This window comes from Mesorhizobium sp. M0244 (assembly GCF_040321795.1).
In the GTDB taxonomy this organism is placed as follows: Bacteria; Pseudomonadota; Alphaproteobacteria; order Rhizobiales; family Rhizobiaceae; genus Mesorhizobium.
The window spans coordinates 1-54,656 of record NZ_JAMYSE010000041.1; the positions used below are offsets into that span (position 1 = coordinate 1).

56 protein-coding genes and 1 other RNA gene (1 of these 57 running past the window's edge) are annotated in these 54,656 nt (G+C 62.4%); 35 read left to right on the top strand and 22 right to left on the bottom strand.

All coding sequences use genetic code 11. The features are described 5' to 3' along the window. Nucleotides 1-121: 121 nt before the first annotated feature. Nucleotides 122-499, top strand: coding sequence for a DoxX family protein (locus NKJ08_RS22240; protein ID WP_352529594.1), 378 nt, complete (start codon nt 122-124; stop codon nt 497-499). 31 nt (nt 500-530) lie between these two features. Here NKJ08_RS22240 and NKJ08_RS22245 read toward each other — a convergent pair whose 3' ends face one another. Next, entirely contained in the window at nt 531-1,253 is a 723-nt protein-coding gene (locus tag NKJ08_RS22245; RefSeq protein WP_352529596.1) for an SDR family oxidoreductase, read from the bottom strand. After that, on the bottom strand, nt 1,250-2,101 hold the full coding sequence (locus NKJ08_RS22250) for an SDR family NAD(P)-dependent oxidoreductase (RefSeq protein ID WP_352529598.1): 852 nt from the start codon (nt 2,099-2,101) through the stop codon (nt 1,250-1,252). The genes NKJ08_RS22245 and NKJ08_RS22250 overlap by 4 nt, the downstream gene beginning before the upstream one ends. A gap of 105 nt (nt 2,102-2,206) precedes the next feature. Here NKJ08_RS22250 and NKJ08_RS22255 point away from each other — a divergent pair, with 105 nt between their 5' ends. Next, nucleotides 2,207-3,079 (top strand): helix-turn-helix transcriptional regulator, encoded by an 873-nt coding sequence (locus NKJ08_RS22255; RefSeq protein WP_352529600.1) that lies wholly within the window; start codon nt 2,207-2,209, stop codon nt 3,077-3,079. A gap of 66 nt (nt 3,080-3,145) precedes the next feature. Here the strand turns inward: NKJ08_RS22255 and NKJ08_RS22260 are convergent, their stop codons facing one another. Then, a complete protein-coding gene (locus NKJ08_RS22260; protein ID WP_352783323.1) occupies nt 3,146-3,787 on the bottom strand; it encodes a TetR family transcriptional regulator C-terminal domain-containing protein in 642 nt (213 codons plus the stop codon). A gap of 227 nt (nt 3,788-4,014) precedes the next feature. Between NKJ08_RS22260 and aptA the strand changes: the two genes are divergently transcribed. The 6 genes from aptA to NKJ08_RS22290 all read left to right on the top strand — a co-directional run bounded on the left by aptA (nt 4,015) and on the right by NKJ08_RS22290 (nt 9,424). After that, nucleotides 4,015-5,343: an omega-aminotransferase AptA gene (gene aptA, locus NKJ08_RS22265; RefSeq protein ID WP_352783326.1), complete on the top strand. Its 1,329-nt coding sequence runs from the start codon at nt 4,015-4,017 to the stop codon at nt 5,341-5,343. A 109-nt stretch (nt 5,344-5,452) separates the two neighbouring features. After that, the gene (locus NKJ08_RS22270; RefSeq protein WP_352783328.1) at nt 5,453-5,899 is read left to right on the top strand and encodes an endonuclease domain-containing protein; all 447 of its coding nucleotides are present in this window, start codon (nt 5,453-5,455) and stop codon (nt 5,897-5,899) included. 3 nt (nt 5,900-5,902) lie between these two features. Continuing rightward, nucleotides 5,903-7,153, top strand: a complete 1,251-nt coding sequence (locus tag NKJ08_RS22275; RefSeq protein ID WP_352776539.1) for a Zn-dependent hydrolase — start codon at nt 5,903-5,905, stop codon at nt 7,151-7,153. A 65-nt stretch (nt 7,154-7,218) separates the two neighbouring features. After that, nucleotides 7,219-8,670: a dihydropyrimidinase gene (gene hydA / locus NKJ08_RS22280; RefSeq protein WP_352783332.1), complete on the top strand. Its 1,452-nt coding sequence runs from the start codon at nt 7,219-7,221 to the stop codon at nt 8,668-8,670. Between the two features lie 29 nt (nt 8,671-8,699). Next, nucleotides 8,700-9,041, top strand: coding sequence for a hypothetical protein (locus NKJ08_RS22285; RefSeq protein WP_352776540.1), 342 nt, complete (start codon nt 8,700-8,702; stop codon nt 9,039-9,041). After that, on the top strand, nt 9,032-9,424 hold the full coding sequence (locus NKJ08_RS22290) for a hypothetical protein (protein WP_352529611.1): 393 nt from the start codon (nt 9,032-9,034) through the stop codon (nt 9,422-9,424). The genes NKJ08_RS22285 and NKJ08_RS22290 overlap by 10 nt, the downstream gene beginning before the upstream one ends. 29 nt (nt 9,425-9,453) lie before the next feature. Here the strand turns inward: NKJ08_RS22290 and NKJ08_RS22295 are convergent, their stop codons facing one another. After that, on the bottom strand, nt 9,454-9,858 hold the full coding sequence (locus tag NKJ08_RS22295) for a cupin domain-containing protein (RefSeq protein WP_352529613.1): 405 nt from the start codon (nt 9,856-9,858) through the stop codon (nt 9,454-9,456). A gap of 146 nt (nt 9,859-10,004) precedes the next feature. Here NKJ08_RS22295 and NKJ08_RS22300 point away from each other — a divergent pair, with 146 nt between their 5' ends. From NKJ08_RS22300 to NKJ08_RS22325, 6 genes are all read left to right on the top strand, one after another. Next, complete coding sequence (locus NKJ08_RS22300) at nt 10,005-10,796, top strand: ABC transporter ATP-binding protein (protein ID WP_352529615.1); 792 nt, start codon at nt 10,005-10,007, stop codon at nt 10,794-10,796. Nucleotides 10,797-10,875: 79 nt separating this feature from the next. Then, complete coding sequence (locus NKJ08_RS22305) at nt 10,876-11,319, top strand: endonuclease domain-containing protein (protein WP_352783337.1); 444 nt, start codon at nt 10,876-10,878, stop codon at nt 11,317-11,319. Beyond that, nucleotides 11,320-12,198 (top strand): ABC transporter permease, encoded by an 879-nt coding sequence (locus tag NKJ08_RS22310; protein WP_352783340.1) that lies wholly within the window; start codon nt 11,320-11,322, stop codon nt 12,196-12,198. Further along, nucleotides 12,195-13,331 carry an ABC transporter permease gene (locus tag NKJ08_RS22315; protein ID WP_352524217.1) on the top strand — a complete coding sequence of 379 codons (1,137 nt, stop codon included), beginning with the start codon at nt 12,195-12,197 and terminating at the stop codon, nt 13,329-13,331. Before NKJ08_RS22310 ends, NKJ08_RS22315 begins: the two co-directional genes overlap by 4 nt. Before the next feature lie 40 nt (nt 13,332-13,371). Then, nucleotides 13,372-14,343: an ABC transporter substrate-binding protein gene (locus NKJ08_RS22320; protein WP_352524218.1), complete on the top strand. Its 972-nt coding sequence runs from the start codon at nt 13,372-13,374 to the stop codon at nt 14,341-14,343. A gap of 153 nt (nt 14,344-14,496) precedes the next feature. After that, nucleotides 14,497-14,946: a CHRD domain-containing protein gene (locus tag NKJ08_RS22325; protein ID WP_352776544.1), complete on the top strand. Its 450-nt coding sequence runs from the start codon at nt 14,497-14,499 to the stop codon at nt 14,944-14,946. 81 nt (nt 14,947-15,027) lie between these two features. On the opposite strand, the gene NKJ08_RS22330 is transcribed toward NKJ08_RS22325, so the two are convergent. The 3 genes from NKJ08_RS22330 to NKJ08_RS22340 all read right to left on the bottom strand — a co-directional run bounded on the left by NKJ08_RS22330 (nt 15,028) and on the right by NKJ08_RS22340 (nt 18,925). Continuing rightward, nucleotides 15,028-16,677 carry a thiamine pyrophosphate-binding protein gene (locus NKJ08_RS22330; RefSeq protein WP_352524220.1) on the bottom strand — a complete coding sequence of 550 codons (1,650 nt, stop codon included), beginning with the start codon at nt 16,675-16,677 and terminating at the stop codon, nt 15,028-15,030. After that, on the bottom strand, nt 16,674-17,849 hold the full coding sequence (locus tag NKJ08_RS22335) for a CaiB/BaiF CoA transferase family protein (RefSeq protein WP_352524221.1): 1,176 nt from the start codon (nt 17,847-17,849) through the stop codon (nt 16,674-16,676). The genes NKJ08_RS22330 and NKJ08_RS22335 overlap by 4 nt, the downstream gene beginning before the upstream one ends. Before the next feature lie 140 nt (nt 17,850-17,989). Next, the gene (locus tag NKJ08_RS22340) at nt 17,990-18,925 is read right to left on the bottom strand and encodes an alpha/beta fold hydrolase (RefSeq protein WP_352524222.1); all 936 of its coding nucleotides are present in this window, start codon (nt 18,923-18,925) and stop codon (nt 17,990-17,992) included. A gap of 180 nt (nt 18,926-19,105) precedes the next feature. Between NKJ08_RS22340 and NKJ08_RS22345 the strand changes: the two genes are divergently transcribed. Together NKJ08_RS22345 and NKJ08_RS22350 are read left to right on the top strand one after the other, a co-directional pair. Then, nucleotides 19,106-20,119 carry a ribonuclease T2 family protein gene (locus NKJ08_RS22345; RefSeq protein WP_352524223.1) on the top strand — a complete coding sequence of 338 codons (1,014 nt, stop codon included), beginning with the start codon at nt 19,106-19,108 and terminating at the stop codon, nt 20,117-20,119. A gap of 73 nt (nt 20,120-20,192) precedes the next feature. After that, a complete protein-coding gene (locus tag NKJ08_RS22350; protein ID WP_352524224.1) occupies nt 20,193-20,741 on the top strand; it encodes a hypothetical protein in 549 nt (182 codons plus the stop codon). Nucleotides 20,742-20,824: 83 nt separating this feature from the next. Here the strand turns inward: NKJ08_RS22350 and NKJ08_RS22355 are convergent, their stop codons facing one another. After that, entirely contained in the window at nt 20,825-22,120 is a 1,296-nt protein-coding gene (locus tag NKJ08_RS22355; RefSeq protein WP_352783347.1) for a GGDEF domain-containing protein, read from the bottom strand. 239 nt (nt 22,121-22,359) lie between these two features. Here NKJ08_RS22355 and ettA point away from each other — a divergent pair, with 239 nt between their 5' ends. Beyond that, nucleotides 22,360-24,009 (top strand): energy-dependent translational throttle protein EttA, encoded by a 1,650-nt coding sequence (gene ettA, locus NKJ08_RS22360; protein WP_352524226.1) that lies wholly within the window; start codon nt 22,360-22,362, stop codon nt 24,007-24,009. Nucleotides 24,010-24,012: 3 nt separating this feature from the next. After that, nucleotides 24,013-24,825: a BglII/BstYI family type II restriction endonuclease gene (locus NKJ08_RS22365; RefSeq protein ID WP_352524228.1), complete on the top strand. Its 813-nt coding sequence runs from the start codon at nt 24,013-24,015 to the stop codon at nt 24,823-24,825. A 3-nt stretch (nt 24,826-24,828) separates the two neighbouring features. Here NKJ08_RS22365 and NKJ08_RS22370 read toward each other — a convergent pair whose 3' ends face one another. Then, complete coding sequence (locus tag NKJ08_RS22370) at nt 24,829-25,473, bottom strand: MT-A70 family methyltransferase (protein ID WP_352524229.1); 645 nt, start codon at nt 25,471-25,473, stop codon at nt 24,829-24,831. 147 nt (nt 25,474-25,620) lie between these two features. Between NKJ08_RS22370 and tam the strand changes: the two genes are divergently transcribed. The 3 genes from tam to NKJ08_RS22385 all read left to right on the top strand — a co-directional run bounded on the left by tam (nt 25,621) and on the right by NKJ08_RS22385 (nt 28,092). Then, nucleotides 25,621-26,397 carry a trans-aconitate 2-methyltransferase gene (gene tam / locus NKJ08_RS22375; RefSeq protein WP_352524230.1) on the top strand — a complete coding sequence of 259 codons (777 nt, stop codon included), beginning with the start codon at nt 25,621-25,623 and terminating at the stop codon, nt 26,395-26,397. 111 nt (nt 26,398-26,508) lie between these two features. Beyond that, on the top strand, nt 26,509-26,937 hold the full coding sequence (locus tag NKJ08_RS22380) for a hypothetical protein (protein WP_352524231.1): 429 nt from the start codon (nt 26,509-26,511) through the stop codon (nt 26,935-26,937). A gap of 84 nt (nt 26,938-27,021) precedes the next feature. After that, nucleotides 27,022-28,092 carry a beta-ketoacyl-ACP synthase III gene (locus NKJ08_RS22385; protein ID WP_502900653.1) on the top strand — a complete coding sequence of 357 codons (1,071 nt, stop codon included), beginning with the start codon at nt 27,022-27,024 and terminating at the stop codon, nt 28,090-28,092. 58 nt (nt 28,093-28,150) lie between these two features. Here the strand turns inward: NKJ08_RS22385 and NKJ08_RS22390 are convergent, their stop codons facing one another. Beyond that, complete coding sequence (locus tag NKJ08_RS22390) at nt 28,151-28,717, bottom strand: methyltransferase family protein (protein ID WP_352783352.1); 567 nt, start codon at nt 28,715-28,717, stop codon at nt 28,151-28,153. A 212-nt stretch (nt 28,718-28,929) separates the two neighbouring features. Here NKJ08_RS22390 and NKJ08_RS22395 point away from each other — a divergent pair, with 212 nt between their 5' ends. Beyond that, nucleotides 28,930-29,547 carry an MOSC domain-containing protein gene (locus tag NKJ08_RS22395; protein ID WP_352783354.1) on the top strand — a complete coding sequence of 206 codons (618 nt, stop codon included), beginning with the start codon at nt 28,930-28,932 and terminating at the stop codon, nt 29,545-29,547. A gap of 478 nt (nt 29,548-30,025) precedes the next feature. Here NKJ08_RS22395 and NKJ08_RS22400 read toward each other — a convergent pair whose 3' ends face one another. The 3 genes from NKJ08_RS22400 to tsaA all read right to left on the bottom strand — a co-directional run bounded on the left by NKJ08_RS22400 (nt 30,026) and on the right by tsaA (nt 31,923). Continuing rightward, the gene (locus NKJ08_RS22400; RefSeq protein ID WP_352524236.1) at nt 30,026-30,985 is read right to left on the bottom strand and encodes an aminotransferase class IV; all 960 of its coding nucleotides are present in this window, start codon (nt 30,983-30,985) and stop codon (nt 30,026-30,028) included. A 108-nt stretch (nt 30,986-31,093) separates the two neighbouring features. After that, a complete protein-coding gene (locus NKJ08_RS22405) occupies nt 31,094-31,405 on the bottom strand; it encodes a DUF2293 domain-containing protein (protein ID WP_352524237.1) in 312 nt (103 codons plus the stop codon). Further along, entirely contained in the window at nt 31,405-31,923 is a 519-nt protein-coding gene (gene tsaA / locus NKJ08_RS22410; RefSeq protein WP_352524238.1) for a tRNA (N6-threonylcarbamoyladenosine(37)-N6)-methyltransferase TrmO, read from the bottom strand. Before tsaA ends, NKJ08_RS22405 begins: the two co-directional genes overlap by 1 nt. Nucleotides 31,924-32,065: 142 nt before the next feature. Here tsaA and NKJ08_RS22415 point away from each other — a divergent pair, with 142 nt between their 5' ends. Both NKJ08_RS22415 and metF read left to right on the top strand, forming a co-directional pair. Next, entirely contained in the window at nt 32,066-33,088 is a 1,023-nt protein-coding gene (locus NKJ08_RS22415; RefSeq protein ID WP_352783358.1) for an ArsR/SmtB family transcription factor, read from the top strand. Next, complete coding sequence (metF, locus tag NKJ08_RS22420; RefSeq protein WP_352783361.1) at nt 33,088-34,005, top strand: methylenetetrahydrofolate reductase [NAD(P)H]; 918 nt, start codon at nt 33,088-33,090, stop codon at nt 34,003-34,005. The genes NKJ08_RS22415 and metF overlap by 1 nt, the downstream gene beginning before the upstream one ends. A gap of 453 nt (nt 34,006-34,458) precedes the next feature. Here the strand turns inward: metF and NKJ08_RS22425 are convergent, their stop codons facing one another. Further along, nucleotides 34,459-35,379, bottom strand: a complete 921-nt coding sequence (locus tag NKJ08_RS22425; RefSeq protein ID WP_352524244.1) for a DMT family transporter — start codon at nt 35,377-35,379, stop codon at nt 34,459-34,461. A 224-nt stretch (nt 35,380-35,603) separates the two neighbouring features. Between NKJ08_RS22425 and NKJ08_RS22430 the strand changes: the two genes are divergently transcribed. Then, the gene (locus tag NKJ08_RS22430) at nt 35,604-36,824 is read left to right on the top strand and encodes an alanine racemase (protein ID WP_352524246.1); all 1,221 of its coding nucleotides are present in this window, start codon (nt 35,604-35,606) and stop codon (nt 36,822-36,824) included. A 139-nt stretch (nt 36,825-36,963) separates the two neighbouring features. Here the strand turns inward: NKJ08_RS22430 and NKJ08_RS22435 are convergent, their stop codons facing one another. Further along, nucleotides 36,964-37,695: an SDR family oxidoreductase gene (locus NKJ08_RS22435; protein ID WP_352524247.1), complete on the bottom strand. Its 732-nt coding sequence runs from the start codon at nt 37,693-37,695 to the stop codon at nt 36,964-36,966. 123 nt (nt 37,696-37,818) lie between these two features. Here NKJ08_RS22435 and NKJ08_RS22440 point away from each other — a divergent pair, with 123 nt between their 5' ends. Further along, nucleotides 37,819-38,712, top strand: coding sequence for a LysR family transcriptional regulator (locus NKJ08_RS22440; RefSeq protein WP_352776560.1), 894 nt, complete (start codon nt 37,819-37,821; stop codon nt 38,710-38,712). Nucleotides 38,713-38,724: 12 nt separating this feature from the next. Here the strand turns inward: NKJ08_RS22440 and NKJ08_RS22445 are convergent, their stop codons facing one another. From NKJ08_RS22445 to NKJ08_RS22455, 3 genes are all read right to left on the bottom strand, one after another. Beyond that, a complete protein-coding gene (locus NKJ08_RS22445; protein ID WP_352783365.1) occupies nt 38,725-39,108 on the bottom strand; it encodes a hypothetical protein in 384 nt (127 codons plus the stop codon). Between the two features lie 54 nt (nt 39,109-39,162). After that, entirely contained in the window at nt 39,163-40,335 is a 1,173-nt protein-coding gene (locus NKJ08_RS22450) for a lytic murein transglycosylase (RefSeq protein ID WP_352524250.1), read from the bottom strand. An 80-nt stretch (nt 40,336-40,415) separates the two neighbouring features. Continuing rightward, nucleotides 40,416-41,213: a glycoside hydrolase family 25 protein gene (locus NKJ08_RS22455; protein ID WP_352524251.1), complete on the bottom strand. Its 798-nt coding sequence runs from the start codon at nt 41,211-41,213 to the stop codon at nt 40,416-40,418. Between the two features lie 321 nt (nt 41,214-41,534). On the opposite strand from NKJ08_RS22455, the gene NKJ08_RS22460 reads away from it, so the two are divergent. Continuing rightward, complete coding sequence (locus NKJ08_RS22460; protein WP_352783368.1) at nt 41,535-42,908, top strand: serine hydrolase domain-containing protein; 1,374 nt, start codon at nt 41,535-41,537, stop codon at nt 42,906-42,908. A gap of 43 nt (nt 42,909-42,951) precedes the next feature. On the opposite strand, the gene NKJ08_RS22465 is transcribed toward NKJ08_RS22460, so the two are convergent. The 3 genes from NKJ08_RS22465 to NKJ08_RS22475 are packed head-to-tail and all read right to left on the bottom strand — an operon-like array spanning nt 42,952 to nt 48,803. Further along, a complete protein-coding gene (locus NKJ08_RS22465; protein WP_352524253.1) occupies nt 42,952-43,617 on the bottom strand; it encodes a class I SAM-dependent methyltransferase in 666 nt (221 codons plus the stop codon). Then, nucleotides 43,614-44,912 carry a BtaA family protein gene (locus NKJ08_RS22470; RefSeq protein ID WP_352524254.1) on the bottom strand — a complete coding sequence of 433 codons (1,299 nt, stop codon included), beginning with the start codon at nt 44,910-44,912 and terminating at the stop codon, nt 43,614-43,616. Before NKJ08_RS22470 ends, NKJ08_RS22465 begins: the two co-directional genes overlap by 4 nt. Nucleotides 44,913-44,933: 21 nt before the next feature. After that, on the bottom strand, nt 44,934-48,803 hold the full coding sequence (locus tag NKJ08_RS22475) for a hydantoinase B/oxoprolinase family protein (protein WP_352783371.1): 3,870 nt from the start codon (nt 48,801-48,803) through the stop codon (nt 44,934-44,936). A 177-nt stretch (nt 48,804-48,980) separates the two neighbouring features. Between NKJ08_RS22475 and NKJ08_RS22480 the strand changes: the two genes are divergently transcribed. The 7 genes from NKJ08_RS22480 (at nt 48,981) to NKJ08_RS22510 (ending at nt 53,114) form a co-directional block, all read left to right on the top strand. Beyond that, entirely contained in the window at nt 48,981-49,187 is a 207-nt protein-coding gene (locus NKJ08_RS22480; protein ID WP_254819002.1) for a hypothetical protein, read from the top strand. A gap of 322 nt (nt 49,188-49,509) precedes the next feature. Further along, nucleotides 49,510-50,229, top strand: coding sequence for a TerB family tellurite resistance protein (locus NKJ08_RS22485; RefSeq protein WP_352453144.1), 720 nt, complete (start codon nt 49,510-49,512; stop codon nt 50,227-50,229). Continuing rightward, nucleotides 50,226-50,993: an N-acetylmuramoyl-L-alanine amidase gene (locus tag NKJ08_RS22490; RefSeq protein ID WP_352524257.1), complete on the top strand. Its 768-nt coding sequence runs from the start codon at nt 50,226-50,228 to the stop codon at nt 50,991-50,993. The genes NKJ08_RS22485 and NKJ08_RS22490 overlap by 4 nt, the downstream gene beginning before the upstream one ends. 185 nt (nt 50,994-51,178) lie before the next feature. Then, nucleotides 51,179-51,928: a lytic transglycosylase domain-containing protein gene (locus NKJ08_RS22495; protein WP_352524259.1), complete on the top strand. Its 750-nt coding sequence runs from the start codon at nt 51,179-51,181 to the stop codon at nt 51,926-51,928. 60 nt (nt 51,929-51,988) lie between these two features. Next, nucleotides 51,989-52,386, top strand: an RNA gene (gene rnpB / locus NKJ08_RS22500) — RNase P RNA component class A. Nucleotides 52,387-52,539: 153 nt separating this feature from the next. Beyond that, on the top strand, nt 52,540-52,815 hold the full coding sequence (locus tag NKJ08_RS22505) for a type II toxin-antitoxin system ParD family antitoxin (protein WP_352524260.1): 276 nt from the start codon (nt 52,540-52,542) through the stop codon (nt 52,813-52,815). Then, nucleotides 52,812-53,114, top strand: coding sequence for a type II toxin-antitoxin system RelE/ParE family toxin (locus NKJ08_RS22510; RefSeq protein ID WP_352524261.1), 303 nt, complete (start codon nt 52,812-52,814; stop codon nt 53,112-53,114). Before NKJ08_RS22505 ends, NKJ08_RS22510 begins: the two co-directional genes overlap by 4 nt. An 8-nt stretch (nt 53,115-53,122) precedes the next feature. On the opposite strand, the gene NKJ08_RS22515 is transcribed toward NKJ08_RS22510, so the two are convergent. Beyond that, nucleotides 53,123-54,238 (bottom strand): cystathionine gamma-lyase, encoded by a 1,116-nt coding sequence (locus NKJ08_RS22515; protein ID WP_352524262.1) that lies wholly within the window; start codon nt 54,236-54,238, stop codon nt 53,123-53,125. Nucleotides 54,239-54,644: 406 nt separating this feature from the next. Here NKJ08_RS22515 and mraZ point away from each other — a divergent pair, with 406 nt between their 5' ends. Continuing rightward, nucleotides 54,645-54,656, top strand: the beginning of a protein-coding gene (gene mraZ, locus NKJ08_RS22520; protein ID WP_254818997.1) for a division/cell wall cluster transcriptional repressor MraZ. 447 nt of this gene lie beyond the right edge of the window; 12 of the gene's 459 nt are visible here — the first part of the coding sequence; it begins with the start codon at nt 54,645-54,647; its stop codon lies off the right edge, out of view.

Here is a 54,656-nt window from a genome sequence, read left to right on the forward strand (position 1 = left end):
ACCGGGCTTTGGTGTCGGTTCCAGGAAACCCACCCGAGCCCCGCCGGCTGGGCCGGTTGAGCTGGCCCCTGGCGGGGGCCATCCCGCCGCGCGCCTCTTTTCTGCTCAACGACCCGACAGCATGTTTTCAAACTTTGATAGTGAGATCCTATTCGCCGCCCGCTTGCTGCTTGGCGGCGCCTTTGTCTTTGCCGGCCTGCGCAACATTCAGAACGCGGCGTTGGTGAGCCAATTGATGACGACGCGCGGCGTGCCGCAGGCACGGCTGGTGCTGTGGCTGGGGATCGTCCTGCAGATCATTGCCGGAGCACTGGTGATCGCGGGCATCTGGACCGCTCCGGCAGCGGCATGCCTGATCCTGTTCCTGATCATCGCTACGCCGATGTTCCATAATTTCTGGGATCATCAAGGACCTGAACGTGCGTCTCGCATCAATGGCTTTGTCGGCAACGTGGCGCTGACCGGAGGATTTCTGGCGATGATCGCGCAGTCGCTTTGACAGCCACCGCCGCCTCGCGGAGGCAGCCGCTCTATGCCGCATACCGCAAGCCGCCGTCGCAGGTCAGCACCTGGCCGGTGACGAAGCTGTTCGAAACCAGGAACGCGATCGCCTCGGCGACATCCTCGGCGCGGCCGATGCGGCCGACGGGCGTCTTGCCGGCATACTCGGCAAACACGGCATGGCGCTGTTCATCGGGCAAAAAGTCCCACCAGGGCGTGTCGATGACGCCCGGTGCCACGACATTGACGCGTAACGGCTTCAGCTCCATTGCCAGGATCGGCACCACGGTCAGCAGCATGCCGTTGACGGCGGCGATGCCGGCGACACCCGGCGCCGACAATTGCGCCGACACCGCCGAGATGAAAGTCACCGAGCCGCTCTTGTTCAGCGTCGGCAAGGCGGCCTGCAGGCAGGAGAGCTGTGGCCGGACTTTCTCGTCGACGCCGCCGCCGATGTCGGTCAGGTCAAGCGTTTCGAACGGGCCGAGGCCCTTGCCGCCGCTGGCGGCCAGCACCAGGTGATCGAAAGGGCCGAGTTCGTTGAAGAACCGGCGAACCTCGTCCGGCTTCGCGGCATCGAAGGCAGCTTTTTCGACGGCGCCGCCAAGGCTTTGCCATGCATTGTCGAGCCTTTCCCTGCTGCGCCCGGTGATGGTCACCTTCATGCCCGGGCCAAGCAGCTTTTTCGCGGTGGCGAGGCCGATGCCGGAGGAGCCGCCGACGACCACGGTGTGCTGCGTTTTCTCGATCATGAATCCTCTTTCTTCGATGTTGCGGAAGCCGGTGCGAGCCCGGCAAGACCGAGGCTCGATTCCCGCAATTGGCGTCGTGCCTTCGCGTCATAGGCTTGCGCATCGGCGCGGGATTGCCTTTGGCCGTCGAAATAGAGGCCGCTTCGCCCTTCGAGCGCGGGCGACGTCGCGAGGTTGATGATGGCCTTGGCGCCGGTTTCGACCGAGCTCCAGGGTGTGATGCCGGCCTGCCGCACCATCGTAGTGTTCATGTAGCTTGCCGGATGCAGGCTGTTGACCGTGACGCCGGTGCTCTTCAGCTGCTCCGCCAGATCGATGGTGAACATGATCTGCGCCAGCTTGCTCTGGCAGTAGGCACGGGCGCCGTCATAGGAGCGGGTCTGCATGACGTCGTCGAAGTCGATCGCCTGCTGGCCGGCCGAGGCGACGTTGACGATGCGCGCCGGCGCGCTGGACTTGAGCAGCGGCAGCAGCTCCGTGGTGAGCAGGAAGCCGGCGAGATAGTTGACGGCAAAGCGCAGCTCGTAGCCGTCGGCGCTGACCTGCCGTTTCGCGTTTGGGCCGGCGGTGCCAACGCCGGCATTGTTGATGAGGATTTCGAGCCGCTTGGTCCTTGCGCGCACGGCCTCGGCGAGGCGGCGGACTTCCGCCAGGGAGGAGAGGTCGGCGACGAGAAGCTCGGCCTTGCCGCCGGCGGATTCGATTTCGGCCACGGTCGCCTTGCCCCTTTTTGCGTCGCGGCCATGCACCAGGATGCGCGCGCCGCCGGCGCCGAGCCGTTGCGCGACGACGCGGCCGACGCCGTCGGTCGACCCGGTGATGAGGATCGTCTTGTCTTTCAGTTCCATGTTCGGAGCCTCCATCTCATAGCTCTGAGCGGAAAGATGGGGCGCAAGCCGTTTGCCAAACAGTTCAAACTTTATCCTGGTATCGGTACTGCTATAATAGGTCCGATGGATTCACCGACGCATTCTGCCGAAGACAGCCGCCGCCGCGAGCTTGGCGCCTTTCTGCGCTCGCGGCGCGAAAGGCTGACGCCTTCGGCCACGGGCATCTCGACGGGCTTGCGCAGGCGTACACCCGGGCTGCGGCGCGAAGAGGTGGCGATGATCGCCGGCGTCGGCACGACCTGGTACACATGGCTGGAGCAGGGGCGCGACGTGCGACCGTCGGTGGAGGTGCTGACGGCGCTCAGTCAGGCGTTGCGCCTGGACGCCGCCGAGAAACGGCATCTGTTCATCCTTGCCGGCCGGCCGCAGCCGGAGCATCGCGTCGACGCGCCTGAAAAAGTCGACGGCCCCTTGCTGCACATGCTGCAAAGCCTGGTCCTGCAGCCGGCCTATGTCGTTGGGCGTCGCTGGGACGTGCTGGCCTGGAACTCTGCCGCGGCAGCCGTGTTCGGCGACTATGGCCTGCTGGAGGGCGATGCCCGCAACGTCGTCCACATGGTTTTCACCAACCCGCAGCATCGGCGCCTGCTTATCGACTGGGAGGAACTGGCGCGCGCCGTGCTGGCGTCATTCCGGGCGGAAAGCGCCAAATATGTCGGCGACCCGGATTTCGAGCGGCTGATCGCGCTGATGACGCGTTCGAGCCCGGAGTTTCGCGCCTGGTGGCCGCTGCGCGATGTGGCCCGCAAACTGTCGGGTGTGAAGCATGTCAGGCATCCGACGGCCGGCGCCATGGCGTTCGAGCACATGAGCCTGTCGATCGACGACGGCTCGGACATGAAGCTGATCGTCTACACGCCGCTCGCCGAGCAGAACTCGATCGCCAAGCTCGAAAAGCTGCTGGAGACGCTTCCGGCCGAGCGGCGCAGCGCCTGAACCCTTTCTTTGTTTTGACCATGATCTTGTCCGAAAACCGGCTTCCACTTTTCGGGATCATGGTCGTCAGCCCTTCGGCTTCAGCCCGTCGATGAACAATTGCTCGAGAAATCTTGCGGCATCCTCGAAGCGGCCGTCGCCGCCGCGGTCGGGGCCGAGCACGGCGCGGACCTGGACGTCGAAATCGGCGTAATGCTGCGTCGTTGCCCAGATCGAGAAGATCAGGTGCCACGGATCGGTGCGGGCGATCTTGCCGGCACGCATCCAGGCCTTGATGACGTTGGCCTTCTCGTCGACCAGCGTCTTCAATTCGCCTTCCAGCATCGGCATGATGCGCGGCGCGCCCTGCAGGATCTCGTTGGCGAACAGCCGGCTCTCGCGCGGGAAATCGCGCGCCATTTCGAGCTTGTGCCTGATGTAGCTGCGCAGTTCGGTCAAGGGGTCGCCGATGTCGTCGAGCTCGCGCAGCGGCGCCAGCCAGGTGTCGAGAAGCCGCTGCATCAGCGTCTCGTGGATGTCCTCCTTGCGACGGAAATAATAGAGCAGGTTCGGCTTCGACATGCCGGCCGCTTCGGCGATCTGGTCGATGGTCGAGCCGCGAAAACCGTTGGTGGAGAAGACTTCGAGCGCCGCCTCCAGGATGAGCTCGCGCTTTTCCAGCTGGATGCGGGTGCGGCGAGGAGCGGAGCCTTCGACCGCCCCCGTCACCCCGAAAAGCTTTCACTGTGACGGGCGCCTGGACCAATTCTCTGGACCAGTTTTTCTCCGCCCTGTGGAGCGCACTTCGAAAGCCGCATTTCCGCTAGTAATCCCTTGACCGCTGATAAGGCGGTGCTAACGTTTGTCCAACCGGTCAAAAATTTGCGTAGCACGAAAACGCAGCAAAGACCAAGCGTTGGCCGCACCGAAACAGGTTACAAGGGGAAGTCTTGGTCATGTCCAACCGGCTGAAAGTCACGCCGAACGATCTCAGCGCATTCTGGATGCCGTTCACGGCAAACCGGCAGTTCAAGCAGGCGCCGCGCATGATGGTGTTGGCCAAGGACATGCACTACACGACCAGCGACGGGCGCAAGGTTCTCGACGGCACTGCCGGCCTGTGGTGCGTCAATGCCGGCCACTGCCGCCCGAAGATCACCGAGGCGATCCAGAGCCAAGCGGCCGAACTCGACTACGCACCCGCGTTCCAGATGGGCCATCCGATCGTGTTCGAACTGGCCAACCGCCTGGTCGATATCGCGCCGAAGGGCATGGACCATGTGTTCTTCACCAATTCCGGATCGGAATCGGTCGAGACGGCGCTGAAGATGGCGATCGCTTATCACCGCGCAAAAGGCGAGGGCTCGCGCACCCGTCTGATCGGCCGCGAGCGCGGCTATCACGGCGTCAATTTCGGTGGCATCTCGGTCGGCGGCATCGTCACCAACCGCAAGATGTTCGGCACGCTGCTCGGCGGCGTCGACCACATGCCGCATACGCATTTGCCGGAAAAGAACTCCTTCACCAAGGGCGTGCCCGAGCATGGCGCGGAATTGGCCAACGAGCTGGAGCGCATCGTCGCGCTGCATGACGCCTCGACTATTGCGGCCGTCATCGTCGAACCGGTAGCCGGTTCCACCGGCGTCATCCTGCCGCCGAAGGGCTATCTGCAGAAGCTGCGCGAGATCTGCACCAAGCACGGCATCTTGCTGATCTTCGACGAGGTCATTACCGGCTTCGGCCGCCTCGGCACGCCGTTTGCCGCCGACTATTTCGGCGTCACGCCCGATATCATGACCACCGCCAAGGGCGTCTCCAACGGTGTCATCCCAATGGGCGCGGTGTTCGTGAAGAAGGAAATCCACGACGCCTTCATGACCGGCCCCGAGCATATGATCGAGTTCTTTCACGGCTACACTTACTCTGGCAATCCGATCGCCTGTGCAGCCGCACTCGGCACGCTCGACACCTACAAGGAAGAGGGGCTCTTGACCCGCGGCGAGGAACTGGCGCCGTACTGGGAGGACGCACTGCATTCGCTGAAGGGCGAGCCGAACGTCATCGACATCCGCAATATCGGCCTGATCGGTGCGATCGAACTGGCGCCGATCGCCGGCCAGCCGACGAAACGCGCCTTCTCGGCTTTTGTGAAGGCGTTCGAGCGCGGTGCGCTGATCCGCACCACCGGCGACATCATCGCGCTGTCGCCGCCGCTGATCATCACCAAGGGTCAGATCAACGAGTTGATCGACCATGTGCGCGAAGTGCTGAGGGCGGTGGATTGAACCAGGTGCAGCTTTCCCTCCCCCTTGAGGGGAGGGTGGCCGCGAAGCGGCCGGGTGGGGTCGGTGCGGCAGTGCGCCAACCTGACTTTCGGCCGCATAGGTGTCTCTGATGCCCCGTACCCGCGTGAGTTTCGAAATGCGCCAAAAGGCGCGCGCGCTTCGAGTTCATGCGACCAAGGGCGAATCGCTGCTGTGGTATGAACTGCGCGAGCTGAAATCGTCCGGCATCAAGTTCCGCCGCCAGTGTCCTATTGGGCCCTATATCGTTGACTTTGCCTGCCTTGCCGCAAAGCTGGTCGTGGAAGTGGATGGTGATCTGCACGAACACGAGAGAGGCAAACGGCACGACGCCGTCCGTGATGCCTATCTGCGATCGCTCGGGTTCGAGATCTTTCGCGTCGATGAGCCCGATGTCATAAACAGCGCTTGGCATGTCGCACAAGTGGTCAAGGATAAGGTCGCGCGCATGTTCGGCGACCCCACCCGGCCGCTTCGCGGCCACCCTCCCCTCGAGGGGGAGGGGGACGCTGGCGTGCCGCAACCGATGAGGTTTTAGAATATGGCCGCTCCTGGCGAGAATCTGCGAATCAATTCAGACCGTTTGTGGGATTCGATAATGGAGATGGCGAAGATCGGCCCCGGCATTGCCGGCGGCAACAATCGCCAGACTGTTACCGATGAGGACGGCGAAGGTCGGCATCTGTTCAAGCGCTGGTGCGATGAGGCGGGGCTCGAAATGGGCGTCGACGAGATGGGTACGATGTTTGCCCGCCGCGAAGGCACCGACCCCAATCTGCCGCCGGTTTACGTTGGCAGCCATCTCGATACCCAGCCGACCGGCGGCAAATATGACGGTGTGCTCGGCGTGCTCGGCGGGCTGGAGATCGTGCGCTCGCTCAACGATCTCGGCATCAAGACAAAGCATCCGATCGTCGTCACCAACTGGACCAATGAGGAGGGCGCGCGCTTTGCGCCGGCAATGATGGCGTCCGGCGTGTTCGCCGGCGTCCTCGACCAGGCCGACGTCTACTCGCATGTCGACAAGGACGGCAAGAAATTCGGCGAGGAACTCGAACGCATCGGCTGGAAGGGCACCGAAAAGGTCGGCGAGCGCAAGATCCACGCTTTCTTCGAACTGCATATCGAGCAAGGCCCGATCCTCGAGGACGAGGGCATCGACATCGGCGTCGTTACCCATGGCCAGGGACTGAAATGGCTGCAGGTGACGCTGACCGGCAAGGAGGCGCATACCGGCTCGACGCCGATGCCGAAGCGGCGCAATGCCGGGCTCGGCATGGCGCGGGTGATCGAGCTGGTGCACGAGATTGCCATGGACTATCAGCCGGACGCGGTGGGCGCGGTCGGCCATATGGAGGTCTATCCGAACTCGCGCAACATCATCGCCGGCCGTACGGTCTTCACCATCGACATCCGCTCGCCGGAAAAAGAAGTGCTGGATGCCATGGACGGGCGCGTCCGCGAAGGCATCGACACGATCTGCGACGCGCTCGACATCAAATATGCCATCGATCAGGTCGGCCATTTCGACCCTGTCACCTTCGACCCGGGCTGCGTCAAGGCGATTCGCGACGCCGCCGAACGGCTCGGCTACTCGCATCGCAACATCGTCTCCGGCGCCGGCCATGACGCCTGCTGGATCAACCGCGTCGCACCGACGGCTATGGTGATGTGCCCCTGCGTCGACGGGCTCAGCCATAACGAGGCCGAGGAGATCTCCAAGGAATGGGCGGCGGCTGGCGCCGATGTGCTGTTTCATGCGGTGGTCGAGACGGCGGTGATTGTCGAATGAAGCAATAGGCTGCTGCCTCGTAACGCCGCTCGCAAGAAGCGCGACAAGAACAAGGGAACAAGAAAATGTCCAAAGTCATCAAGAACGGAACCGTCGTCACCGCCGACCGCACGTGGAAGGCCGACGTGCTGTTCAAGCAAGGCAAGATCGTCGCCATCGGTCCGGACCTGCATGGCGACCACGAATTCGACGCCAGCGGCTGTTATGTGATGCCGGGCGGTATCGACCCGCACACCCATCTCGAAATGCCGTTCATGGGCACCTATTCGGCCGACGATTTCGAGAGCGGCACGCGGGCCGCGCTTGCTGGCGGCACGACGATGGTCGTCGATTTCTGTCTGCCGGCGCCGCAGCAATCGCTGCTCGAGGCCCTGCAGATGTGGGATAACAAGACTTCGAAAGCGTCCTGCGATTATTCTTTCCACATGGCGATCACCTGGTGGGGCAAGCAGGTGTTCGACGAGATGGCTGATGTCGTCGACAAGGGCATCACCTCGTTCAAGCACTTCATGGCCTACAAGGGCGCGCTGATGGTCGATGACGACGAGATGTATTCGTCGTTCCAGCGCTGCGCCGATCTCGGCGCGCTGCCGCTGGTTCATGCCGAGAATGGCGACGTGGTTGCCGCCCTGTCGCAGAAGCTGCTGGCGGCGGGCAATAACGGCCCCGAAGGGCACGCCTATTCGCGTCCGCCGGAAGTAGAAGGCGAGGCGACCAATCGCGCCATCATGATCGCCGACATGGCCGGCGTGCCGCTCTATGTCGTGCACGTCTCCTGCGAGCAGGCCCACGAGGCCATCCGCCGCGCGCGGCAGAAAGGCATGCGGGTGTTCGGCGAGCCGCTGATCCAGCATCTGACGCTGGACGAGAGCGAGTATTTCAGCAAGGACTGGGACCATGCGGCGCGCCGCGTCATGAGCCCGCCCTTCCGCAACAAATGGCACCAGGATTCGCTGTGGGCCGGCCTGCAGGCCGGGTCGCTGCAAGTGGTGGCGACCGACCATTGTGCCTTCACCACCAAACAGAAGCGCAACGGCGTCGGCGACTTCACCAAGATTCCGAATGGCACCGGCGGGCTCGAGGATCGTTTGCCGGTGCTGTGGACGACCGGCGTCAACACTGGCCGGCTGACGATGAACGAGTTCGTCGCGGTGACCTCGACCAACATCGCCAAGATACTCAACATGTACCCGAAGAAGGGCGCCATCGTCGAAGGCGCGGACGCCGACATCCTCGTCTGGGACCCGAAGCGCAAGAAGAAGATCACGGCCAAGAAGCAGCAGTCGGTGATCGACTACAATGTCTTCGAAGGTTTTGAGGTAACCGGCCTGCCGCGCTTCGTCTTCTCGCGCGGCGAACTGTCGATCGAGGAAAACGAGGTCAAGGCGAAGCCCGGCCATGGCGAGTTCGTCGGCCGCGAGCCGAACGCGGCGGTCAACCGGGCGCTGTCGACGTGGAAGGAAATTTCCGCGCCGCGCAAGGTGGAACGGACGGGCATCCCGGCGACGGGCGTTTGAGCTTGGCGAGCCACGGAGCGATTATCTCAATGGCCGCGGTGATCCTTGCCGCCGGGCCGGCGGCGGCTGACGTCCTTGCCGGCTCCTTTGGCAATGAGGTCGGTTGCGCTGGTGTACGGCTCGGTTATCAGGACAGCGACGATTATGTCGTGCTGACCGCCGACGGCGTCGAAACCTATGGCAGTGGCTGCCAGTTCGCACAGCGATTGACGACGACGCCTGCGACCCAGTTGTTGAGCTCCACCTGTTTCGCCGAGGGCGAGGAGGGGACGACCACAGACGTCGTCAAGATTATCAACAGAGGAGAGGACGGGTTCTTCGTGACCATCCCCGGCCTTGATGAGATAGGGCCGTTGAAATCATGTTCGTGACCAAAAGCGGGTTTCGCATGTTGTTTGCCGCGGCTGCTGTGCTCGCGGCCGGCCACGCCTCCGCGGCGGCGGCCGTCGACCTGTCCAAGCCTTATGGCAACAAGTCGGGCTGCATCAACAAGAACGGCCAGCAGGTCTATGCCGAGGACATGCTGCTGCTCAACGACACCGAATTCATCACGGCGACCAGCGCCTGCACGTTCACCGAAAAGCAGCCGCAAGCCGACGGCTCGGTGGTGCTGAAAACATTGTGCGAGGCTGAGGGCGAGGAAGGCCAGTCGCCAATCACATTCACCGTCAAGCGCAGCCCCAAGAATGCCAAGAAACTGGTGATCGCCGATGAGGACGGCATGGTCATGGGCGAAGTCTCCCGGTGCCGATGACGGCCAACTTTCCGGTCTCGGCTCAGTCCTCAGGCGACCATCCCTTCCAGTTCCGGCAGCAGGACGACGCTTTCCTGTTCGCTGGGGTCGGTACGGGCGATAACGGCCGAGGCAGGACTGTCGCTCAGATTGGACGGCAGATGCGGCACACCGGCCGGAATGTAGAAAAGATCGCCGGCCTTGACCACGATATGCTGTTCAAGCCGGTCGCCGTACCAGGTATGGACTTCGCCGGAGAGCACATAGATCGCGGTTTCATGGCTTTCATGCATATGCGCCTTGGCGCGGGCGCCCGGCGGCATGGTCAGCAGATGCATGCAGATGCCGGAAGAGCCGACGCTTTCGGCGGCGATACCGGCGAAATAACTCAGGCCCTGCTTGCCTTCATAAGAGCTTTCAGGGCGGATAAGATGGCAAGTGGGTTTGGGCGACATCGGGGCAACTCTCGATCGAGCGGGAACTCTCAGCCGGACGGGAACTCTCAGTCGGACAGGACGGGGCGAGTGGAAAGCAACATCGAGGCAAAATCAACCGAATTCACGCTGGCACGGCAGCCGCGCGAGAAGGCAGGCCGCGGCCTATGACGGGAGCATCGCCAGCCGTCGTGTCGGCAAGCAAGCTTGGCCTCACCTTCCAGACCAATGACGGTCCGGTGCAGGCGCTGTCGAATGTCGATCTCACCATCGGCAAGGGCGAATTCGTGTCCTTCATCGGGCCGTCCGGTTGCGGCAAGACGACCTTGCTGCGGGTCATCGCCGATCTGGAGAAGCCGACCTCGGGGACCATCTCGGTCAACGACATGACGCCCGAGCAGGCGCGCCAGAGCCGCGCCTATGGCTATGTCTTCCAGGCGGCCGCGCTTTATCCGTGGCGCACGATCGAGCGCAATGTGGCGCTGCCGCTGGAGATCATGGGCCTGTCCAGGGCGGAGCAGGCGGCGCGCATCAAGCGCACTCTCGACCTCGTCAATCTCGGCGGCTTCGAGAAGAAATACCCCTGGCAGCTTTCGGGCGGCATGCAGCAGCGCGCCTCGATCGCACGGGCGCTGGCCTTCGATGCCGACCTTTTGTTGATGGACGAGCCGTTCGGCGCGCTCGACGAGATCGTGCGCGACCATCTCAACGAACAGCTGCTGGAGCTTTGGGAACGGACCAACAAGACCATCTGCTTCGTCACCCATTCGATCCCCGAGGCGGTCTATCTGTCGACTCGCATCGTCGTCATGTCGCCGCGCCCGGGCCGCGTCAGCGACGTCATCGAATCCACGCTGCCTAAGAAGCGGCCGCTCGACATCCGCGAGACGCCGGAGTTCCTGGCGATCGCGGCACGCGTGCGCGACGGGCTCAGGGCGGGGCACAGCTATGATGATTGAGGCGGCGGAAGATGAGCTCCCTCCTCTCCCCGACGGGGAGCGGGTGGCCGGAGCGAAGCGGAGGTCGGGTGAGGGGGCCTTGGCGGATCCGACCAAAAGAAAGGTCGGTGCAACCGCTCGCGCTCGAAAGCTGCGGTTTGACGAGACCGAGGCTGAATACAGGCTTTGGGGGGAACTAAGAGGGCGCCATCTCAACGGCTACAAATTTGTGAGGCAAGTGCCGCTTGGGCCGTTCTTTGCAGATTTCGTCTGTCGTGAGAGCGCGCTGATCGTGGAAATCGACGGCAGCCAGCACGCGGAATCTCCAACCGATGCCGCGAGAACTGCTTGGCTGAATGGTCACGGTTATTCCGTTCTTCGGTTCTGGAACCATGAAGTCTTGGCCGAACGCCGAGCGGTCCTTGATACGATCTTGGCTTGCCTCGACGGAAAGATTTCTACCCCCTCACCCGGCCTCCGCTTCGCTCCGGCCACCCTCTCCCCATTGGGGAGAGGAGGGCACCCATCCCGCGAGGACCACTAGATGGACTCGTTTCGCGACAAGATCGTTCCGGTGACCTCGATCCTCTTGGGCGTGGTCGTCGTCTGGTACGTCATGGCCGTTGTCCTCAACGCACCGTTCCAGCGCGATCTCGACCGCCGCGCCAATCAGACACCGGGCGTCGTCGAGTTCATCGGCAAGACGCTGGCGCAGCCGAAGCCGACGCTGCCGGCGCCGCATCAGGTGGCAGTGAATTTTTTCGAAAACACCTTTCTGCGCAGCATCACCTCGAACCGCAGCCTTGTCTACAATGCCTGGGTGACGCTGTCGTCGACGCTGCTCGGCTTTGCCTTCGGCACGGCGCTCGGCATCGTCATCGCCGTCGGCATCGTGCATGTGGCGACGCTCGACCGCAGCCTGATGCCGTGGATCATCGCGTCGCAGACCATTCCGATCCTGGCGGTGGCACCGATGATCATCGTTGTGCTGGCCGCTGTCGGCATCACCGGGCTGATCCCGAAGGCGCTGATCTCGACCTATCTGTCGTTCTTCCCGGTGGCGGTCGGCATGGTGAAGGGGCTTCGCTCGCCCGAGCTTACCCATCTCGACCTGATGCACACCTATAATGCCAGTCCTTCGCAGACCTTCTGGAAATTGCGGGTGCCGGCTTCGGTGCCGTTCCTGTTCACCTCAATGAAAGTCGCGGTGGCCGCCAGCCTCGTCGGCGCCATGGTGGGCGTGCTGCCGACCGGCGCCGTCGCCGGCATCGGCGCCAAGCTGCTCGCCGGCGCCTATTACAGCCAGACCATAGACATCTGGTCGGCGTTGGTTGCCGGCTCGGTGGTGGCCGCCTTGCTGGTGATGCTGGTCGGCATAGCCGGGCGCCTGGTCGACCGCGCCATGGGCGGGAGGCCGGCATGAGCTCGCTCCTGAGCCTTTCCTCAATCACACCTCGATCCTGGCAAGGGTATGCCGCGCTCATCCTTCTTGTCGGCGCGCTGCTTCTTTGGCCGCTCGTCAGTGCCGCGCCCGGTTACGCCATGGCGACCACGGCTTTGATGTTCATTTTGCTGCTCGTGGCAATTGAGGCCGACAACTTTCCACCGATGATCGGGGTGGTGTTGCTCTTCCTTGGCGCGCATGGCGCGGCGTGGATCCTGCTCGCCGGCATAACCGGCAATGAGGGCAGCGCTGGCGCCCCCTTCTATCTGCTGCTCGCCGCGGCATGGTTTTTGGCCTGGCGCTGCGTAACGGTCCTGTCGTCGTTTCGCCCGACGTCGCGCTGGGCGTCAACCGCCCTGCGCCTGATCATCCCGGCGATCTTCGGCGCCTGGATCCTGATCATCTGGGAGGCGGTGACCCGTGGTGCCGGTATCCCCTTCATCCTTTTGCCGCCGCCAAGCGCCATCGGCGCACGCATTGCCACTTCGCTGCCAATCCTGGCCGCCGACGTGCGTCAGACGATCTTCAAGGCGGTGATCTTCGGTTACGTCGTTGGAAGCGGGGCAGGTTTCATTGCCGCCATCATGGCCGACCGCGTACCGTTCCTGCGGCGCGGACTGCTGCCGATCGGCAATATGGTGTCGGCGCTGCCGATCATCGGCGTCGCGCCGATCATGGTCATGTGGTTCGGCTTCGACTGGCAGTCCAAGGCGGCGGTGGTCATCATCATGACCTTCTTCCCGATGCTGGTGAACACCGTCGCCGGGCTTGCAGCCTCCGGCTATATGGAGCGCGACCTGATGCGCACCTATGCCTCGGGCTACTGGCAGACACTATTCAAGTTGCGATTGCCGGCGGCGGCACCGTTCATCTTCAACGCGCTGAAGATCAATTCGACGCTGGCGCTGATCGGCGCCATCGTCGCCGAGTTCTTCGGCACACCGGTGGTCGGCATGGGATTCCGCATTTCGACGGAAGTTGGACGGATGAACATCGACATGGTGTGGGCCGAAATCGCAGTTGCAGCACTTGCGGGTTCGGTCTTTTATGGCGTGGTCGCTCTTTTCGAGAGAGCAATCACGTTTTGGCATCCCTCTGTCCGTGGTGGATAGGGGCGGTGGGTTTAGGGCGCTAACTTCAGAGGGTAAAAACATGAAAAGACTTGTTGTTTCGATGCTGGCCGGCGCGATGTCGCTGGCCGCGTTCCAGGCGATGGCCGCGGACAAGGTGACGCTGCAGCTGAAATGGGTCACCCAGGCACAGTTCGCCGGCTACTATGTCGCCAAGGCCAAGGGCTTTTATGAAGCCGAGGGCCTCGATGTCGATATCAAGCCCGGCGGCCCCGACATTGCGCCGGAGCAGGTGATCGCCGGCGGTGGCGCCGACGTCATCGTCGACTGGATGGGCGGTGCGCTGGCTGCGCGCGAAAAGGGCGTGCCACTGGTCAACATCGCCCAGCCGTTCAAGAAGGCCGGCATGGAGCTGGTCTGTCCGAAGGACGGCCCGGTCAAGACCGAAGCCGACTTCAAAGGCCACACGCTCGGCGTCTGGTTCTTCGGCAACGAGTACCCGTTCTATGCCTGGATGAACAAGCTTGGCCTCAAGACCGAAGGCGGCCCGGACGGCGTTACCGTGCTCAAGCAGAGCTTTGATGTGCAGCCGCTGATCCAGAAGCAGGCGGATTGCATCTCGGTCATGACCTACAACGAATACTGGCAGCTCATTGACGCTGGCTATAAGCCGGAAGAGCTGACCGTTTTCAACTATTCCGCCATGGGCAACGATCTGCTCGAAGACGGGCTCTATGCTTTGGAAGACAAGCTCAAGGATCCGGCCTTCGAGGACAAGATGGTGCGTTTCGTGCGCGCTTCGATGAAGGGCTGGAAATACGCCATCGACAATTCCGACGAGGCAGCTGGCATTGTCATGGACAATGGCGGCCAGGACGAGAACCACCAAAAGCGCATGATGGGGGAAGTCGCCAAGCTGATCGACAATGCCGATGGCAAGCTCGATCCGGCGACCTACGAGCGCACCGCCAAGGCGCTGCTCGACCAGAAGATCATCAGCAAGGAGCCGACCGGCGCCTACACGACCGCGATCACAGACAAGGCGATCAAATAGGGCTGTCAAGCAAGCTCTGTTGGAAGACAAAAAGGGGGCGGGCGACCGCCCCTTTTTAGTGGGATGTAAAATGAACGTTACCGGCGGAAACATCCGCTCGCAAAATCGTTGTGCCGATGCATCCGCTTCAAGGGTGCCACAACGGAGGTTTCCATGCGCATCCAGTCCTTCACGCCGATGCTTTCGGCGCTGGCCATTTCTGCAGCCATCTTCTCGGTGTCACCAGCTCTGGCCGAAACCGTAAAGATGACGGCGACGCTCAATGGCGCTGAGCAGAACCCGCCCGTCACCACGAAGGGCAAGGGCACCGCCACGCTCAGGTTCAACACCGCCACCAAGAAACTCAGCTGGACCGTGAGGTATTCCGGCCTCAGCGGGCCGGCGACCGCCGCACACATTCACGGCCCGGCGGCAAAGGGTGAAAACGCCGACCCTGTGGTGCCGTTCAAAAAACTGAAGAGCCCGATCAAGGGCTCGGCGACATTGACCGACAAGCAGGCCACCGATCTGGAGGCCGGCAAATACTACGTCAACATCCACACTGCGGCCCACGCGGACGGCGAGATCCGCGGGCAGATCGAAAAGGCGCCAGCGTCGATGTAGCGCAACGTCGCCCGAGAGCGACCATAGCGCTGCATCAACCTGTCGAAGTTTGCGAAGGGATTCGACCTATCCCGTTGGCGCTCAGGCCCTGTCGCGTATCTGCGTCATGGTCCGGGTCGGCGTGATCGCTTCGGGATCAAGCCTGATCTCGACGATCGCCGGCTTGCCGCTGGCGCGCGCACGCTGGAAAGCCGGCGCGAAGTCGGCGGTCTTCTCGACTGTTTCGCCATGACCGCCATAGGCACGCGCGAGCGCCGCGAAGTCGGGGTTTTTCAGATCCGTGGCGACGACACGGCCCGGATATTCGCGTTCCTGATGCATGCGGATGGTGCCGTAGATGCCGTTGTTGACGACAACGACAATGATCGGCAGTCCGTATTGCACGGCGGTGGCGAATTCCTGCCCATTCATCAGGAAACAGCCGTCGCCGGCAAAGGCGATCACGTCGCGCTCGGGGAACAATTCCTTGGCTGCGACCGCCGCCGGCGTGCCGTAGCCCATCGAGCCGGATGTGGGTGCTGCCTGTGTGCCAAAACGCCGGAAGCGGTGATAGCGATGCACCCAGGTGGCGTAGTTGCCGGCGCCGTTGGTGAGAATGGCATCGTCGGGCAGCATCGTTTCGAGATAATTCATGATCGGCCCCATCTGGACGGCGCCAGGGCCGCTCTCCGGAGGCGTCGACCAGTCGAGATAGGCCGCATGCAGCTTCGCTGTCTCAGCCGCCCACACCGGCGCTGCGCCCGGCTTGTGTTTGGCAAAGGCTTCGACGAAGGCCGCGGGCGAGGCATTGATCGCCAGCGCCGGCCGGTAGACGCGGCCGAGCTCGCCGGCGTCGGCATGGATATGGACCAGCATCTGGTCCGGGTAGGGGCTCTTCAGCAGCGTGTAGTCGGACGACGGCATCTCGCCCATGCGGCCGCCGATGAGCAGCACAAGGTCGGCCTGCTTGATGGCGGTTGCCAGCTTGGGGTTGATGCCGATGCCGACATCGCCGGCATAGTTCGGGTGAAGATGGTCGAACAGCATCTGGCGGCGGAAGGAGCAGCCGATCGGCAGCGACCAGGCCTCGGCGATCGTCCGTATTTGCGCGACGGCTTGCGCGTCCCAGCGCGTACCGCCGAGAATGACGAAGGGCCGCTTTGCCTTGTTAAGCAGCTCTTCCAGCGCGTCGATTTCGGCCTTGCCCGGCCGCGTTTCGACCGGTGTGTAGTGCAAGGCTTCCGGTGCCTCGGCAAGGCTGGTCAGCATGTCCTCGGGCAGCGAAATGACGACCGGGCCGGGCCGGCCCGAGGTCGCCACTGAAAAGGCCCGCGTGACGAATTCGGGGATGCGCGAGGCCTCGTCGATCTCGACCACCCATTTGGCGATATCACCGAAGAACCTGACATAGTCGACCTCCTGGAAGGCCTCGCGCCCCTTGGCGTGGCTGGCGACCTGGCCGATGAACAGGATCAGCGGCACCGAATCCTGCATGGCGATGTGGATGCCGGCCGAGGCATTGGTGGCGCCGGGGCCGCGGGTGACGAAGCAGATGCCGGGCCTGCCGGTCAGGCGGCCATGGCAGTCGGCCATCATTGCGGCACCGCCCTCCTGGCGACAGACGATGGTGCGGATCGGTGAATCGTGCAGCGCGTCGAGCACCGCGAGATAGGATTCGCCGGGCACGCAATAGATACGGTCCGTTCCGTTGGCTTCGAGCGCATCGACGATGAGTTGTCCGCCGGTCTTCATTTTCCAGACCTCTCCAGTTCGGCAAGGATTTCTTTGGTGTGTTCGCCGAGACGCGGCGAGGGCCGTTCATAGACCAGCGGCGTGCCGGACATGACCATCGGCGCACGCACCGAGGGCAAGAGATTGCCATGGCCGTCGTCGAGGTCGAGCCGCATGCCGCGCGCGATGGTCTGCGGGTCCGCAAACATCTGGCCGATATTGTTGATCGGGCTGGCCGGCACGCCGGCGGCCTCGAGCTTGGCCAGCAGCGGGTCGCGATCGAAGACTTTCAGCGCCTCGATCATCTGCTCGCGCAGCTTCGCCCGGTTGGCAACGCGGGCGGGATTGGTGGCGAAGTCAGGGTTAGACGCCAGCTCGTCGAGGCCGACGGCAGCGCAGAACTTTGCGAACTGGCCGTCATTGCCGACCGCCAGGATGATGTGGCCATTTTTCACCGGCACCACCTCGTAGGGCGCGATGTTCATATGCGCATTGCCCATCTGCACCGGCGATTGTCCGGAGACGAGATAGTTGAGGTTCTGGTTGCCGAGCGTCGAGATCTGGGTGTCGTAGAGCGCCATGTCGATATGCTGGCCTTCGCCTGTCTTCTCGGCATGACGAAGCGCCGCCTGGATGGCGATGACCGAATAAAGCCCGGTGAAAACATCTGAAATAGCGACGCCGGCCTTTTGCGGTTCGCGGCCGGCTTCGCCGGTGATCGACATCATGCCGCCCATGCCCTGGATGATGAAATCATAACCGGCGCGCGGCGCATACGGTCCCGACTGGCCAAAACCGGTGATCGAGCAATAGATCAGCCGCGGGTTGATTTTTCTCAGGCTGTCATAATCGAGGCCGTACTTCTTCAGTCCGCCGACTTTGAAGTTTTCGATCAGCACGTCCGATGTCGCGGCCAACCGGCGCACCGTCTCGGCGCCCTCGGGCGTCGAGAAGTCGATGGCGATGGAGCGCTTGCCGCGGTTGCAGGAATGGTAATAGGCGGCCGAAAGGTTCTCGCCGTCATGGCCGATGACGAAGGGCGGCCCCCATTTGCGCGTGTCGTCGCCGCCGTCCGGGCTTTCGACCTTGATCACATCGGCGCCGAGGTCGGCAAGCAGCTGCCCGGCCCATGGCCCGGCAAGGATGCGTGCGAGTTCGATGACGCGGATGCCTTTGAGCGGAGGCTCAGTCATGGATCACCGTGATTGGTCGAAAGCGCAGCCTTAGATCTTTTTTGTGCATGTCGTTATCCCAAAACCGCTGCGCACTTTTGGGCGACATCCCACTATCAATCCCGCGTGCCGCTGTCACGGCCCTTGCGATGGGCCAAGCGTTACGGCGCCCTCAGCACGCGGTCGGCCCAGAGCGCAAAATCCTCCATGATGATGTCTCGATTTACCTCGTTCAGGCTTTCGTGGCGGGTTTCGGCGTAAACCCTTGAAACGAGATTCGAAAAGCCCATCATGTGCATCCGGCCGGCAAGATGGCTGACCGCCTTGCCGCCGTCCGAGGCCGGATCCTTCTCGCCTCCGACCAGATTGACGAACAGGTCGCGCCGCACGCCGGAAAAACCGCTGTCGCTGCCGCAATCGAGCGCCATCTTGACGACGTCATGCCACATCGACACCGATGCGTCCCAGCCGCAGAGCGGGTCGGCGATGTATTTCTCCACTTCGACGGCATCGCGCGACAGCCAGTCGAACGGCGTCCGGTGATTGGGCACGGCTTTGCCCCAGGCCCGGAACGTCAGCCGGGGCAGCAGGCGCGACGGCACGTCGGAACCAAGCCGGAATTTTTCCCAGGCAAGCATGCCGAGCGCGATTTGGCCGAGCAGGCCGGCCGAGAAATTGCCGTTCCAGATCGCCGCGCCCTGGATGCGCGCAGAGTGGCGCAAGACGAAATTCAGTGCGACCGACGCGCCCAGGGAGTGGCCGAAGACGATGACCGGCAGGCCCGGCCGTTCCTTGGCGATGAGGTCGTGGACGGCAGCGACATCGGCGATGACCTTGGCACCGCCATCCGTGTCGGCGAATCTGCCAAGCGGGGCATCAGGCGCCCTGGTCGCGCCGTGGCCACGGTGGTCGTGGGCGTAGACCTGGTAGCCGCGCGCGCCGAGGAAATCGGCGAAGCGGGCATAGCGCGCGGCATGTTCGGCCAGCCCGTGGTTAATCTGGACAATTGCGCGTGGTTGGCCGGTGGCGTGTTTCACATAAAGGTTGAGCTCGGCGCCGGTCGGCGATCGAAGCACAAGCTGTTGGTCGAATGACATCGCCGCTTCGTCTCCAATGCCCGCGACACGATACCGGACGCGAGTTTTGTTTGCGCCGGCGCCGGTTTTGCGTCAATCCGGCGTGGCCGATTTGCGCGGTGGGGTTTATCGCACGTTCGCAATTCTGACATGGTGACAACGGCAGTCTGTTGCCGCAGTTTTTTGATCCGAGGGACTCTTATGCGGACAGGTTTTGTTTTCGGATTGGCGCTTGCGGCCGTGCTGCTGGTCGGCGCGGCGCAGGCCGATGTGAAGATGACCGGCTCATTCGTCGCCGATGCCGCCTGTCCGGCGACGCAGGCGATCAAGAGCGGCAAGAACCTGGGCAATGTCTCGACCGCGGCTGGCCAGAGCTATGATCTCCTGGCCGGCAACAAGGATGCGCCCACCCACTATCTCATTCGTGTGCCGGGCGCCGATCCGGAGCGCCGCTGGGTCAAGATCAGCTGCGGCCACGTTTCGGGCGGCAATGCGTCGACGATGCCGGCTGCATCGGCGCCTGCCGATCCGAACAAGGCATCGGCGTCCGGAAAACCGGAATATGTCTTCGCGCTGAGCTGGCAGCCGGCTTTCTGTGAGACCAAGTCCAGCAAGACCGAATGCCGGGCGCAGACCGCGGCCGGTTTCGATGCGACCCATTTCACCTTGCATGGGCTGTGGCCGCAACCGAACGGAAATTTCTATTGCCAGGTCGCGGCAAGCGACAAGGCGAACGACGATCCGGCGCACTGGCGGGACCTGCCGCCGGTCACGCTTGACCCGAAAACGCGATCGGAACTCGACCAGGTGATGCCGGGCACCGCATCCGCCCTCGAAAGGCATGAGTGGATCAAGCACGGCACCTGCTACGGCAAGAGCCAGCAGGAGTATTTCTCCGACGCTTTGAACCTGATGCGCGCGGTGAACGCGTCGCCGGTACGCGATCTCTTCACCAAGAACATCGGCAAGCAGCTGACGTCCGATCGGATCCGCAGCGCCTTCGACAGCGCCTTCGGCACAGGCGCGGGCGACCGGGTCCGCGTATCCTGCGTGGTCGATCCTTCGAACGGCAGGCGGCTGATCGGCGAGCTGACGCTTGGCCTTACCGGCCCGATTGCTTCGAACGCCTCGCTCGGTGCGCTGCTGCTTGCCTCGGCGCCGACAGCCAAGGCCGGCTGCCCGAAGGGCACGGTCGATCCCGTCGGTTTCCAGTAAATAGGCCGAACGCGACTGTCGCTTTGCACCGGGGGTGGTATGATCCCAGGGGCATCATTCGGCGGGGGTAGCGATGAGTGGCATGACGAGCGGCGCGTTGGCGCGGCTGGCGTTCTGGGCCAAGGGCATGACGGCGATCCGTGACGGCCATATGGAGTGGCCGGGTTTTTCCTACACCGAAGCGGAGTGGGCGCGCATGAGCACGCTCGCCAAACCGATCGGCGCCGGCACCTACCAATTGTTCACACTGGTCAACGCGGCGATCTTCATCGCCATCGCTGCGCTCGGTATCTTCGGTATCTTCCTGCCGCTGGCGACGCTGCTGTTCCCGGTACCGGCCGAAACCAGTGCGCTCAAGTTTTCGCTGCTGTTGGCGGCATGCGCCTTCCTGATCATCGGGATCGGCCTGCCGATTTCGCTGCGCCTTTCGACCGCGCTGGTCGCGCCGAAGTCGCTGCATACCAACCTTGTCGCCGTGGCCGGCGATCAGGCGCTCGCGGCAAAGGTGTCGTGGCAGATCAACCGGATCATGCTGGTGCTCTGCGGCTTGCTGGTGCCGGGCATTCTTCTGTTCATCGCCTATGATATCGATGCCAGCCCGATCATCGCGGCAATGAAATAGCTGGCGATCGCACTGATGGCGGTTTCGGTCGCGATCGGCGCATGGCAGCGGCGCAAACAATCCTGATTGCGCCAATTGCAGCGTTATGCGCCGACGCTGCGCTCCGGCCTGGTCCATGTGTTGCGGCCGTCAGCCTCGTTGCCGCCCGGCTCGCCGACAACGCGGTCGCGTCCGGTCGATTTGGCCTTGTAGAGACGCTGGTCGGCGAGCGCGAAAAGATCGGCAAGGCAGCGGGTCGTCTCGCCGACGGTCGAGATGCCGGCGCTGATGGTGATGTCGAACCGGCTGGTGCTCGTTGATGTCTTGACCGCGTGCCTGATGCTCTCGCCCAGCAGCCTGGCCGCCGGATGCGGGCGCGAACAGAGGATTGCGAATTCCTCGCCGCCGATCCTGAAAACCTGGTCCTCGGGACTGACAATCTCGCCAAGCAGGGCTGCGATGGATTTCAGCACCTTGTCGCCCTCGGCATGGCCGAAGCGGTCGTTGATCGACTTGAAATGGTCGACATCGATGATCAGCAGGCTGAGCGGCTTGGCCGTCCGCAGGCTGGCGGCGACGGCGGCTTCGCCGTCGCTGTCGAAGCGGCCCCTGTTCAGCAGGCCGGTGAGGCCGTCGCGCCCTGCCTGCTCGACCAGCGCTTCATAGCGCTCGCGATAGGTCAGCGTGTCGAAAATGTCTGAAAGCCCACGCGGCGCCGGGATCTGCCGTGCCTCGAACCATCTGAGATAGGCGACAAGCATGATGCTAAAAGCAAGGGCCGCCCCCATCTTGGCAAACCAGCCGCCAAGGAAAACCGCGACCGGCGCCCCGGCGATGAAATGCAGCGCCGTGAAGAACCCCGCCTGGTCGAATGTGAGTACACAGGCTACCGAGACCAGGATGCGGGTGAAAAGCGCATTGCGCAGGTATTTGCCGAGTTTTTCATAGAGCAGGATGATGAGGATGGCATCGATGAACAGCAGCGAAGTGCCCCATGCCATCAGCCAACCCATCTTATCGATGAAGGCGATGTCGGGAAGCTTGCCGTCGGGCAGCGGTGCGATGTCGTGCAAGCGCAGGATCAGCACGAGCCCGATCATCAAGGCATTGCCGAGCAGCAGGCCGTAGATGGGCTGCCGCACGGTTGCCGCGTCCTCCTTGATGTAGAGCAGGAGAAGCATCACCAGTTTGCCGGAAAACAGCACAGCCGAGCCGGGCGATACCATGCCGAACGGCAGCGCGACATAGACCACGCTGGCCAGATAGGTTTCCAGAAAATGCATGGCGCCAAGCGCGCAGACAAAGACGCCGAGGCCGATACGGTTCCTGAAACCGAAAAGCGTGACCATTGTGCCGAAATAGAAAACCGCTTCGGCAAGCAGCAGGAAACTGTTCAGCACGACCCGATCTCTCTTCCGAAATCGCGGTTGCTGGCGATTCCCCACCCAACACTGTTTTGACGCGGAATGGTTAACCGGAGCTTTCGTCTGGGCGTCGGCACGAAATGAACGGCTAAGCGTTTGCGGTGCGACCAAATTCGCTTAGGGCCAAAACTGTTTGCCGTTCGCGGCCGCATCGCTTACATAGCGCGCAACTTCCATTCAATCCGACATCAGTCGATTTTTCAGGGAAAGCGCGCGTGGCACGCCAGTTCATCTATCACATGGCCGGCCTCAACAAGGCCTACGGCACCAAGAAGGTGCTCGAGAACGTTCATCTGTCCTTCTACCCGGACGCCAAGATCGGCATCCTCGGCCCCAACGGCGCCGGCAAGTCGACGATCCTCAAGATCATGGCCGGGATCGACAAGGAGTGGAGCGGCGAAGCCTGGCTGGCCGAAGGCGCGACCGTCGGTTACCTGGCGCAGGAGCCGGCACTCGATCCGAACAAGAATGTGTTCGAGAACATCATGGAAGGCGTCGTCGCCAAGACCGCCATCATCGAGCGCTATAACGAATTGATGATGAACTATTCCGACGAGACGGCCGACGAGTCGGCCAAGCTCCAGGACGAGATGGACCGGCTCAATTTGTGGGATCTCGAGCAGCAGGTCGAGATGGCGATGGAGGCGCTCGGCTGTCCGCCCAAGGAAGCCGACGTCACCAAGCTGTCGGGCGGCGAACGCCGTCGCGTCGCGCTCTGCCAGCTGCTGCTGCGCCAGCCCGATTTGCTGCTGCTCGACGAGCCGACCAACCATCTCGACGCCGAGACGACGGCGTGGCTGGAAAAGCATCTGCGCGCCTATCCGGGCGCGGTGATGATCATCACCCACGACCGCTACTTCCTCGACAACGTCACCGGCTGGATCCTCGAGCTCGACCGCGGCCGTGGCATCCCGTACGAAGGCAACTACACCAAATATCTCGAAGCCAAGGCCAAGCGCCTCAAGCAGGAAGGCCGCGAGGACGATGCGCGCCAGCGGGCGATCGGCCGAGAGCGCGAGTGGATCCAGTCCAGCCCGAAAGCCCGGCAGACCAAGTCGAAAGCCCGCATCCAGGCGTTCCAGGATCTGCTGGATGCGGCCGACAAGCGGCGTCCGAGCGACACCCAGATCGTCATTCCGCATGGCGAGCGGCTCGGCAATGTGGTGATCGAGGTCGAGGGTCTGTCGAAAGGGTTCGGCGACACGCTGCTGATCGACGATCTCGAATTCAAGCTGCCGCCCGGCGGCATCGTCGGCGTCATCGGCCCGAACGGCGCCGGCAAGACGACGCTGTTCCGCATGATCACCGGGCAGGAAAAGCCCGATGCCGGCACGATCCGCGTCGGCGAGACGGTCAAGCTCGGTTATGTCGATCAGAGCCGTGACGCACTCGACCCAACCAAGACCGTCTGGGAAGAGATCTCGGGCGGCGCCGAAGTGGTCAAGCTCGGCAAGTTCGAGGCCAACACCCGCGCCTATTGCGCGTCGTTCAACTTTCGTGGCGGCGATCAGCAGCAGAAGGTCGGCAACCTGTCCGGCGGCCAGCGCAACCGCGTGCATCTGGCAAAAATGCTGAAGACCGGCGGCAATGTGCTGCTGCTCGACGAACCGACCAACGATCTCGATACGGAAACGCTTGCCGCACTCGAAGACGCGCTGGAAAACTTCGCCGGCTGCGCCGTCATCATCTCGCACGACCGCATGTTCCTCGACCGGCTGGCGACGCACATCCTCGCCTTCGAGGGCGACAGCCATGTCGAATGGTTCGAGGGCAATTTCGAGGATTACGAGCAGGACAAGATCCGCCGCCTCGGCCCGGACGCGGTCAACCCGCACAGGATGACGTATAAGCGGCTGACCAGGTAGGGCATGGCACTCTTCGATCGTCTTTCGGCAAAAGGCTTTCAGGTCGAGTTTCATTCGCACGCTGAAGCGATTCTCTCTGTCGACTTCCCAGACGCGGTATCGGAGCTGGAGGCTGTTCTTCTAGCTGCATCAATTCCGATCGAAGAAATAATCGCTGGCGGTGGTGGTGAAACAAAGAACACGCAGCGCTTACGGCGAGGGTTGGTTGCTGCGGATTGGTTGACGACAACTTTCACGATCGAAAAAGTAATTAATGGAATCGCGAGAGAAGCGATTTCCCACAAAATGGATCATGTACGGCATCTTCGGCAGCGGAATGATTCCGATGCGGTGGTCGCACTAGAAATCGAATGGAATAACAAAGACCCATTCTTTGATCGCGACCTTGAGAATTTCAAACGTCTTCATGCCGAGGGAGCTATTTCAGTCGGAATTATTGTCACGCGAGGAAAATCGCTTCACGACAATGTGCTCAGTCTTGTGCAGCGATTTTTCGACGAGCGGCAAATTCAATCGTTCGATGACTTGTTGCGCTGGGGATACGATCCCACAACACGTCAGCGCGCTGCGATCATGAAACGTATCGAGCGCTCGAAAGATCCGGTTACCTTCAGAGAAGCATTCTCGAGCAAATTTGCAGCAGACAAGTTCGGTGAAGCTACCACCCATTGGCGAAAATTAGACGATCGAATCTCTCGCGGTGTTGGCAACCCATGCCCTCTGGTTACAATTGGGCTGCCAGATTCAATCGTCAGCTTTGGTGAGGATCCTTCGGGTCTCCAGCCAATAATTGATGCAGTAGGAGGCGACGAATAATCGCTATTCGGCAGGCTCTACTGCCGAATTGTAGGCATATGTTTTCCAAGTAGGCTTATAGTCCTCATCTGCCTGATTGCCCCAATACGTCCATCGGGGTCTGGTGCCACGTGCAAAAAGCTCCAGATACGGACCTTTGGAGCAGCTTTCGATCAGTTCATATTGCTCATCGGGTTTGCGGGAATGTTCCCGCTTTCGCGATGACATGTAGTTGACCTGGCTGCGGCCGGGAGATTCCGTACGAGCATTTTTTCCGCGCACGCCGAACAGAAGCAGCTCGGTCACGTTGCGAAAATAGAAGCCGACGCCGCGGCCATCAGAGCCGCCGTCCTTTCGCACTTTGTGCCAGACGATGTTCGACTTGTATTCGAATCCCCAGGCTCGCATGACTCGCAGAGCATCCGGCAGCAGCGCATTCGGAACCCAGAGGTAGAGATGTGCCGGTTGCAAAGTCAGTTCTGATATCGGCAGCGCGCAGATGTCATCGGTCGTCAGCGTTTCATAGCGTGACAGACGGCGATGTTCGGGCGCAACTTTGCCGGTACGATTTGTGAAGCGCCAAGGAGGATCGGCGAGCACCGTGTGAAAGCGCTTGCCACCTGTTTTCTTCGCCAAGTCGATGGCTGCATTCATCGCTTCGGCGTTCACAATGGCCCCCTAAGAAAATAAGAACAAAGACAGAACTTTCTGCCCGTGTCAAGACTGCACGATTCGCACCGACATGTCTGGCACATTGTGTGTCTGTCGACAGATGCCTATTGAACCGACACAGAAGACAATCTTCGCGAGAACAGCATGTCTAGACCCGACTGGTCCGCCGCCCTCTACCTGAAGTTCGAGGACGAGCGCACCCGCCCCGCGCGCGATCTCGTTGCGCAGGTGCCGATGCGGGAGCCACGTCGGGTGGTCGACATTGGCTGCGGGCCGGGCAATTCGACCGAATTGCTGGTCGAGCGCTGGCCAAAGGCGCAGATCAGCGGCTTCGATACCTCGCCTGATATGATCGAGAAGGCCAAGGCGCGTCTGCCCGGCGTCACCTTTGCGCTGGCGGATGCGGCGGCGTGGCAGCCGACGGAACCCGTCGACGTGATCTTCGCCAATGCGGTGTTTCAGTGGCTGCCGGAGCATCCGGCGATTTTCCAGCGACTGATGGGATTTTTGGCGCCCGGCGGCGCGCTTGCCGTGCAGATGCCGGATAATATGGCCGAGCCGTCGCACCGGCTGATGCGGGAGACTGCGGCCGAGATGCCGTTCACCGAAAAGCTCAGCGACGCGGCCCGCGCGCCGCTGCCGCCTGTCGCGTTCTATTACGACCTGCTGTCGCCTTTCTCGGACCGGCTCGATATCTGGCACACGATCTACAACCATCCGATGGCGGATGCCGAGGCGATCGTCGAGTGGGTGAAGTCGACAGGGTTGAAGCCGTTCCTCGATCCGCTCGACGAAGACGAGCGGCAGCTTTTCCTGAAGCGCTATACGGCCAGAATAGAAGAAGCCTATCCAGCGATGTCGAACGGCAAGGTGTTGCTGCGCTTCCCCCGTCTCTTCATCGTGGCACGGCGCGCTGCTTAGGAACTTTTAGCCACGGCAAAGGGTAGTGCGCAGCGGCCGCTTGACCCGATTTCACCTCCATGCGCATTTCAGCGGCGCAAGGGCAACGGCCCGTCAGCGGCCATGGGGTGGATGATGACACTGAAAAAGATGGTTTTCGGCGGCAGCGTTTGCGCGGCCGCCGTGCTCGCCTTGTCGATGTCGGCGGAGGCGAAGCGGGCGCGCTGCTTTACCAGCGACGACGGCTATTTCTCCTGCAACTACCGGGCGCTGGACGGTGACGGCAGCTTTCGCATCTCTGCGCCAGGCTATCCGACTTATGTCCTGGAGGTCGACGGGCCCGGTTTTGCTTACGGCTACGTCAATCTCGGCCGGCGCAATGTCTCGCTGCCCGGGCAATTCGTGCGCGCAGCAACGATGACGGCGCCTGCTGGAACAATCCGCAGACCAATACCAAGCTCTGCGCCTGGTAAAGACCCGTTCCAGGGGCTTGATTTAAGCCGGCATAAACTGGCTAGGTGCAAAAGAGGTTGCGCCGAGCTTTTTGCGGCGTCGACATGAGGCCGCAACGTCTGCGCATGGGACGAACTGGAAATGCATCGCGTCATCATCAGCGGCATCGGCGTTGAAATCCCCGAAGCTTCGATCACCAATGAGGAGCTCGTCGCCAGCTTCAACACCTGGGTGGACACAGAGAATGTCCGCCGCGAGGCCTCGGGCGAGACGCTGCTGCAGAAATCGGACAGTGCCTTCATCGTCCATGCCTCGGGCGTCCAGACCCGCCATGTCATCGAACGGGAAGGCATCCTCGACCCGACCCGCATGGCGCCGCGCTTCCCGGCGCGGCCCGACGATGCGCTGTCGCTGGAGGCCGAGTTCGGTATCGCCTCGGCCAGGAAGGCGCTCGATCATGCCGGGCTGAAGCCTGAGGATATCGACCTGGTGATCTGCTCGGCTTCGCACCATCAGCGGCCCTATCCGGCGATCGCCATCGAAATGCAGCAGGCGTTGGGGACGAAGGGCGCCGGCTTCGACATGGGGCTTGGCTGCTCGTCGGCGGCGGCCGCATTGCACATCGCCGTCAATCTGGTGCGGGCAGGGGCGCACAAACGCGTGCTGGTGTCGACGCCGGAGATCATCACCGGCCATCTCAATTTTCGCGACCGGCAGACGCATTTCATCTTCGGCGACGCTTCCGTGTCGATGATCGTCGAAGGGCTCGCCCAGGGCGAGAAGCGGCCGGGGCGCTTCGAGGTGCTGGATACGCGCACCTGGACGCAGATGTCCAACAGCATCCGCACCAATCTCGGTTACTATACCCGCGCAACCCAGGACGATCCGTACATGATCGATCTGGAAGGCAATCTGATCAAGCAGATCGGTAACAAGGTGTTCAAGGAAGTTACCGTCGCCGGCCACAAATTCATCGTCGAATTCCTGGCCGAGCACGGGCTGACGCCGCAAGCGATCCGGCGCTTCTGGCTGCATCAGGCGAATGCGCGGATGAACGCCATGATCCTGAAACTGTCCTTCGGCCATGAGGTCGACCATGACCGCGCGCCGATGGTGCTGGAGCGCCTCGGCAACACCGCCGCCGCCGGCGCCATCATCGCCCTGTCGGAGAACCATGCCGACATGAAGGCCGGCGACTATGGCCTGCTCTGCGCCTTCGGCGCCGGCTATTCGATCGGCGGCGCGCTGTTGCGCATGCTTTAGATTTTTGTTTTATGCATGTCGTTGTCCCAAAACGCTGCACACTTTTGGGCGACATGCATTAGCTCGGCGCGAACGGCACCAGCATGGGAACGCGCCTGGCATAGTCGTCGTAAGCGCTACCCAGTTCGCCGCGGAGAAAGCGCTCCTCCAGCCTTGCTTTCATGACGATGCCGACGATGAGGAGGATGGCCCCGGCAACGCCCCAGACCGTGCCCTTCGCCGCCGTGGTGGCGAGGATCGCCAGAAGCAGCCCGGTGTAGATCGGGTGGCGGACCAGCCGGTAGGGACCGGTGTCGACGACGCGGTGCTCAGCCTTGGCGGTGACCGTGCCCGACCACAGGCGGCCGAGGTGCAGCCGCGCCCACCAGGCGAATGCCAGACCGGCAGCGATCAGCGCGAAGCATATCCACGCGTCGGCAAGGTTTGGCATCCAAAGTCTCAGCGGGCCGGCATAGCCGTGCGCCGGGATGAAGAGCAGGATCGTGCCGAGCACCAGCACCGCCCGGTAGGGAAGTTCCGCGTCGAAACCGGCGCGTTTTTCGGCCCGCTCGGCCCAGAAGGCGGCCGCGGCCCATGTGACGACCCAGAGCAGCCAAAGCTGCACGATCGCCGATGCGGGATGCATGATAACCTCCGCAGGCCTTCGTCTGACCCTGTTATCCAATCGATACAGCGCGGCAGCAATGCGGCACGGGCGCGGAATGGAGCTGGTCCAGCCTGGAAGGGGGTTGTCGGCGCCGAACCGTATCAGCCGCCTTGATTGGAGCATCAACGCTTTCGACTGGACGCTGTAAATCGACTTCGGCTAACTGCGCCCCGTCGCAAGGAATGAAACCAATGCTGGATATGTTTCCCGCAGCCGAGAATCCGGTCGAGATTGTCCCGGCGCGAAAACTCGCCGCCAAGGTGGCCGCGCTTTACGTCGCGCCGTTCGATCTTTTCGAGACACGAGTCGTGGATGCGTTGCAACTCGGCTTCGATAGCATCGATGGCGATTTCCACGCCGGCACGACGCGGCGCTCCGGTGGGCGCGAGCCCTGGTATCCGCGCGGCACCGAGATGCGCAACGAGCGGCAATTGTCGATCGTGGCGGCGGGCGAACTGGCCATCGTCGCCGAGCGGATGGGCATCGCCGAGATCAAGCCGGAATGGATCGGCGCCAATCTCGTGATCGAAGGCCTGCCGCACCTCTCCATGCTGCCGTCCGGGACGCTGCTGTTCTTCAAAGGTGGCGCGACCGTCAAGGTCGACGCGCAGAACGGACCTTGCCGCATCGCTGGGCGGTCGGTCGCCGAACATGCCGGGATGGCCGACCATGACGCCGGCGCGCTGCTGTTCCCAAAAGCGGCGAAGCGGCTGCGCGGGCTCGTCGCCTGGGTCGAGAAGCCCGGCACGATCACGGCCGGCGAGGAGATTTCGGTGCGCATGCCGGAGCAGTGGATCTATCGGGCCTAGTCCAGGCAAGGCGGCATTGCCAGCCGAAGCCGCGTTCCTTCGCGCCCCCTCTGTCCGGCAGGGCAGAGGGGCACTGTCCCGCGACCTTTCAAGACCTTGGTTCCTCGCCCACCGCGAAGCGGGGGAGAGGTGGCCGCCCACGGGTCTTGCCTTCGGCAAGCCCGAGGACAGGCACCGCGGCCGGCGAGGCTTTTCGTAGAGCGCGGTTCCCCCTCTCCGTCTCGGCTTCGCCGAGCCACTTTCGTGGGGCGAGGAACCCAAGCTGGAATGAGGCCGCGACGCCAACCTGAAGCGATTTTCCTGATGTATAGCAACTTTGTTCTTGCTTTGTGCCGGCAGCTATGCTACTAATCTTGCTATGGTGCTGATTCGCCCCGCTGCCCCGCCCATTGAGGCGGGTTTTTGTTTCAGGCTTTGAACGTTTCGATGTTGCCGACGTTGACGTTGGCGGGACAGCGCCGCGCCAGGCCAGCGAGGGTCAGGGGTAGCGCACCGGGGTCGACCATGCCGGTTCTTCGTGCTTTTGCCAATAAAGCGCCGTCAGTCGGCTGGTGATCGCACCGACCTTGCCGTTGGCGACCGGAGCGCCGTCGATCGTTGTCACCGGCATGATGCCGCCAGCGGTTGAGGTGATGAAGACTTCGTCGGCCGCCTTAAGCGCGGCGATGCAGACGTCGGTTGCTGCGGCGGCAAGCCCGGCCTCGGCGCAGAGATCGAAGACGGTGCGCCGCGTGATGCCCGGCAGCACGCCGACCGCTGGTGTCGACAGTTTTCCGTCCTTCACGCAAAAGACGTTGAAGCCCGGGCCTTCGGCGACATTGCCGTTGAGATCGAGGATCAGCGCGGTCTCGGCGCCGCGGTCATAGGCGTCGTAAAGACCGCGCACCAGGTCGAGCCAATGATAGTTCTTGATTGCCGGATCGACCGAGGTCGGCGGGATGCGCGCCTTATCGCTGATCGCGACATTGAGGCCGCGCTGCAATTGCTCGGCATTGGCGACCGAGCCGAAGGGAACGGCGAAGGCCATGAAGCGGTTGACCGCCTGGCGCGGGTCGCGGCTGAAGGTCGGAGAGGTGCCGCGCGTACAGAGCATCTCGACATAGGCAGCCCGATGGCCAGACAGCGCCACGCAGTTTTGAAGGATTTCGGCCACGCCTTCGTGGTCGAACGTAATCGTCATGCGCAGCTTTTCCAGCCCGCCGAAGAAGCGGTCGAGATGCAGGTCGAGACGGAAGAAGCGACCGTTCCAGACATGCACCGTATCGTAAGTGGCATCCGAGTGCAGGAACCCCCAATCAAGCACCGGGATCCTGGCCTGCGACATTGGCAGATACTGGTCGTCCAGAAAGGCGACGCCGTCCGGATAGGAGTGCGGGTCGACATGCTGTACCGAGAGCAAAGGCAGCGGTTTGGTCAGCGGATCCCCAGCGTTGTCCATCTCGCCTCCTTCATGCCCTCGCGCGGTGGCCGCTGCATCCGGGTAGAACAGCACGGCCGGCCGGACAAGACACAGGCCGGACTTGCCGGATAGGCCATTGCTAGCCTGTCACTCCTCGTCCTCATCATCGAGCAGACGGGTGGCGCGCCAGCGGGTCAGCACATTGTTGGTCTGTTCGATGACGAAGAAGCGCGCGGAATCGCGGTCATAGCCTTCGGCCAGCAGCTTTTCGTAGTCGGTGTGCATATGGCGGATATGGGCGATGGTCGCCAGCCACACGGCAATCGTCGGCGGCAGCGTCTTCATATGCACGGCGCCGGCATCGGCACGGATCTTTTCCATGTCGGCATAGGGCGCCAGCGGCAGAAGCGCTGTCAGCGCCTTGGCGATGGCGCGGCGGCGGCCGGTCGGCGCGCTCATCACTCGACCCGTCCTGGCTCGTCCCGCCCGGCCATGGTTGCCTCGGCAAAGGCATCGGTCGAGGCGAAATAAGGCTTGAGGTCAATGACCGGCGTGCCGTCGAGCACGTCGATGGCGTCGAGATCGATGCGGCCGGTGTCGATGTCGAGGGCGACGAGCTTTGCGACATGCAGTCCGATCGGGTTCGGCCGGGCAGGGGAGCGCAGCGAAAAAACGCCTTTCGGCTCCGTGGCATGGCGGGGTTTCTGCACAATCAGTTGCCGCGGTGCATGGTGCAGCCAGGACAGGATGATCACGTGGCTGGCGCGTTCCAAGCCAAGCAGGCCATCACGATAAAGCGGGTCGATCGTGAGAGCCGCCGGCCGTCCCGTCTCCCGCGCGGCTTTCATGTTCTTGGGGCAAGTTTCCCGCGTCGTCCACGGCGAGGCGATGCGGCCGATGAAGACGACATGGCCATCCGGCGGCATCGTTGCCGGGTCGGTCTTCAGAAGCTTTTCGCCGCTACGCGTTTCGAACATGGTTCTCGCCCCGATCATGCTTCCGGCTTTGCGCGATCCGCCACGCATGCGTCATTTTCTTGTCCGGAAGCGACATAGCGCTTGCAAGGCTATCAAAATCGACATAAACATATGTTTATATCTTTTCAAAGAGAATGCTCGCATGCATGTCGCTCTCGACACGATGGTAGATACATTGAAGGCGGCGGCCGAATCCAGCCGGCTGCGCATATTGGCGCTGCTGTCGCGCGGCGATCTTACCGTTTCCGATCTCACCGAAATCCTCGGCCAGTCGCAGCCGCGCGTCTCGCGGCATTTGAAATTGCTGCTGGAGGCCGGGCTGATCGGCCGCTATCAGGAGGGGTCGTGGGCCTTCTTCCGGCTTTCGGATTCCGACGCGTCGCGCGATTTCGTACTCAGGCTGGTCTCCGGCATCCGCGGCGCCGATCCGCAGGTCGAGCGTGATCTCGAACGGCTGGCCGCGGTCAAGCGCAAGCGGCAGGACCGGGCTGCCGAATATTTCTCGGTAAACGCCGCAAGCTGGGACCATATCCGGTCGCTGCATGTGCCGGACCGCGCCGGTGAAGCAGCACTCGTCAAGCTCGTCGGCAAGCGACCGTTCCAGTCGATGCTCGATCTCGGCACCGGCACCGGACGGCTGCTCGAGATCTTTTCGCCGCTCTATCGGCGCGGTGTCGGCATCGACATGTCGCGCGAAATGCTGACGGTGGCGCGCGCCAATCTCGACAAGGCCGGCGTTTCGAATGCGCAGGTGCGGCAGGGCGATATTTTCGCGCCGCCGGTCGAGCGCGACGCCTTCGATCTCGTCACCATCCACCAAGTGCTGCATTATCTCGACGATCCAGCTCGCGCCATTCGCGAGGCGGCGCGGCTGTTGCGCCCGGCCGGCCGGCTGGTGATCGTCGATTTCGCGCCGCACACGCTGGAGTTTTTACGCGACGAGCACGCGCATATGCGTCTCGGCTTTTCCGACCGGCAAATTGCCGACTGGTTTTCCGAAGCCGGCCTCGACCTCGAGGACAGCCAGGAATTCGAGCCGCGCGGCGGCAACGAGGCCAAGCTCACCGTAAAACTCTGGCTCGGCCGCGATCGACGCATGCTGATCGCCGAGCCTTCCAACGACAGACAACCGGCCACTGCGTATCCGATAGGGGAAACCGCCTGATGAACCAGTTCCGCTTCTCCCGCCGCTCCGACATTGGCGACAAGGTCAGGGTTTCATTCGAGTTCTTTCCGCCGAAGAACGACGAGATGGAGGCAAGGCTGTGGGACACAGTCACCCGGCTGGAGCCGCTCAAGCCGAAATTCGTTTCGGTCACTTATGGTGCCGGTGGTTCGACCCGCGAGCGCACGGCCCGCACCGTCAAGCGCATCCTCAACGAAACGACACTGACGCCGGCGGCGCATATGACTTGTGTCGACGCGGCGCGTCACGAGGTCGACGCGGTGATCCGGGAATTCGCCGATATGGGCGTCAAGCGTTTCGTCGCGCTGCGCGGCGATCCGGCCGAGGGCGTCGGCGCGGCCTACCGGCCGCATCCGGACGGCTATGCCAATGGCGCCGAGCTGGTTGATGCGCTGAAGGGCGCCGGCGATTTCGACATATCGGTCTCGGCCTACCCGGAAAAGCATCCGGAAAGCCCGGATTTCGCAACCGACTTCGACATGCTGAAGCGCAAGGCCGACAATGGCGCGACGCGGGCGATCACCCAGTTCTTCTTCGACAACGATCTCTATGAGCGCTATGTCGAACGGGCACGGCGGGCCGGTATCTATATACCGATCGTGCCGGGCATATTGCCGGTGCACAACTTCACCCAGGTCGCCAACTTCTCGGCGCGTTGCGGCGCTTTGGTGCCGGCATGGTTGGCCGAGCGCTTCGATGGGCTGCAGAACGACCCGCAAACGCATGCGCTGGTGGCGTCGGCCGTGGCCGCCGAGCAGGTGCTCGACCTTGTCGAGCGTGGCGTTGGCGATTTCCACTTCTATACGATGAACCGGGCCGATCTGGTCTTTGCCATCTGCCACATGATCGGCATCAGATCGCACGAAGTCGAGGCAGCGGGATCTGCCGCGGCCTAGGGGCAGGCGAGTCCTGTGAAATGCAAAAGGTTGGGGAAATGCAAAAGGCCGGGCAAAATGCCCGGCCTTTTCAATGGTTTGTAATATTCGGTGCTGGTCTTCCGCCGCTCAGCGGCCTTATGGAAGGACGCCCATAATGAGGGCGCCGATGAATGCAAACGCAGCACAAATCATCAAAGCGTTGATTGGCCTCGTCAGTCCCATGTCATAGCCTCCTCTTAAGAGCTATGGCGAGAGTCTAGGGTCATTTGTGCCACAGGCAAGCAGAAACTTTGCTGCAATGCGACGAAATTGTGGAATTTTCGACCTGCTGTTTGCCGTTAGGTATTGAAACTCTTGGTCAAAAGCCGGCCTTGGACCTGTGAATAATTTGTGGCGAAGCCGTGGCATGGCAGCGCTACCCAGCCCCGAATTGGAATCGCTTTTCGGGGCGACGCAATCAGGCGCGGCGTTCTAGCGTCGGCCGAACAGGCGCCCATCAATGGTGACGAGGCCGAACGCGATCAGCGCCATGCCGCCGAGTTCGAACAGTTCGAGCCGCTCGCCCAGGAACAGGAAGCCGAGCAGGATGGCACTGGCCGGCACGATGAGCGTGACCAGCGAGGCGTTGGTGGCGCCGGCCGAGGCGACGAGGTTGAAATACAGGATATAGGCGAAGGCGGTCGACAGCAGCGCCAGCGCCAGCACCGCCGCCCATACCGGCGGCGAAGCCGAAAACAGATTGGCAGCGTCATAGGTGAACAGAACGACCGGGATCATGATGATGGTCGAGCAGGTCAATTGTCCGGCGGCGATGACCGGCGACGGCACACCCTTGAAGCGGCGGGCAATCATCAGGGCAACCGCATAGGAGAGCGAGGCGCCGATCAGCGCGAATTTCGCCCAGACCGGACCGCCGAGCCCGGCAATCAGCCCGGGACCGATCATCACCGCAGTGCCGGCTATGCCGAGCGCGATGCCGGCAAGCTTGTTCCACGACAGTTTCTCGTCACTGGTCAGCGCATTGGCGAGGATCAGCGTCCAGAACGGCGTGGTCGAATTAAGCACCGAGGCGACACCGGCGCCAAGCTCGGTCTGGCCGGCAAAGATCAGCGAGAAAGGGATGACATTGTTGGCGAGCGCCAGCAGGAAGAACAGTCCGACATGTGGGAAGGCGAGGCGAAAGGACGGGCCGCGAACCGCAAGATAGAGCTGCAACGCGATCGCCGCGATGGTGACGCGAAACAGCACCAGCACCAGCGGAGGAAGTTCCGATACCGCAATGCGGGCAAAGAAGAACGAACCGCCCCAGATGGCGCCGAGCAGCAGAAGCTGCGCCCAGTCTTTGAGCACCATCGGCCCGCGTGCCGTGGCGGTGGTGGCAGCTATCGCCATTGGTCGTCCTCCCAGACGAGATGCCTTGCTCTTCAGGCATCTGTTCACGCATACCCGGTCCGGCGGCAAGGGCCACCCGAAACCTGAGCGATGGCCTAGCTCTCTCATAACCGGCGTACAGAACCGGCGTAGCGCCGCGAAGCCAGGGCTGCGAGACATAGAATTGTTTTCATTAGCCGCTAGCTTGGATTAATTGTGCGCAGCCTCAGTCAAGGGATTCGTCCATGCAGCGATTCGAAAATGCCCGCGAGGCAGCGCTGGCACTTCGCCCGGACGATCCGGTCTACTGCTTCCGGCCACAGGTGCTGAAGGCGGACGCCAAACAGTTCATGGGCATGTTTCCCGGCAAGACCGCTTATGCGGTCAAGACAAATGGCGAGCACATCGTGCTCAACGCCCTGGTCGAGGCCGGGGTCACTGCCTTCGATGTGGCATCGCCCGGCGAATTCGCCGCCGTGCGTGCCGTCTCGCCGGACGCCGAGATGCTCTACATGCACCCAGTGAAGGCGCAGTCGGACATCAGGCTGGCGCTGGAAAAATACGCCATCCGCGTCATTTCGCTCGACCATGAGGACGAGATCACCAAGCTGACCAGGGTGGTGCGGGCGCTCGACATCGATCCGGGCGCCATCACCGTGTTCGTGCGCATCCAGACGAAGGGATCGGCGGCATACGAGCTGTCGAAGAAGTTCGGCGCCGGACCGGCCAATGCGGTCGAACTGGCCGAGCGGCTGAACCGGACGGGCTACAAGGTCGGGCTGTGCTTCCATGTCGGCAGCCAGATCGAGGATCCCGACACCTATGAGCGGGCGCTGGCCTCCGCCGACTGGGTGCGCAACCGCGTCGGCTTCGACATTGCCGGGCTGGATGTCGGCGGCGGCTTTCCGGCCGAATACGGCCATGATCCGAACAGCCGCAAGCCGGAAATGCCGTCGCTCGGTCAGATCATGTCGCGGCTATCGGGCGACCTTAGGGAATACCAGTTCGACCAGATGCCGCTGGTGGCCGAGCCCGGCCGGGTGATCGTGGCGCGCTGCCTGTCGCTGATCGTGCGCGTGCTGCTGCGCAAGGGCAAAAGGCTCTACATCAATGACGGCATCTGGGCGTCGCTGTCGGATTCATGGACCGGCAAGATCACGCTGCCGGCACGCTTCATCCCCGATCCGGCGATCCGCTCGCGCAATGGTGTGGAGAAGACCATCGTGCCGTTCAAGGTCTGCGGCGCGACTTGCGATTCCGTCGACATATTGTCGCGGCCGTTCTGGCTGCCGGAAACCGTCGATACCGGCGACTGGATCGAGATCGGCCATATCGGCGCCTATTCGCTGTCGCTCAGGACACGGTTCAACGGGTTCTATCCCGACACCTTCGTCGAGGTGGCGACGCCGTTCGACGAAGGCGATGCGCCGCAGGGGTTTGCCAGCCTCGAGACGATGGCCGATTAGTTAATGGTGAATAGTGAATAGTGAATAGTGAATAGTGAATAGTGAATAGAAGTAGTTCTTGCGTTCCGTCCGGCTTCGGTGAATTGTCACCATTCACCATTCACCATTCACCATTCACCATTCACCATTCACGATTCAGTCAGGCTACTCCACCGCCAGCCTGGATATTCTCGCCGGTCAGCCAGCGCGCCTCGTCGGAGGCGAGGAAAACCGCGACATCGGCTACGTCGCGCGGTGCTCCGATCCTGCCGAAGGGCGACATGCCGGCGGCGATCGCGCGGTCCCGCTCGGGCAGTAGGTCGGTGTCGGTGAAGCCTGGTGAAAGCGCATTGACGGTAACGGCGCGCGGGCCAAGTTCGCGCGAGAGGACGCGAACGAACTGCTCGACGGCTCCCTTGCTGCCGAGATAAAGCGCCGTCTGCGTGAAAAACATTCTGGTTCCGCCGGTGGAGACAGCGATGATGCGGCCACCGTCACGAACGCGGCGCGCCGCTTCCTGAAGCGTGAAGAAGGTGCCCTTGGCATTGGCGCCGAAGACATGATCGAAGTCCGCCTCGGTGGCCTCGACGAGCGGCTTTATGACGGCGACGCCGACATTGGCGACGACGATGTCGATCGCCCCCACCTGCCTTTCGCTTTCATCGAACAGCCTGCGAATGTCGGGGATGCTGGAGACATCCGCCTGGACGGCGACGGCTTTTCCGCCATTCCCTTCAATGGAGGCAACCACTTCCCAGGCGGCTTTCTCGTTGCCGACATAGTTGACGACCACGGCCGCACCCTTGGCCGCGAGCCCCTCCGCGATGGCGCGTCCGATGCCGCGCGAACTGCCGGTCACAAGTGCGGTTTTGCCCTCAAGTGGACGATGCATGGCTGTTCCTTCCGTCTGGCTGCGGCCGCCTCGATCGAGCGGCGTTCCAGGGAAAGCTAAGGACATGCTATTGCTCAGAGAATAGCCTATTATCTAACTGACTTGTTAAGTCTGGGATACATAATGCGAGGAACCGAGTTTTCCGAACTCAGGGCATTTGCAACAATCGTCGAAGAGGGCAGCTTTGTCCGCGCCGCGGCCAAGCTCAGGATTTCGCCTCCGGCGCTCAGCCAGACGATACGCGGGCTGGAAGAGCGTCTCGGTGTCCGCTTGCTCAACCGCACCACGCGCAGCATGTCGCCGACTGCTGAGGGCGAGAAGCTATTTGCCCGCATCGCACCGGCGTTCAGCGAACTGGAAGGGGCTGTTGCGGACGCTCATGCATCCCGCGGTCGGCCGGCAGGCTCGCTGCGCATCAATGTTCCGCGCATCGCCGCCACGCGTTTCATCGCGCCGATCCTCGGCGATTTCCGCCGCGCCTATCCCGACATCGCCCTCACGATCATCGTTGAAGACATGCTCACCGACATCGTCGAGGGCCGCTTCGATGCCGGAATCAGATTGGGCGAGCGGCTGCACAAGGACATGGTAGCGGTGAAGCTCAGCGAGGAGCTCGAGATGGCCGCAGTGGCCGCGCCGAGCTATCTGGAGCATCACCCGATACCCCGTCACCCCGCGGACCTGCATCAGCACCAGTGCATCAATTTCCAGTGGCCGAGCGGCGGCAATCTCTACCGCTGGGAGTTCGCCCGGGGCCAACGTGCCTTGGAAGTGGCTGTCAGCGGCGGCCTGACGGTCAATGATACGGAACTGATGATCGGGGCGGTTCTGGATGGGGTCGGCGTGGCGTACATGCTGGAATACCAGGTCCGGCCGTGGATCGAAGCGGGAAAGCTAATTCGCTTTCTCGAAGCCTGGTCGCCGAGATTTCCGGGTTTTTATCTATACCACGCGAGTTCCCGGCAGGTTCCGGCCCCGCTGCGAGCCTTTATCGATTTCCTGCTTGCCAGGCGGTGATGTGATGCGGATCTACCACCCGATCATCTTTACGAAACCGTCGAATTTCTCGATTCCAAGCGGGGCAGGGTAACGCCTGACGAATTCAGCCGGTTTGAAAGGGTTTGATAAATAGTTGAATTCCCAAGTGTCGCGGGAAGCTTGATAGTCAATTCGCAGGTTGTCCCGATTGAATTCGATCGGATTGTTGACGCTGACAACTAGCGTATGCATCGACGTAAATGCGTAGAATCTGTTCGCCGCATAAGCAGACCGGATGTGGCGAATGAGATCGACCATCGGTTGTTGGTCGAAGGCGTCTTTGGTGAGTGAGACGTAGAAAGCCTCTATGCCACCCAACGGTCGCGGCGAGGTAAGGCTGGGCGTGTAGGTATTCTTTAGGTCGTAGAGGCTCATACCTGACTTCCACATGCTTGCTGCCAACAAGCTGCAGAAGTCATACTTGCAATTTTACAGCTTCGCCAGCAGCTCCGGAGTCGGCCAGCCGTCGACCGGCAGTCCCAGACGCATCTGCTCCTTGCGGATGGCTTCGCGGGTGTTGGTGCCCAGGATGCCGTCGACGGTACCGACATCATAGCCTTTCGCTTCGAGCTTGGTCTGTAGCGCCTTCATCTGGTCGCCGTCGAGGCCGGGTTCGGGGTTGCGCGGATCGAATCGCGGCGCCCCCCCCAGCCGGGCGGCAAGATTTGCCGCGGTCAGGGCATAGGTGAAGGACTGGTTCCATTCGAGATACACGTCGAAATTGTCGTAGGTCAGGAAGGCTGGCCCCTTGCGACCCATGGGCAGCGCCAGGCCGGCCTTCAGGCCGTTGTCGAGAAGCGGCGTGCCGTCTGGCCTAGTAACGCCCCACTGGGTCCATTGCGTCAACGGCAGCTTGTTGGTGCGCCCCGTCTGCTCCCACGGCAAGTCGTCGGGCACACGGACTTCCTCGATCCAGGGCTGATCGCGCTTCCAGCCGCGCGACTGGATCTTGCTGGCCGTGCTCATGATCACATCAGGCGCGCTGCCGCGCAGGTCGACCAGACCGTCGCCGTCGCCGTCGACGCCGTGACCGAGATAGTCGGAAGGCAACATCTGCGTCTGGCCAATCTCGCCGGCCCAGGCACCGGTCACATCGGCCGGCACGACGCCGCGATCGATCAAGGTCAGCAGCGGGAGGATCTGCGGCCGGAACAGCTGGGGGCGGCGGCAGTCATGCGAGAGCGTCACCAGCGCGTTCAGTGTATGAAAATCGCCTTGCACGGCGCCAAAATCGGTTTCCAGAGCCCAGAAGGCGGCAATGACCGGCGCCTGCACGCCGAATTCGCGATCGGCGCGGGCAAAGATCTCGGCATATTTTTGCAGATTGGCCGCACCTTGCTTCAGCCGATGGGACGAGATCATGCGGTTCGAGAATTCGATGAAGGTCTGGGTGAAGACACCCTGGGCGCGGTCGCGTGCCAACGCCTTTTCATCGAGGGTGGCGCTTTCCAGCGCATCGAGGCCGGCAGTGCCGACGCCGGCCGCCCGGGCCTCCGCCGCCACGCCCTGCTTCCATGCCTCGAAATCGCCGCCACATTGCTGTGCCGTGGCGGGCGAGGCGGTCAGGAGCAGCGCCGCGAGAGTTCCAAAGCGCAATCGCATCGCCATCCTTCCGAGAAGATTACCGGCGGTTGCAGGCATTCGTCATTGGCCATGTCGAAAAGCAGGCGGCAGGCCCGGTGTCAACGGGTGTTCTGCCGCAACCACTTCTTCCAGGCGGCTTCGGTGCCGTTGAAGATGTTGATGTCGGCGTTTCCGGCCATGCCCGGCACGACACCCGTTCCGGTATACTGCCAGAAGGTGAAGGGATGGCTGCCGTATCTCTGGCGCGGGTGCCCGGCGACGGAGCGCAGCCAGTAGGGGTAGCCGCGGAAACCCGACAAACCATTATCTTCGAAGAAGTCGACCGACGTGTAGATGATCGGCTTCTTGCCATAGTGTTTTTCAACGATTTCGAGGAATGTGCTCATCTCGCTGCGCACCGTGGCGGCATCGGGCCGCAGCTTGCAGGTCGGCGATTTCGGGTTCCATTCCATGTCGAGGACCGGCGGCATCGCCGAGCCGTCTTTGGGGACGTTCTGGATGAACCAGCGCGCCTGGGTCGCGGCGGGCGTACAAAAATAGAAGAAATGATAGGCGGCGCGGGGAATCCCCGAGGCTTTCGTGCGGCTCCAATGCTCGTTGAAAGCTTCATCGAACCGGTCTCCGCCTTCGGTTGCCTTGATGAAGGCGAAAGAGATGCCGCTGGCCCTGGCCGCCGGCCAGTCGATCGAGGTCTGGTATTTGGAGACGTCCGTGCCGTGGACGGCATAGTTCCACGGTGTGCCGCTGTCCCATTCATGCGGGTCGGAGTCGGCGAAACGGGGGGCGCGTACCGCAACCGTAGGGGCGCTGGACGACGACAGCGATGGTGTCAGATCCTCGACCGTCGAGCAGGCGCCAAGCAGCGTCAGCGTGATGAGGACCGCGAAACGGCGCATCGCTACTTCCTGAGCCGGTTTCAGCCGGCCGCTGATGGGTCTTTCTGCGGGTGGCCCCTCGACCGGGTGCGGCGCGTTTGAAACCGACTTACGCCACGCACCTGGATCTTCGTTTCATGCATTCCCAAAACCGCTGTGCAGTTTGGGACGCATGCATTCAAGCCCCGCCGGACGGTCACCCCACAGGATCGCCCGGTTCTCTCTCGTGATCGCCGATCATGGTTGATATTCGGTTGACGACGCTCGACAAGAGCCGCGATTTTGCCGAAACAATGGCGGCAAATCGATGACATAGATCGAGCGCTCAGGGGGAGTTCGAAAATGCAGATCCTTCTGAAGTTCGTCAAATGGCTGCTGGGCCTGGCTGTGCTGGCCGCCGCGACACTCGCGGGCTGGCTGTATTTCGCGCCGCCGGAACTGATCCGCGTCGGTTCCGGCTATTCGGCCAAGATCGTCTGTTCGAACGTCTTCATCGCAGGACGAGACGCCAACGACGTGCTCGCCGTCGATGTGCAGGCGCCGGGTCATCCGCTGCTGAAGCTGATGAGAGTGTCGGTGGACAAGGAGAAGGGAACGGTTTCGGCGGGCCTGTTCGGCGTGCTCGGCAAGAGTGTCGCGGTCGTCCGCGACGGGCTCGGCTGCGCCTCGGTTCCCGACGGCGATATTGCCGCCGCCAAGGGCATCGTGGGAGCTGCACCGACGCCGGCGCCGCTGCCCGATGCGATCTGGCCGGAGGGCGACAAGGTCGATGCCTCGCAGGATCCCGAGGTCACGGCAATCCGCGACGATCCGGCGTTGACCGGCGCCGGCATGCGTGCGGTGGTGGTGGTCAAGAACGGCCGCATCGTCGCAGAGCGCTATGGCGACGGCTTTTCCGAAAAGTCGCCGCTATTGGGCTGGTCGATGACCAAGACGGTGAATGCGGCGATCGTCGGCACGCTGGTGAAGGACGGCAAATTGGCGATGACCAACCAGGGCCTGTTCGGACCCTGGCAAGCAGATGGCCGCGCCGTGATCAGCCTCGCCGACATGATGGCGATGTCGAGCGGGCTGGAATTCAACGAGGACTATGGCGACGTCGCCGATGTAACGCGGATGCTCTATCTCGAACCGGACATGGCGGGCTTTGCCGGATCCAAGCCGCTGACCGGCGAGGTCGGCAAGGTGTTTTCCTATTCGAGCGGCACGGCGGTGATGCTGTCCAGACTGTGGCAGGACGCGATCGGAGACAAGGCATTGGCCTGGCCGCGGACCGCGCTGTTCGATCCGCTCGGCATGCGCAGCGCAGTCATGGAGGCCGACGAGCACGGCACCTTCGTCGGCTCGTCCTATCTCTACGCCACGGCACGCGACTGGGCGCGCTTCGGCCAGTTTCTGCTGCAGGGCGGCGTCTGGAACGGCAAGGATATTCTGCCTGCCGGCTTTGTCGACTGGATGCGCGAAGCAGCACCTGCCTCGAAAGTCTACGGCAAGGGGCAACTATGGATCGAGGGGCCAGGCGATGAGGAAAGCCCCGGCGCCGGCGTTGCCGCGGGCCTGCCCAAGGACACATACTGGATGGAGGGGCATGACGGGCAAACGGTCGCCATCGTCCCCTCGGAGCAACTGGTCGTGGTGCGGCTCGGCCTGACGCCGGCCAGGCTCGGCTACCGGCCGCAGGCGATGGTAGCGGCGCTGGTCAAGGTGCTGCACTGAGGGGCGCTGCACCGAGGGTGCCGCATCTCAAACAGGTCCCACGCTATTTGCGGGGGCCGACCACAGCGAGCCACGCATAGCCGCGATAAAGCGTTTGGAAACGGAGGCTTGCACGGGTTCTTGCAGATTCCGAATCCAGAACCGCACGCAGCGATTCACGCGGCTCGACATGGAATTTCCTCAACCAGCCGCGCAGCAGCGCGCGGAACCAGCCGGGCAGGGTTTCCTGCTGGCCGAAATCGACGACGTGCAGCGAGCCGCCAGGTGACAGGGCTGCAACTGCTGCAGACACCGTCTTCTCCCAACCGGGGATCATCGACAACGAATAGGACACGAATATCCGGTCGAAATTCTCGACGCCGAACAGCGCTTTGGCGTCGAAATCAGTGGCGTCGCCGCGCGCCAGCATGACGCGGCCGGAGAGGCCTTCGCGGGCAAGGGCGAAAGCGGCCGTCTCCAGCATCTCGGCCGAAATATCCAAGCCGAAGAAGCGCGCGCCGGGATAGCGGCGGGCGGCGAGGATGATGTTGCGACCGGTGCCGCAGCCAAGCTCGAGCACCGTGCCGCCGGCCGGCACATCCAGCCCGGCGATAAGCCGGTCGCGGCCGAGCAAGTAGTATTTGCGGGTCAGGTCGTAGATATGACGCTGCCAGCGGTAGACGCCGTCCATCAGCTCGGCATGGCTGGCCGGCACCTCGGTCGTGCTCATGCGCCCTGCTTCACATAGAGATGGAAGCCGCCATAGATGGCCGAGCGGTCGCGGGCCGAAAACTCGCGCGAGGCGTCGTTCTCGTAGCGCCACTGGTCGAGCAGCGAATTCGAGACGCGGCCGGGCAGCAGGCTGGGTTCAGCGGCGGTGCGGAAGATGACGCGGGCACCAGTGGAGGCGGTTCGGGTGATCTCGGCCCACAACCCGTTAAGCTGGTCGTCAGTCATCCAGTCCTGTGCGTCGAGCAGCACGAAGCGGTCCACCGAACCGGCATCCTTGCCGGCAAGGAACTCGACCAGATTGGCGTGGTGGACGGCGACGCGGTCGACATTGTTGCGGATCGTCTTGTAGTTGCGCTTTTCGAGATAGGCGGGCAGGGCGGCCTCGCCCGGATTGGGATAGCGGCGGGCGAAGGCCTGCCAAGCGAAGTAGTTGCTCTTCAGCGGAAAATCGCAGGCGAGCTTTTCCAGCCGGGCTTTTAGAACGCTGGCCATGGTGCCGTCACCCGAGGTGATCAGCGAATCGTACTGGGCAGGCGGAATGCCGAGGCCGAACAGCGAGGCTTTTCGCGAGGTCGCCCATTTCAGCAGCGGCTTTTCGAAGACCGGCGCCAATTCCTCCTCGAAGAAGCGGCGCTGATCGGCGATGGTTTTGGCATTCATGATGCCGGCCGGATCAACGCCGAAGAACTTGGCGGTGCGGTGGCCCATGGCGATGAACAGGCCGAGCAGGCCGGTCTGGTAGAAGTTGCGGTCGAAGACAGCGATGCGGCGACGGCCGCGCCAGTTGCGGCGCTCCCAATAATGACGGCTGACCGGGTCGAGATGCGGTGCGATGAAGCGGTCGTAGGCTTGCGAATTGTGCCGGGTCTCAGTCGCTCCGAAGAAACGGAACAGGTCGCCCTGCGACGGCAGGTGACGCACCGCTTCGAGCTTCATGCGGTTCAGCGCGATATGGGCAGCGTTGAGGTCGACGGCGTCGATCCTTCCCGGCGAGCGGGTGAGATAGGCAAGAATGTTGCAGCCGCCCGACGCGATGGTGACGATGCGGTGGCCCTTGCCGAGCTGCATCGCATCCATGTCGACCTCGGGGTCTTCCCATATCTGCGGATAGACGAGCCCGGAGAACAGAAAGGCAAAGAGCCGTTCGGAAAGGCCGGCCTTCGACAGCGGGCGGTTCTGGTAGACGGCTTTGCCAACTTCCTTGCCGCGGCGAAAAACCAATTCCCCAGAAATGTCCGTCATGGCAAGGCGAATCCCCGTTTGCTTTGCCGCAAGCGGGTAGCGCAGGGTCATGACAGGCCGGTGACAGGCTCTTTATGCCTTGCCAAATCCGCCCGGGGTGGGCGTCGTCACGATGACGGCGTCGCCGGCGTCGAGAACCGTCTGGTCGCAAGCTTTCAGCGCCTCGATCGCGCCATCCTTGCGGCGGACCTTGGTCGAACCGGCCTCGCCGTCGCCGCCTCCGTCCAGTCCCTGCGGCGGGCGGTTGCGATGCGAAGACAGGATCGCGCATTCCATCTTTTCGAGGAAGCGGATGGTGCGCTTGGTGCCGTCGCCGGCGCTCCATTTGCCTTTGCCGCCGGAGCCTTCGCGGATATGGAAATCCTCGAGCAATACCGGGAAACGCAGTTCCAGCACTTCCGGATCGGTGAGGCGCGAATTGGTCATATGGGTGTGGACGCCGGAGGTGCCGGCAAAACCACGGCCATTGTTCATCCGGCCGGCCGGCGAGCCCGAGCAGATCGTCTCGTAATACTGGTACTGCTTGTTGCCGAAGGTGAGATTGTTCATCGTGCCTTGCGCATTGGCCATCGCCCCCATCGCGCCGAACAGCGCGTTGGTGACGTGCTGCGAAGTCTCGACATTACCGGCGACGACTGCCGCGGGATAGACGGGCTTCAGCATCGAGCCGTCGGGGACGATGATGTTGATCGGCCGCAGACATCCGGCATTCATCGGGATGTTGTCTTCGACCATGACGCGGAAGGCATAAAGCACCGCGGCACGGGCGACCGGCTCGGGGGCGTTGAAATTGTTCTTCATGACCGGCGACGTGCCGGTGAAGTCGACGGTGGCTTCGCGCTTCTGCCGGTCGATAGTGATTTTTACCTTGATCACCTGGCCGGTGTCGGTCGGATATTCGTATTCGGAACGGTCGGGCAGCCGCTCCAGCACGCGGCGCACGCTTTCGGCGGCGTTGTCCTGAACATGCCCCATATAGGCTTCGACCACGTCGAGGCCGAAATGCGCGACCATCTTGCGCAGCTCGGCGACGCCCTTTTCGTTGGCGGCGATCTGCGCCTTGAGGTCGGCGATGTTCTGGTGCGGATTGCGTGCCGGGTAGGGGTGGTCGGTGAGCAGCGTTTCCAGTTCCTTTTCGCGGAACCGGCCGCGATCGACAATGCGGAAATTGTCGAACAGCACGCCTTCCTCGTCGACGGTGGTGGCGAGCGGCGTCATCGAGCCGGGCGCCGTGCCGCCGATGTCGGCATGGTGGCCGCGCGAGGCGACGTAGAAGAGGATCTCCTCCCCCCTTGAGGGGGAGGTGCCGCCGACGGCGGCGGTGGGGGTCTCCTCAGAAGGCACCGCCGGAACGTCGAGCACTGCCCCAGCGACCCCACCCGGCCGCTCCGCGGCCACCCTCCCCTCAAGGGGGAGGGAAAACACCGGCGTTACCACTGTGATATCAGGCAGATGCGTGCCGCCATTGTAAGGGGCATTCAGCGCAAAGACGTCGCCGGGGTGAATATCGCCGGAGTTCAGCCGGATGATGGTTTCCACCGAGCGGTCCATGGAACCGAGATGCACCGGCATGTGCGGCGCGTTGGCGACCAGCGCGCCATTCCGATCGAAAACGGCACAGGAGAAATCGAGCCGCTCCTTGATGTTGACCGAGTAGGCGGTGTTCTGCAGCGTCACGCCCATCTGCTCGGCGATCGACATGAACAGGTTGTTGAAAACCTCCAGCATCACCGGATCGGCTTCGGTGCCGAGTGCAGCCTGCCGGCGCTTTTTCTCGATGCGGCGCATCAGTACGTGGTTCTTGGCGGTGATCTCGGCCTGCCAGCCCGGCTCGACGACGATGGTCTGGTTCGGCTCGATGATCAAAGCGGGGCCGACGGTCTTGTTACCGGGCTTCAGCGTTTGACGAGGGAAGATGCCGGCATCGCGCCATGCGCCATCGACGAAGATTTTCCGAGTCCCGGAAGGACTTGCGGCCACGTCTTCAACAACTGAATCGCTTTCGTCGCGGCCGGTGCCGCCGGTATCGGTGCCTTCTATGCCGACCGATTCGACGATCATCGGCTTGTCGTCATAGACGAAACCGAACTGCGCCTTGTGCGCTGTTTCAAAGTCCGCCTTGGCCTGTGCGATCGAACCGTGCTCGAAATTCACGGGCAGTGCTGTATCGGTGCCGTCATAGCGGATCTGCAGCACCGGCTTCGCGGCGACCGCGTCTTCGGTGATGCCTTGCGCGGCGAGTTCGTCGATGACGGCTTTGCGCAGCGTTGCGATGATCTCATCGATCGTCGCCCTGGAGTCGTCCACCAGCGGCTTCAGCAGCGCCTGCTGACGTGACGCAAACACTGAGGACAGGCCGATGCCATAGGCCGAAAGCAGGCCGGAGAAGGGATGGATCATCACCGCCTCCATGCCGAGCGCATCGGCGACCAGGCAAGCATGCTGGCCGCCGGCGCCGCCGAAACAGTTCAGGAGGTATTCGGTGACGTCGTAGCCGCGCTGCACGGAAATCTTCTTGATGGCGTTGGCCATGTTTTCGACGGCGATGGTGACGAACCCTTCGGCCACGGCTTCCGCTGGGCGGCCGTCGCCGATTTCGGCGGCAAGTGCGGTGAATTTTTCGCGAACCGTCTGCACGTCGAGCGGTTCGTCCTGGCCCGGTCCAAAAATGGCCGGGAAGAACTCGGGCTGCAGTTTGCCCAGCATGACGTTGGCGTCGGTGACGGCCAGCGGACCGCCGCGCCGGTAGGCGGCCGGGCCGGGATTGGCGCCGGCCGAATCCGGCCCGGCGCGAAAGCGGCCGGCCTCGTAATGCAGGATCGAGCCGCCGCCGGCGGCGACCGTATGGATGCGCATCATCGGCGCGCGGATACGCACGCCGGCGACCTCGGTGTCGAAGGTGCGCTCGTAATCGCCATCATAGTGGGCGACATCGGTCGAAGTACCGCCCATATCGAAGCCGATGACCTTGCCGAAACCGGCGAGCTTTGCGGTCTCGACCATGCCGACGACGCCGCCGGCCGGCCCGGACAACAGCGCATCCTTACCCTGGAACATATCGGCGGCGGTGAGGCCGCCCGACGACATCATGAACATGAGGCGGGCTGTTTCCCTCCCCCTTGAGGGGAGGGTGGCGGCGAAGCCGCCGGGTGGCGTCGGATCGACCGGATTCGACGTTGTGGCGGTCCCTTCTGAGATGACCCCCTCTGTCGGCTTCGCCGACATCTCCCCCTTGAGGGGGGAGAAAACGCCGAGCTCTCGACCAACCCTTTGCACATACCTTGCCAGGATCGGCGACAGATAGGCGTCGACCACCGTGGTGTCGCCGCGGCCGACCAGCTTGATCAGCGGCGAAACCTTGTGACTGACCGAGACCTGCGAAAACCCGAGTTTTCTGCAGACCGTCGCAACTGCTCTTTCGTGATCGGGATGTTTCCAGGCATGCATGAAGACGATCGCGACCGCATCGATGCCGTCAGCCTTGGCCTGTTTGATGGCCAGGCGCACGGAAGCGACGTCGAGCAGGCGTTCGACACAGCCGTCGGCGCGCACGCGCTCATCGACTTCGATGACACGCTCGTAGAGCTGTTCGGGAAGGATGATCTGCTTGGCAAAGATATCGGGCCTGGCTTGATAGGCGATCCGCAGCGCGTCGCGAAAGCCTTTGGTGATGAGCAGCAGCACCCGGTCGCCCTTGCGCTCGAGGAGCGCATTGGTGGCGACCGTGGTGCCCATTTTGACATCGCCGATCAGAGCGGAGGGGATTGGAGCGCCGGGCTGGACGCCGAGCAGTTCGCGAATGCCTTGGATGGCGGCGTCGGCATAGGCTTCCGGATTTTCCGAAAGGAGTTTCCTTGGATGCAGTCCGCCTTCCGGGCCTCGACCGATGACGTCGGTGAAGGTGCCGCCGCGGTCGATCCAGAAATCCCATTTTGCGGTCATGGCAGCGCCTCCGGCATTTTCATCCATGCATGCTGTTAGTGCTCAACGCGTTGTCCGGCAACGGCCAAGCGCTTGATGTTACATGCGGAAACGCAACGTTACGAAACTCATCATGGCCTGATGCATTGTGTCCTGGACCGTCGCCGGTAACGGAGGCGTGATTAGAGGAGAGATATCATGAAGAAACTCATTCTTGCGTCGGTTTCGGCGCTTGCCTTGCTTGGCGTTGCAGCCTGCAGCGACAGCGGCACCGATACCACCACGACGCAGAGCACCAACCCGCCGGCATCCGACCAGACGATGAAGCCGGCTGCTCCTGACGCAAACAAGCCTGCCGAGCCGGCTCCGGCACCTGCTCCTGCGCCGGCTGCCCCGGCGCAGTAGTCAATCTCACAAACCAGGAAAGGCCGGCCTCACACGCCGGCCTTTCTTTTGCTTACGAGACCCGCGCCTTGCGGCCGAGCGCGACGACGCTGGTAACCGCAACGCGAAAAGTACTGCCTCGCCCCCTCACATGCCGCCGAAATGACGATACCAAGGCGAATCGCCGGGCTCATCGTTTGCGCGCCGCAACTGCCGTTTGCGGATTTTCCATGGGTGAGCACTAGCGCCAGCCGCCTCAGGCATTCCGCCAAATCGATTGGGCCAGCCCCTGCGGCACTGTCTTGGCTTGATAGCGATGGGCGGTTGGCCCTATGAAGCCGTCATGTCGATTTGGGACCGCCTCGGCGACTTCGTCACACGCGTTTCATCTTCAGCGTCGTCAGGCGTCGCCGAAGTGGTCGAAGCCGTGCGCACGGTTTTCTCCGGCGATGCCGACTTGCGCCGGCGCGTCGCCTTCTCGGTGGCGATGATCGCGCTGTCGGCCAAGATGGCCAAGGCCGACGGCATCGTCACGCAAGACGAGGTGCGCGCCTTCCAGGAAATATTCGAGGTGCCGAAGGAACAGAGGCGCAATGTGGCGCGGCTCTACGATTTGGCCAAGCGCGACATTGCCGGCTTCGAGACCTATGCCGAGCGGATGGCACAGCTTTGCGGTTCGGGCCATTCGAATTGCCTGATGCTGGAGGACATACTCGACGGGCTGTTCCACATCGCCAAGGCCGACGGGCTGGTGCATGAGCGCGAGGGCCAATTCCTGCATCGCATCGCCGAGATCTTCCGCATCGACGAGGCGCATTACCAGAGCATCCTGGCGCGGCATGTCGATCTGGGTGCCGCCGATCCTTATGTTGTGCTCGGCATCGAGCGTGGGAAGCCGTTCGAGGAGGTCCGCAGGCGTTACCGCAAGCTGGTCTCCGACAATCATCCGGACCGGCTGATCGCGCGCGGCCTGCCGCAGGAATTCATCAAGATCGCGACGACCAGGCTGGCGGCGATCAACGCGGCCTATGAGATGATCGAGCGAGGCCTGCGGCACGCATGAGCGGCTTCCTGCCCGACGAGCCGAGCGCCGAGGTCAGGGTATCGCCGAATTTCGGACCACGGCGCGGGACGCTCAGACCCGACATGATCGTGCTGCACTACACCGGCATGGCGACCGGCGCCGGTGCCGAGGCATGGTTGTGCGATCCGGCAAGTGAGGTGTCGTCGCATTACCTGGTCCATGAGGACGGCCGCATCGTTCAGATGGTAAGGGAAAGCGACCGTGCCTGGCATGCCGGCAAGAGTTCGTGGTTCCGGCTGAGCGACGTCAACTCCTGTTCGATCGGCATCGAGATCGTCAATCCAGGGCATACGCTCGGCTATCGCAACTTTCCAAAACGGCAGATCGGCGCGGTGATCGGCCTGTGCGCCGGCATCATCGAGCGCCATTCCATTCCAGCACAGCGGGTGCTCGCCCATTCCGACGTGGCACCGGGGCGCAAGGTCGATCCGGGCGAGAAATTTCCATGGAAAGCCTTGTTTGCCGCCGGTGTCGGCCATGTTGTGCCGGCAGCACCGATCCGGCGCGGCGCCGTGCTGAAGCCAGGCGATACCGGCGCCGAGGTCGAGGCGCTGCAGTCGATGCTGGTACTCTATGGTTATGGCGTCGAGATCACCGGCGCCTTCGACCGGCAGACCGAAATCGTGGTTGCGGCATTTCAACGGCATTTCCGGCAGCGCTTGGTCGATGGCGTGGCTGACGGATCGACGATCCGCACACTGGAAAGGCTGCTCGCTTCCGTAAGGATAGCTTCTCCCAAATAGTCTTTCCCAAGCTTAAAAGTTACAATCTGTTACTCAAAGTGACTTGCCTCGCCTTCTTTGACGCCAATTCGGTCGTCAAAGGCGATCCGTACAGATTGTCGGACCTCTATCCCCCAAGATGTTCCGATGTTGATTGAGGGTATCTGCGCGAAGTTCTTTGTGCAGATCAAACAGAACAGGATCACATGCAGAAATTGACCGTTTTAACGGCAGCCATTGCTGCCGGCGTAATGACTTTTGCCTTCAGTGCGGCGAACAGCGCGCCGCTGAGCCAGCGGGCCGATCAGGGCTTCAGTGCCGCAGCCGGCAAAACCGCCATGCCGAAAGCCACCCGTGGTGCAAAAGTGGAGAAGACCGCCACCGCAAAAGTGGAAAAAGCGGCCGCGATAAAGACGAAAAAGCCAGCCGCTGCGAAAAAGCCAGCCGCTGCAAGAAAGACAATCTCCAAACAGCATGTGAAGCGTAACCGCAAACGCATCGACCACATGGCAACGGCATCGGTCGGCCCGAAGAGCAGGGCGGCGCCCAAGGCGGCGGTCGTCGGCGGCAGCGGACAGTATTCGGCGATCATTGCGCGTTATGCAGTCAGCTATGGCGTGCCGGTGTCGCTCGCCAATGCCGTCATCAAGATCGAGAGCAATTACCAGCCGAACCAGGTCGGCAGCGCCGGCGAGATCGGCCTGATGCAGATCAAGCCGGCGACGGCGCGGATGATGGGCTACAGCGGTTCGGTTCAGGGTCTCTACGATCCCGACACCAACATCAAATACGGCATGAAGTACCTCGCCATGGCGCGGGATCTCGGCGGCGGCACGACCTGCGGCACGATCCTGAAATACAATGCCGGCCATGGCGCCACACGGATGAACCCGGTGTCCGCAGCCTATTGCGGCAAGGTCAAGGTGCAGCTGGCAGCACTTGGAGCGCCCGCCTGACGGGCGATAAACTTGCTTTTTCGTTTGCGTTTTCCGGCCTGAACCCCTTTATACGCCTTGCCAGCTGGCCGGGCGGCCGCACCCGCGAAGCCGAAAGGCTGCGGGTGAGGAAAGTCCGGGCTCCATGGAGACACGGTGCCGGTTAATGGCCGGCGGGGGCGACCCCAGGGAAAGTGCCACAGAAAGCAAACCGCCACGATCTCTCGTGGCAAGGGTGAAAGGGTGGGGTAAGAGCCCACCGCGCGACTGGCAACAGGAGCGGCACGGTAAACCCCACCGGGAGCAAGACCGAATAGGGACGGTGCGAGGGGCAACCCTCGAGGGCTGTTTCCGGCTCACCGTCCGGGTAGGTTGCGTGAGGCGCATGGCAACATGCGCCCAAGATGAATGGCCGCCACGTTCTCGCCCCGCAAGGGGCGAGGGCCATACAGAACCCGGCTTACAGGCCAGCTGGCAGTTTCCCCGATAAAAGCAAGTCGTCTGAAATCAGCAGGTTGCGCCCTTCGGGCGCAGCTGTTGTTTCACTTTCGACCCGGCAATCGAGTGTGACAGTCCTTGAAAATGGTGCGATTAAATCGTACCATTTGGATGGCGGTATTCAGGAGCGCGTCATGGGCCAGGTCGATAAACGCAGCATCACGCTGTCGCCGGAACTGGCGGCGGCGGTCGACGACGTGGTCGCCGCCGGCGAATATGCCTCGGCGAGCGAGGTGATCCGCGACGCGCTGAGGCAATGGAAGGACCGGCGCGACCTGCTCGGCTACACGGTCGAGGAATTGCGCAAGCTGGTGCAGGAGGGGATCGACAGCGGGCCGGGACGGTTTGCGTCGATTAACGAAATCAAGGCCGAAGCGCGGAGACGATTGAAACCCAACAGCGCGGCATGAATTTGCTGCCCATCATCCGAACCGCAAATGCGGAAGAGGATTTGATCGCGATCTGGATTCATGTTGCGCAAGACAACGAGGCTGCAGCCGATCGATTGCTCGATCGGATCGAAGCCCGCTGGCAGCAAGTGGCCACTTATCCCTTCTCAGGTGCGCCGCGCGAAGACATCGCGACTGGAATCCGTCATCTGATCGTCGGCGAATACCTCACCCTGTACCGCGTCAGTGAAGAGGCGATCGAAATCGTTCGCGTGCTGCACGGCCGGCGCAAGATCGAGGCCGGCGATCTGAGTTCGTGATTGCCGATTCAGCTAGCGACTGCGTCTAGCGACGCCTCGATCGCCTGCCAAAGCTCTTCCACAGGTTCGCAGCCGACCGACAGGCGAACGAAGCCGGGCGGAACGGCGTCTCCTCTTTTTGCGCGCCGTTCGGCCGAAGTGTGCACGCCGCCGAACGAAGTCGCTGCCTGCATCAAGGCGCAGTTGTTGATGAAATCCTCGGCTTTGTCCTCCGAGGCAAGCGCGAACGAGATGAGAAAACCGAAACGCTCCATCTGGGCGCGGGCAAGATTGTGCGACGGGTCGCTTTCCAGTCCCGGAAAGCGCAAGCCGTTGACCGCGCGATGGTTTTTCAGCCGTCGCGCTATCATCTCGGCGGAAGCGCACATGCGGTCGAAACGCACGTCCAGCGTTTCGAGGCCGCGATGGACCAGCCATGTCTCGAACGGCCCGGGGATGGCGCCCGACGTCTCGCGCCAGTCGGTCACCCTCGAGATAATATCCGCGTTGCGGCTGGCGACATGGCCGAACAGCACATCGGAATGACCGTTAGGCGCCTTGGTGTCGGCAGCAATGACGATATCGGCACCGAGATCGAGCGGTCGTTGCCCGAAAGGCGTCATCGTCGTGTTGTCGACCACAAGCACCGCACCCGCTTTGTGCACGGCTTCGGCGACGGCTGCGATGTCGCATATATCCAGTCCTGGATTGGCGGGCGTTTCGACGAAGGCAAGCTGATACCCGTCAAAGCCGCCGTCGAGGAAGCTCGATGTCGGCCGGACATCGTAGGCGACGCCAAAGGATTTCAGGAAGCGGTCTGCCAGCGCTCTCGTCGTATGATAACCGTCGGACGGCAGCAGGATACGGTCGCCGGCTTTGAGCAGGCCGAAAAACACCGCCGAGATTGCAGCCATTCCCGAGGGAAAGGCGACGCATGGGGCGTCCTCCAGATGCGCCAGCATGTGCTCGACCGCATCCCAGGTCGGATTGCTGAAGCGGCCATATTGATCGAAGCCAGTGGCATCGCCGGGCGCGTGGAAAATGGCGGCCATGGTCAGGGGCAAGGGGATTGGGTCGCCCTTGGCAAGCCTGCCGCGACGCAGATGGGGAAGTGCCGCGGCGCGTGACTTGGCTGTTTCGGACATGATTTCAAACCTCGTTACTGACCGGAAATGGAGATGCCGAAGCTATGCGCGGCAGCGAGCCGCAGCAAGCCGCCTCCGGTTGGACCACACGGGTCTAAACTCTTCGTTAGGCTTAATAGAGGATAAAGACCTGAGTGCCGTCAAAGCTGCTCTCCCCAGTCGTGGCAGGCGCGTTTTGAAGACTGTTCCCGTTGACGCCCATAACACCCCATGATATCCCATTCCGATACTCAAGCCTTCGTTCCGTGTCAGGGTGAAGCGTACGCCAATCGGGCAGCCGCGGCGGCTGCGCGTTTGCCTGCGTTCGCCCGTCATAACGAAGTGCGTTTTGGGCAGCGACCGGGCCGCGGCGGCGCGGACGGGAAGATGCAGAGGGGTGCGGCGGCGCAAGCGGCCGTAACGCGTAATGGACCGGTTT

What these genes read in the sequence shown, in the direction of transcription:
- NKJ08_RS22240 (WP_352529594.1), top strand. Translation starts at nt 122, where the DNA reads ATGTTTTCAAACTTTGATAGTGAGATCCTATTCGCCGCCCGCTTGCTG.
- NKJ08_RS22245 (WP_352529596.1), bottom strand. Translation starts at nt 1,253, where the DNA reads ATGATCGAGAAAACGCAGCACACCGTGGTCGTCGGCGGCTCCTCCGGC.
- NKJ08_RS22250 (WP_352529598.1), bottom strand. Translation starts at nt 2,101, where the DNA reads ATGGAACTGAAAGACAAGACGATCCTCATCACCGGGTCGACCGACGGC.
- NKJ08_RS22255 (WP_352529600.1), top strand. Translation starts at nt 2,207, where the DNA reads ATGGATTCACCGACGCATTCTGCCGAAGACAGCCGCCGCCGCGAGCTT.
- aptA (WP_352783326.1), top strand. Translation starts at nt 4,015, where the DNA reads ATGTCCAACCGGCTGAAAGTCACGCCGAACGATCTCAGCGCATTCTGG.
- NKJ08_RS22270 (WP_352783328.1), top strand. Translation starts at nt 5,453, where the DNA reads ATGCCCCGTACCCGCGTGAGTTTCGAAATGCGCCAAAAGGCGCGCGCG.
- NKJ08_RS22275 (WP_352776539.1), top strand. Translation starts at nt 5,903, where the DNA reads ATGGCCGCTCCTGGCGAGAATCTGCGAATCAATTCAGACCGTTTGTGG.
- hydA (WP_352783332.1), top strand. Translation starts at nt 7,219, where the DNA reads ATGTCCAAAGTCATCAAGAACGGAACCGTCGTCACCGCCGACCGCACG.
- NKJ08_RS22285 (WP_352776540.1), top strand. Translation starts at nt 8,700, where the DNA reads ATGGCCGCGGTGATCCTTGCCGCCGGGCCGGCGGCGGCTGACGTCCTT.
- NKJ08_RS22290 (WP_352529611.1), top strand. Translation starts at nt 9,032, where the DNA reads ATGTTCGTGACCAAAAGCGGGTTTCGCATGTTGTTTGCCGCGGCTGCT.
- NKJ08_RS22295 (WP_352529613.1), bottom strand. Translation starts at nt 9,858, where the DNA reads ATGTCGCCCAAACCCACTTGCCATCTTATCCGCCCTGAAAGCTCTTAT.
- NKJ08_RS22300 (WP_352529615.1), top strand. Translation starts at nt 10,005, where the DNA reads ATGACGGGAGCATCGCCAGCCGTCGTGTCGGCAAGCAAGCTTGGCCTC.
- NKJ08_RS22310 (WP_352783340.1), top strand. Translation starts at nt 11,320, where the DNA reads ATGGACTCGTTTCGCGACAAGATCGTTCCGGTGACCTCGATCCTCTTG.
- NKJ08_RS22315 (WP_352524217.1), top strand. Translation starts at nt 12,195, where the DNA reads ATGAGCTCGCTCCTGAGCCTTTCCTCAATCACACCTCGATCCTGGCAA.
- NKJ08_RS22320 (WP_352524218.1), top strand. Translation starts at nt 13,372, where the DNA reads ATGAAAAGACTTGTTGTTTCGATGCTGGCCGGCGCGATGTCGCTGGCC.
- NKJ08_RS22325 (WP_352776544.1), top strand. Translation starts at nt 14,497, where the DNA reads ATGCGCATCCAGTCCTTCACGCCGATGCTTTCGGCGCTGGCCATTTCT.
- NKJ08_RS22330 (WP_352524220.1), bottom strand. Translation starts at nt 16,677, where the DNA reads ATGAAGACCGGCGGACAACTCATCGTCGATGCGCTCGAAGCCAACGGA.
- NKJ08_RS22335 (WP_352524221.1), bottom strand. Translation starts at nt 17,849, where the DNA reads ATGACTGAGCCTCCGCTCAAAGGCATCCGCGTCATCGAACTCGCACGC.
- NKJ08_RS22340 (WP_352524222.1), bottom strand. Translation starts at nt 18,925, where the DNA reads ATGTCATTCGACCAACAGCTTGTGCTTCGATCGCCGACCGGCGCCGAG.
- NKJ08_RS22345 (WP_352524223.1), top strand. Translation starts at nt 19,106, where the DNA reads ATGCGGACAGGTTTTGTTTTCGGATTGGCGCTTGCGGCCGTGCTGCTG.
- NKJ08_RS22350 (WP_352524224.1), top strand. Translation starts at nt 20,193, where the DNA reads ATGAGTGGCATGACGAGCGGCGCGTTGGCGCGGCTGGCGTTCTGGGCC.
- NKJ08_RS22365 (WP_352524228.1), top strand. Translation starts at nt 24,013, where the DNA reads ATGGCACTCTTCGATCGTCTTTCGGCAAAAGGCTTTCAGGTCGAGTTT.
- tam (WP_352524230.1), top strand. Translation starts at nt 25,621, where the DNA reads ATGTCTAGACCCGACTGGTCCGCCGCCCTCTACCTGAAGTTCGAGGAC.
- NKJ08_RS22380 (WP_352524231.1), top strand. Translation starts at nt 26,509, where the DNA reads ATGATGACACTGAAAAAGATGGTTTTCGGCGGCAGCGTTTGCGCGGCC.
- NKJ08_RS22390 (WP_352783352.1), bottom strand. Translation starts at nt 28,717, where the DNA reads ATGCATCCCGCATCGGCGATCGTGCAGCTTTGGCTGCTCTGGGTCGTC.
- NKJ08_RS22395 (WP_352783354.1), top strand. Translation starts at nt 28,930, where the DNA reads ATGCTGGATATGTTTCCCGCAGCCGAGAATCCGGTCGAGATTGTCCCG.
- NKJ08_RS22400 (WP_352524236.1), bottom strand. Translation starts at nt 30,985, where the DNA reads ATGGACAACGCTGGGGATCCGCTGACCAAACCGCTGCCTTTGCTCTCG.
- NKJ08_RS22405 (WP_352524237.1), bottom strand. Translation starts at nt 31,405, where the DNA reads ATGAGCGCGCCGACCGGCCGCCGCCGCGCCATCGCCAAGGCGCTGACA.
- tsaA (WP_352524238.1), bottom strand. Translation starts at nt 31,923, where the DNA reads ATGTTCGAAACGCGTAGCGGCGAAAAGCTTCTGAAGACCGACCCGGCA.
- NKJ08_RS22415 (WP_352783358.1), top strand. Translation starts at nt 32,066, where the DNA reads ATGCATGTCGCTCTCGACACGATGGTAGATACATTGAAGGCGGCGGCC.
- metF (WP_352783361.1), top strand. Translation starts at nt 33,088, where the DNA reads ATGAACCAGTTCCGCTTCTCCCGCCGCTCCGACATTGGCGACAAGGTC.
- NKJ08_RS22425 (WP_352524244.1), bottom strand. Translation starts at nt 35,379, where the DNA reads ATGGCGATAGCTGCCACCACCGCCACGGCACGCGGGCCGATGGTGCTC.
- NKJ08_RS22430 (WP_352524246.1), top strand. Translation starts at nt 35,604, where the DNA reads ATGCAGCGATTCGAAAATGCCCGCGAGGCAGCGCTGGCACTTCGCCCG.
- NKJ08_RS22435 (WP_352524247.1), bottom strand. Translation starts at nt 37,695, where the DNA reads ATGCATCGTCCACTTGAGGGCAAAACCGCACTTGTGACCGGCAGTTCG.
- NKJ08_RS22440 (WP_352776560.1), top strand. Translation starts at nt 37,819, where the DNA reads ATGCGAGGAACCGAGTTTTCCGAACTCAGGGCATTTGCAACAATCGTC.
- NKJ08_RS22445 (WP_352783365.1), bottom strand. Translation starts at nt 39,108, where the DNA reads ATGAGCCTCTACGACCTAAAGAATACCTACACGCCCAGCCTTACCTCG.
- NKJ08_RS22450 (WP_352524250.1), bottom strand. Translation starts at nt 40,335, where the DNA reads ATGCGATTGCGCTTTGGAACTCTCGCGGCGCTGCTCCTGACCGCCTCG.
- NKJ08_RS22455 (WP_352524251.1), bottom strand. Translation starts at nt 41,213, where the DNA reads ATGCGCCGTTTCGCGGTCCTCATCACGCTGACGCTGCTTGGCGCCTGC.
- NKJ08_RS22460 (WP_352783368.1), top strand. Translation starts at nt 41,535, where the DNA reads ATGCAGATCCTTCTGAAGTTCGTCAAATGGCTGCTGGGCCTGGCTGTG.
- NKJ08_RS22465 (WP_352524253.1), bottom strand. Translation starts at nt 43,617, where the DNA reads ATGAGCACGACCGAGGTGCCGGCCAGCCATGCCGAGCTGATGGACGGC.
- NKJ08_RS22470 (WP_352524254.1), bottom strand. Translation starts at nt 44,912, where the DNA reads ATGACCCTGCGCTACCCGCTTGCGGCAAAGCAAACGGGGATTCGCCTT.
- NKJ08_RS22475 (WP_352783371.1), bottom strand. Translation starts at nt 48,803, where the DNA reads ATGACCGCAAAATGGGATTTCTGGATCGACCGCGGCGGCACCTTCACC.
- NKJ08_RS22480 (WP_254819002.1), top strand. Translation starts at nt 48,981, where the DNA reads ATGAAGAAACTCATTCTTGCGTCGGTTTCGGCGCTTGCCTTGCTTGGC.
- NKJ08_RS22485 (WP_352453144.1), top strand. Translation starts at nt 49,510, where the DNA reads ATGTCGATTTGGGACCGCCTCGGCGACTTCGTCACACGCGTTTCATCT.
- NKJ08_RS22490 (WP_352524257.1), top strand. Translation starts at nt 50,226, where the DNA reads ATGAGCGGCTTCCTGCCCGACGAGCCGAGCGCCGAGGTCAGGGTATCG.
- NKJ08_RS22495 (WP_352524259.1), top strand. Translation starts at nt 51,179, where the DNA reads ATGCAGAAATTGACCGTTTTAACGGCAGCCATTGCTGCCGGCGTAATG.
- NKJ08_RS22505 (WP_352524260.1), top strand. Translation starts at nt 52,540, where the DNA reads ATGGGCCAGGTCGATAAACGCAGCATCACGCTGTCGCCGGAACTGGCG.
- NKJ08_RS22510 (WP_352524261.1), top strand. Translation starts at nt 52,812, where the DNA reads ATGAATTTGCTGCCCATCATCCGAACCGCAAATGCGGAAGAGGATTTG.
- NKJ08_RS22515 (WP_352524262.1), bottom strand. Translation starts at nt 54,238, where the DNA reads ATGTCCGAAACAGCCAAGTCACGCGCCGCGGCACTTCCCCATCTGCGT.